The sequence below is a fragment of the Polaromonas sp. P1_E11 genome (assembly GCF_056405995.1).
This window is the reverse complement of sequence record NZ_JBFUBA010000004.1, coordinates 53882-109734: the sequence shown is the minus strand read 5'-3', so window position 1 is coordinate 109734 and position 55853 is coordinate 53882. Positions and strand designations below refer to the sequence as shown.

Here is a 55853-nt window from a genome sequence, read left to right as displayed (position 1 = left end):
CGTGGCTTTCACGTCGACCACGGGGTAGCCGGCCAGCACACCGGCCTTGAGTGTTTCGACAATGCCTTTGTTGACGGCCGGAATGTATTCACGTGGAATGACGCCGCCCTTGATGGCATCGACGAACTCATAGCCTTTGCCCGAAGGCTGCGGCTCCAGGTTGAGCACCGCGTGTCCGTACTGCCCGCGACCGCCCGACTGCTTGATGAATTTGCCTTCGACATCGTTCACCGCCTGCCGGATCGTCTCGCGGTAGGCCACCTGCGGCTTGCCCACATTGGCTTCGACGCTGAACTCCCGCTTCATGCGGTCCACCAGTATTTCCAGATGCAGCTCTCCCATGCCCGAGATGATCGTCTGGCCCGACTCTTCATCGGTGTGCACGCGAAACGAGGGGTCTTCCTGCGCGAGGCGGTTCAGCGCAATGCCCATCTTTTCCTGGTCGGCCTGAGTCTTGGGTTCCACCGCTTGCGAAATCACGGGTTCGGGGAACACCATCTTCTCCAGGATGATGACGTGAGCCGGGTCGCACAGCGTGTCGCCGGTGGTGGCTTCCTTCAGGCCCACTGCGGCCGCGATGTCGCCGGCGCGCACCTCTTTGACTTCGTTGCGTTCGTTGGCATGCATCTGCAGGATGCGGCCCAGGCGCTCGCGCTTGCCTTTGACGGGGTTGTAGACCGTGTCGCCGGCTTTGACCACACCCGAGTACACGCGAAAGAAAATCAGCTGGCCGACATAAGGGTCGGTCATGATCTTGAAGGCCAGCGCAGAGAAGGGCTCGTCGTCATTCGGATGGCGCTCTGCCTCCCCCTCATCTTCGGTGTGTCCCAGGATGGCGGGTACGTCCACCGGCGAAGGCATGTAGTCGATTACCGCATCCAGCATGGCTTGCACGCCCTTGTTCTTGAAGGCGCTGCCGCAGAGCATGGGCACGATCTCGTTGGCGATGGTTCGCTGACGCAGGCCCTGCCTGATCTCGTCCTCGCTCAGCGGCTCGCCCGCCAGATATTTGTTGAGCAACTCGTCATTGGCTTCAGCGGCCGCCTCAATCATCTTGGTGCGCCACTCGTTGGCGGTCTCCACCAGGTCTGCCGGAATGTCGCCATACTCGAAATGCAGGCCCTGGCTAGTGTCGTCCCAGATGATGGCCTTCATCTTGACGAGGTCTACCACTCCCTGAAAATGGTCTTCCGCGCCCACTGGAATCTGCACCGGCACAGCCACGCCTTTGAGACGCTCGCTGATCTGGCGCTGCACGCGGAAAAAGTCCGCGCCCACGCGGTCCATCTTGTTGACGAATGCCAGGCGCGGCACCTTGTATTTGTTGGCCTGGCGCCAGACGGTTTCCGATTGCGGCTGCACGCCGCCCACGGCGTCATACACCATCACCGCGCCGTCGAGCACGCGCATGGAGCGTTCCACCTCGATGGTGAAGTCCACGTGGCCGGGCGTGTCGATGATGTTGATGCGGTGCTCGGGGTAGTTGCCGGCCATGCCTTTCCAGAAGGCGGTGGTCGCTGCCGAGGTGATGGTGATGCCGCGCTCCTGCTCCTGCTCCATCCAGTCCATGGTGGCCGTACCTTCATGGACTTCGCCGATCTTGTAGTTCACACCGGTGTAAAACAGGATGCGTTCGGTCGTGGTGGTCTTGCCGGCATCAATGTGCGCGCTGATACCGATGTTGCGATAACGCTCGATAGGGGTGTGGCGGGGCATGGTGAACTCCTGTTTTTCCGGTCCGCGCTTGTTGGATTTTGGATTTGTTCGCGCGGCCAGCTCGCCAGTTTGCGCCAAAGCGCCGGTTTTTGCTCGGTTTTCCCCGAGCACCCACGTCGGGTGTGGCCCCTGGTGTCAGGCCGCTTGCAGCATTTCGGCCATGAAGGCAGGCAAAGGCCTGCCGTCCGACAACAGGTATTTCGCCATGGGGATCACCGCGCTCTGCACCGAAGGCCGCGCGCTCATCCTGTCGCGCCATGCCAGCAGCAACGGTGTGGCCGGCGTGAGGGGCGCGCCCAGGCGTTCGCCAAACAGCATCGCCATGTACAGGGCGATATCGGCAAACGAGAAGCTCTCCATCACGAACTCCCGCCCTTGCAGGAGATTTTCAAGCCGCATGTAGAAGGCCCGCGCACCATCAATCGCGGCGACCGCTTGCGGATCGTCAAGGCTGTGCTGTAGCCCCATGAGCCGGATGATGTGAGGAAAGTAAACCTCGTCCGACATGTGCTCCATCTGGCGGGCGCGGGCGCGGGCGGCGATGCCGGCCGGCCACAGCGCCGGCTCGGGTTGCAGGTCTTCCAGGTACTCCAGGATTTGCGTCGAATCGAACAGCTCCAGGTCGCCATGGATCAGCACGGGCACCTGTTTTTTGGGGTTGATGCGCACCACCTCCGGGTGCTTGGGGGAGTAGCCCTCGGTCTGCGTGAAGGGCACCATGACGATATCGAGAGGGATGCCTTTTTCAAACGCGGCGATCTGCACCTTGGCGCCGAACATGCTCAGGCGCGCTGAATAGAGGCGGATGGTGGGAGTTTTTTCGGCAGAGGTGTACGGCATGGTTGGCGGTTTCGTGGTGAGGAGAATTCAGTGCGTCATTGCGAGAGCGGTGGAGGTTCGCGATCAAACAAGCCGGGCGCGCCGCCGATTTCCGCGCCTTCAATCAGCAACATGCGTAACTTGGTCGAGACGCCACCCGGCGCTGAGAAGCCGCCCGACTGCGCGCCTGCGGCCAGCACGCGGTGGCAAGGCACGATGATGGGAAACGGGTTATGCCCCAGCGCCTGACCCACGGCACGCGCCGAGCCGGGTTCGCCAAGCTCGGTGGCGATATCGCCGTACGTGCATGTTTTGCCCGGAAGGACTTCCTGTGCAATCGCATAAACCCGGCGGTGAAACGGGGGAATGCGGCGCAGATCCAGTGTGCAGAACCGCAAATCGCGGGCGTCACCTGCCAGCAGGGCTGTCATGGCGTCTATGGCCAGCTGCATGTCCTGTGGTGGTGTGGCGGGCGCGAGCGGCGCAAACTCCCCCCGCAGACGGGACAACATGCGGCGCTCCGATGTTTCGGGCAAGCGCACGGCTGCAATGCCATGTGCGTTCCATACCAGCGCGCACTGCCCAACAGCAGTGTCAAAAAGCGCGAATGTGTGGAGTTCATTGTCAGCGGCCATGGTGCCCGACATGCTACACGCGACCGTCAGGTGATGCTTTGAGGGATTGGAGGAGGTACGCGGTGCTGCGCTGATAACAGCACATCATCCACTTCCACAGACATCACGTGCATGTGGATGAAGGGCACGCGGCCATGTGCCCGGGATGCCGTCCCCCGTAGGGTGCTGCAACGTCCGGGTCGGGGATGTAAGAATTAATTTCGTTACCTATCTTGCACACCACTGAAGCTTTTAATTTTTTGCAGACGTACCATGCGTTCTTTTTGAAGGAACTCACAATGGCAACACCGTTCTTTGGCAAGCGAGAAAACGAGACACCAACCGGCTTGCGTCATGGCCCGGGAAATGGTTATGGGACCACGGGCACGTCCAGTGCTTCCGGCGCGCTGCAGTCGGGTGCATCGTCCTCAAATGTGAACCAGCAAAACACCGCCAAGGCGGTCAATGAAGCGCCTGCGAGCACGGGAAAAGAAGGCGGCAGCAAGTTGACGGTGGGCCCCAACATCAAACTCAAGGGCGTGGAGATCACGGACTGCGATACGCTGGTGGTCGAAGGCCTGGTGGAGGCCACCATGGATTCGCGTGTGATCCAGATTGCCGAGCAGGGTGCGTTCAAGGGTTCCGCGGAAATCGACGTGGCGGAAATCCGTGGGGAATTCAACGGCAACCTTACAGTGCGGCAGAAACTGGTGATTTACTCGACCGGGAAAGTCACCGGCATCATCCGCTACGGCAAGCTGGTGATTGAAGAAGGCGGCCAGCTCTCTGGCGAAATCCTGTTCGGCGCGCTGGCTGCGGCCAAGCCGGCGAGCGCGGTCAAACCAGGTTTGCAGGCGGTGTAGGAGACTTAAAGCAACAACAGGCGCGTTTCTAACGCGCCACCGAAACCTCCACATCACTTCCCGGTTGCTCGCGGTGGGAAGGTGATGCGGAGTTTTCGTGTTTGCCGTTCGGGCTGCTACAGCCAACGGAACGCCGGCGGCGTCAGTGCGGACGCCTGAACCACCTGCAAGCCCAGCGCCAACCCGGCGTAAGCACCCGCGCGGCGCCCAGCGCAGCGTCTACGGAATTCGCAGGGCGTCAAACAGGTATTTGCCGCTGAGCGCGCCCACGAGGCCAGTGACCACGGCAAACACGGGCGCCAGCGCAGGGATTCTGCCGATCTTTTCCGCAATACCCATGGCGACCGGTGCGGTGACAGATTTGGGCGTGAGCGACAGGTAACTTCGACGGGCAAGCCTGCGGCCCATACCAGCAACAATGCCGATCCGCTGGCCGCAGCACCACCGGCCAGGTGCAGCATCAGCACGGTCACGAGCAAACCCGCCAAAGTGAACGCCACCACGACCAGCAGCATGCGTGCGCCGTACTGGCTGACCAGCGAAAGATGGGTCATTACCCCGACGCCGACAGGTACAAAGAGTAACGAAAAGTGCGAGAGCAGGAAGTCTGCGCACACTGCCGCAGGGGTGCGCACTGTGTATGACTGGAGGCCCAGCAGCAGCAAAACCATGCCGATCACGGGACCCGGAAACGGCAGGGGAAAATCGCGGAAAAGAAGTTACTCTGCGGACTGAAAAACGAGTAACCAAGCCAAATCCGCAATGATGTCATGACATGATTTTCACGGCAGGTGAGTGCAATCTCGATGCAAGGGCATCGGCTGGATTGCCGGAATGGTCATGGCAATACCCGCCTTGCAAAATTTAAGGACTGGCAAAAAGATCCCCTTGCGGCCACTCCCGCACCGCATTCGCCGCGCCCCACAATGCCTGGTCGATGTCTTTGAAGAATGCGCGGCGCCCGGATGGGTCCGGCCTGGAATTGAAGGCCACCACCCATGCATAGCCTTGACGGGTCCGAAGTGCCAGGGTCTGCAAGCCCGGCTGGCTGCCTGTGTGCCACCAGTTATCGCCCTTGTCACTCCTGACGACGTGGATGCCTGCCGCATAAAAGCTGCGCGGATTGCCATCTTTTTCCAGCATCGGCTCGCTGCGCATGGTTTGCAACGATTCCTCATTCAGAAGGGGTTTTCCCCGTTCGCCGTCGATCGCCAGGAAAAACTTCAGCACATCTGTTGGCGTTGCAATCCAGGCGCCCAGTGCGTCCATGTTTTCGACGGAGTAGGAGCCGTAAGGACTGGGTACATTCGCGTTCGTAACACCCGGTGCGCCCCGCTGCAGCGGTTCGCCGGGATACGCGTAGTATTTCGTCTCCCCCTGCCGGCTCTCGGTGCTGCTTGCGGCCTGAAAGCCTTTGCCGGTGGACGGCATCAGAAACTCCCGGCTGCTGAAGGCGCGGTAGGATTCGCCGGTGACGATTTCCACAACCCTTCCGAGCATGCAGTAACCGGTATTGGAATAGGCGAAGCGCTCGCCGGGTGCGAAGTCCAGCTTGTCCTGCAGGGAATCCCGGATGATCGCATCGCAGGTGACGGGCGCGACGCCTTGCCGGCGGGCAACGTCCCTGAGCCGGGGCTGAAAAAACGGATCACCAGAGCGCTCCCGATCGAACCCGCCTGAATGCTGAAGCAGGTGCCGGATGCGGATGTCCTTGGCGCGCGGGTCAGCCGGGGAGCCGGGCGCTATCCCGGCTTTCTCGAAGAGGGGCAGCACCGGGTCGTCCAGTTTCAGCTTTCCATCCTCTGCCAGCTTGAGCACCATGACCGCCGTCAAGGTCTTGTTGATGCTTCCCATGCGGAACAGGGTTTGCGGCGTCATGGCGTCCTGCTTGTCCCTGTCGGCATAACCGTAGCCTTTGGCAAGGAGCAGCTTGCCGTCCTTGGCCACGGCCAGGCTGGCGCCCGGGACATCGTGCTTTTTCATGATCTCCAGCATGGCCCTGTCGAAGGGCTCGAGGTGGGGCAATGACTGCCCTGCATCGACACACCAGCCCCACTGCGGGACGAACGCCAGCAACGCGACTGACAAGCCGCGACAGAGCTGGCGGCGCATGGCGGGAAAACCGCTGAACGGTACTGCATGCATTTTTTTGCTTGGGTTGTCCGCGCAGTCTACGAGGTTGCCAGGCGACTGCGTCTTTGGCCTAAAAGCGCGGTAAATCGGGGTGCTTGATCTGCCCGCCCCGTACCAGCATTTTTCCGTATTCGGCGCAACGGTTCAGCGTCGGGATCACCTTGCCCGGGTTGAGCAGGCCTTTGCTGTCGAACGCGCGCTTGACACCGAACATCTGCTCGTTTTCTTCAGCGGAGAACTGCACGCACATGGAGTTGAGTTTTTCCACGCCCACGCCATGCTCGCCCGTCACGGTGCCGCCCATCGCGACACTGGTTTCCAGAATGTCTGCACCGAAGAGTTCGCAGCGGTGCAACTGGTCGGGGTCGTTGGCATCAAACAGGATCAAGGGGTGCAGGTTGCCGTCGCCCGCGTGGAACACATTGGCGCATCGCAACTGGTACTTCTTCTCCATCCCGGCAATCGCCAGCAGGATGTCGGCCAGGCGCTTGCGCGGAATGGTGGAGTCCATGCACATGTAGTCGGGGCTGATCCGTCCCGATGCGGGGAAGGCGTTTTTGCGGCCGCTCCAGAAGCGCAGGCGTTCAGCTTCGTTCTGGCTCACGGCAATGGCCGTGGCGCCACAGCGGCGCAGCACGTCGGTCATGCGGCCGATTTCTTCTTCGACTTCCTCCGGCGTGCCGTCGCTTTCGCAAAGCAGAATGGCTTCGGCGCTGAGGTCGTAGCCGGCGTGCACAAAGTCTTCCACAGCGGCCGTCATCGGCTTGTCCATCATCTCAAGGCCGGCGGGAATGATGCCCGCCGCAATGACGGCGGCTACGGCATCGCCGGCTTTGCGCAGGTCGTCAAAGCTGGCCATGATGCAACGCGCCAGCTGCGGCTTGGGTATCAGTTTCACCGTCACCTCAGTGGTCACAGCCAGCATGCCTTCGCTTCCGATGATGACGCTCAGCAGGTCATAGCCTGCTCCATCGAGAGCATCACTGCCGAATTCAACTTCCTCGCCTTCAATGGTGAAGCCTCTGACCTTGAGCACGTTGTGTACCGTCAGTCCGTACTTGAGGCAATGCACGCCGCCCGAGTTCTCGGCCACGTTGCCGCCTATGGTGCATGCAATCTGGCTGGAAGGGTCGGGCGCGTAATAAAGGCCCAGCGGCGCGGCTGCTTCGGAAATGGCGAGGTTGCGGACGCCGCCCTGCACCACGGCCGTTCGGCTGATGGCGTCGAGTTTGAGAATCTTGTTGAACTTGGCCAGCGATAGCGTGACGCCGAGCTTGTGCGGCATGGCGCCGCCGGAAAGCCCTGTGCCGGCGCCGCGTGCGACCACCGGCACTTCCAGCGCATGGCAGCTCTTGAGCACGGCCTGCACCTGGTCATAGGTCTCGGGCAATGCCACAACCAGCGGCCGCTGGCGGTAGGCGGTCAGGCCGTCGCACTCGTAAGGTGTGGTGTCTTCGTTGTTCCACAGCAGGGCATGCGCGGGCAGCACAGCCTGCAGGGCACGCACCACCTGCGATTGCCGCTCTGATCGCTCAAGCTGGCTGTTTTGTTCAGGGGAGGCGGGGGCGTTCATGGTCTGGCTCCAGGGGGTAATCAGACTGTAGGGCAAGCGGCCCCGGCCGGGTTGAATAAATTTAAAGCGGTATGTGAAATGCCGCCTCGTTTAGTTTATCAACAGCTTCTCAGGACTTGGTGCCCGGTGCGGCCTTGGCGGCGGGTGCGTCATAAAACCTGACCTTGCCGGTTTTCACGTCGTACATGGCCCCCACGATCAGGATTTCTCCCTTTTGCTCCATCTCGCGCAGGATGGGGCTCTTTTCGCGGATCGTCTCCACCGTGAGGCGTACATTGCTCTCGGCCACCATCTCTACAAAGGCATAGTTCTTGGACGTGCGGTCCTTGATGTCGGCGGAAACCAGGTTCGCGGCCGGCTTGATTTTGCCGATGAGTCCCGTCAGGTTGCCCAATTGGGCGTCGTCGCAAGCACCCTTGATGGCGCCGCAACTGGTGTGGCCCATCACCACCAGCAGTTTGGCGCCCATGACTTTGTGCGCGAATTCCAGGCTGCCCAGGATGTCTTCGTTGACGATGTTGCCTGCCACGCGTGCGTTGAAAAGGTCACCTATGCCCTGGTCAAACACAATCTCGGCCGGTGCGCGCGAATCAATGCACGACACCACGCTGGCCAGCGGAAATTGGCCGTCCGCCGTGGCCTTCATTTCCTCGAGGTAGTTCTGGTGGCGCGGCTTGCCGGAAACGAAACGCGAATTACCGGCCTTGAAGCGCGACAGGATTTGCGTGGGCGTCACGGCTTCCTGGCATGCCTTGGCGTTCTGGATGGTACAGAAGGTGCCGGGTTTGACAGCCTTGGCTGCGGCGGCCTTGCCTTCGGCGTGAACCGCAGGCGAAAGTGCGAGCATGGAGAACAGGATGCCGGCCACGCCGGCGGCCAATTGATTTTTCCTCATAAGAATTTCCCTCGTTGAACAGGTTGGTTTTTTTTGACCATGTGCAGTCGGCCGGGCCCTCACCCGGTATCACTGCCAGCCCATCATAGGCATGAGCCGGTACGGACGCAAAACCACCTATCGGACGGCGTCAGGAGCTGTTAATGCTGTTGCAGGTCAAAAGGCCTTGAGCAAGGCACAAAACGCTGACGGGTACGTCCCCGTCAAGGCATTTGAAATGCCGAGTGGCGGCCTTCTCACTAACGGGCCCTGGGGTTCTAACCCAGGCTTTTGCGCAGCCAGTCGGCAAAAGCCGCGCATTCCCAGCGGTCCATGGTGCCGGTACGCCAGCACAGGTAGTGTGCGTGCGGGCTGGGAGTATTACCGGCGAACACTTCGTTGCTGCCCAGCCGCACCAGCGAGCCGTTTTCCAGCCAGGGCGCGCCCAGCTTGAGACGTATCAACGCGATGCCCATGCCGGCCGCGGCGGCATCGCACATCAGGCCGATGTCGTTGAACTGGGAGCCGTCGGCGGGTTCGGGCCAATCAAGTTTGTGGGCGGCAAACCAGGTGCGCCAGGGTTCCAGCGGCGAGCGCAACAGGCTTTCGCCTTCGAGATCTTCAGCCGCCTCAAAGGGGCCGTGTTCGCGCACAAAAGCCGGTGAGGCGAGTGGCGCGACCTCGTCCTTGCTGAGGCAGACGTGCTCCAGGTCCGCATAGCGGCCGGTGCCGAAGCGCACGATGAGGTCGGCATCCTCGGCCACCACGTCCAGCAGGGGGATGGACACCTGCAGCGTCAGGTCGATTTCAGGATAGGCATCGGTGAACTGGCGCAGGCGTGGAATCAGGATGGAGCGTGCGAACGTGGGCGTGACCGCCAGCCGTAACTTGCGCTTGCCGGCGGTAGTACTTTGCCCGGCCGCACCGGGAAATTTCTGCAGTGTGGCCAGGCCTTCGCGCACATGCGCCAGGTATTCGCTGCCTTCGGTGGTCAATGAAAAATCGGCACGGCCAAACAGCTTGGTGCCTATGATCTGCTCCAGCTGCTTGACGCGGTGGCTGACCGCGCTGGGCGTGACGCAAAGCTCCTCGGCCGCCTGCGTCACGCTGCGCAGCCGCGCCAGCGCTTCAAAGGTCAGCAGGCACTGAATGGGTGGGATTCGGGCAGGAGTAGCCATGTCTACTGGTGAACGCTACACGTCGTTTGCGACGCTTCTTTGCAAGCAGGGGCCGCGGGAACGGCTTTGCCGGACCGCAGGCACAGCGGCCCCCTCGGGGGGCAGGAAGCTACACGCAGTGAGCGACCGTGGGGGCTCATGGCTATTTAAAGATGACAGTCTTGTGGCCGTTCAAAAGCACACGATGTTCACTGTGCCACTTGACGGCGCGTGCAAGTACCCGGCTTTCGGTGTCCTTGCCGCGGGCGGTCAGGTGTTCGACGGTGTCCTTGTGATCAACCCGGGTCACATCCTGTTCGATGATCGGGCCTTCATCAAGGTCTGCCGTAACGTAATGCGCCGTCGCGCCTATCACCTTCACACCGCGTTCATGTGCCTGGTAATACGGTCTGGCGCCCTTGAAGCTCGGAAGCATGCTGTGGTGGATATTGATGGCACGCCCCGAGAGTGATCCGCACATCTCGTTGCTGAGTACCTGCATGTAGCGCGCCAGCACGACCAGCTCGGCACCTTCTGCCTCGATAATCTCAAGCTGCTTCGCCTCGGCCTGCGCCTTGGTGGCCGCCGTCACCGGGATGTGATGGAAAGGAACGTTGTAGCTTGCAGCCAGCTGATAAAAATCGCGGTGATTGCTGATGATGGCGCGCACATCCAGCGGCACCATGCCGGACTTCCAGCGAAACAGCAGGTCGTTGAGGCAATGGCCGTCGCGGCTGACCATGATCACGGTACGCATGGCTGCTTCTGTCGAGTGAAGCTTCCACTTCATGCTGAACGGTGAGGCGAATGCTTCGAGTTGCGTCTTCAGTTCTTCCTGGGTCAGCTGGTCGCAGGCAAACTGAACCCGCATGAAGAAGAGTCCGGTGTCATGGTCGTTGTACTGCGCGGCTTCTTCAATATTGCCGCCGTTCTGCAACAGGAAACCGGAGACGGCGTGAACAATGCCCATACGGTCCGGGCAGGACAGGGTAAGGATATAAGCGTGATTCATAGGGGGTGAATTGTCGCAGGTGAAGGCTGTGTCTGCCCGGCCTGCAGGCAATTGCATGTGCAGGGCGGCGGCAAGAGTGCCAGAATGCAAGATCAAGCGCTGCTATCCCAGCTTCACACCTTTCGACGCAGGAAACCACCATGGCCTACCAGAATTTCAACATGGAGCACCAATGGCTCCCGTTCACGCCCAACCGCAGCTTCAAAAAAGACCCGCGCGTGTTTGTGGCCGCGGACGGCATGCATTTCACGACGCACGACGGGCGCCAGGTGATCGACGGTATTTCCAGCCTGTGGTGTGTGGGCGCAGGCCACAACCGCAAGCCCATCAACGAAGCCATCAAGAAGCAGCTCGATACACTGGACTACGCGACCGCTTTTCAGGCCAGCAACGACCAGGCCTTCAAGGCTGCCGAGATCATCGCAGGCATGGCGCCCGGCGACCTCAACAAAGTGCTGTTTTGCAATTCGGGCTCGGAGGCCGCGGACACGTCGTTGAAGGTCGCGCTGGCTTACCACCGTGCGCGGGGCGAAGGCCACCGTAATGTATTCATCGGCCGCGAAAAGGGCTACCACGGCGTTGGTTTCGGCGGCATGAGTGTGGGCGGAATTCCGGCCAACCGCAAGGTGTATGGCGCCGCGTTGCTGCCTCGCGTGGACCACATGCGTTTCATCCACGACCCGGTCAACCACGCCTATATCAATGGTGTTGAGCCCGTGTGGCAGGAAGACCTGCTGCTGGAGCTGGAAAACCGCATCCTGCCGCTGCACGACCCAAGCAATGTGGCTGCAGTCATCGTCGAGCCGGTGTCAGGAAGCGCCGGATGGTATCTTCCGCCCAAGGGCTACCTGAAACGGCTGCGCGAAATTTGCGACAAGCACGGAATCCTGCTGATTTTTGATGAAGTCATCACCGGCTTCGGCCGTCTGGGCACCGGTTTCGGGGCGGACTATTACGGTGTGGTGCCCGACATGCTCAATTTCGCCAAATGCGTGACCAACGGTGTCATCCCGCTGGGCGGTGTGATTTGCTCCGACCGCATCTATGACGGCATGATGAACGCCAATGCCGGTGCGCCCGAGCATGCCGTGGAGTTCTTTCATGGCTATACCTACTCCGGCCATCCGGTTGCCTGCGCGGCCGCTATTGCGACGCTGGAGCTGTTCAAGGAAGAAAAGCTGTATGAACGTGCCGGCCAGATGGGCAAGGTATTGGGCGACGCGATGCACAGCGGCCTGAAGGGCCTGCCCAATGTGATCGGTATTCGCAGCCTGGGACTGGCCGGCGCGGTCGAACTGGTGCCGGTGACGGGTGTGCCGGGCAAGCGCGCTTATGACATCTTTATGGACTGCTTCCACAACGGTGTGCTGGTGAGGCCGGCGGCTGACAACATCGTGGTCTGTCCACCCTACATTGTCGAAAAAGAACATATCGACCGCATCGTCAATGTGGTTGCCGACGCCATCCGCAAAAACGCCTGAGTCACCGCTGGCAGAGCCCCAAAAGGCTCTTCAGGGTTTGGGTGCCAGCTGCTTCTGCAGGCCCGCGCAATAGTCGGTCTCCGGGAGCGGGGCCGTTGCCCACACAGCGTCGAAAGCGTTTGCGCCCTCGGTATTGGGAGGAGTCCCGGCAAGCAGGCGCACTACTTTGGCTTTTATGTCCGTCGGCAAGTGCTGCGGTACGCCCAATTGCCGGTTCGCATGGCCGCTTCCGGCCAGCAGCAGCACTGTCTTGCCGGGTAGCACGGCCTGCCCGAGGGTGTTGGCCATGGTGATGTCCTTGGCAATCTGGATGCGTGTCATTGGCGTGATCTGGCTCTCAGGCAACAGGTTGCAGTGGCCGAGACGGATCAACTGCTGCTGGGCTTTGAGGGCGGGGCCTGGCAAGCGGGCGTCAAGCCGGCTGTCAGCCATGCTGTCTGGCATCTGCACCCGGGGCAGATTGGCGCCCATCACGGGGACACCGGCGCGCACCGCGGTCATCACGGCAGGGCCGTAGGCTGTCCAGGGCCAGCCCTTGTCGTTCCAGTTGAGCGCATTGCGCACTTGCTGCTCGGTGGCGCTGGGCCTGAGCGCGGAAGTACTTGCACCCGTGTAGGCCATCTCAAGGGCTACGGCAGCCAGCACCCCTTTGGCAGCCAGGGCGGCGACTACCTGCTGTTCGATTGTCTGGTGCTCCGCGGCGTCGTGCTGCTCCCCGAGGATAAGGACGTCGGCAGGTAGCAGCGCCTCCAGCCGGGTGGATGTTTGTGCGGCTTCGCTGCCCTGCGCCTGCAGGATGGGTGCTTCAGGCCGACCCGCGCAACCGCCCGCCAAAGCGATCGTGACAGTGCAGACAAGGCAGGCCAAAGCACGAGGGGTAAAGAAATGGCGCATCGGTGGATACTACCGCTTCCAGCGGTTTCTGTTCCGCGCCGTTACGCTCTGCCATGTCTTCCTTGCGCCGCCGCGCCGCCCTGTCCCCGTGCGTGTCGTCCTGACCTTGTTGCTGGCCTGGGGTGCCGCTTCTTTGAGTATTGCGCTGCACACGCCTTTGCCCTGGATGATCGGCCCCTTGCTGGCGACGGCGTTGGTCTCAATGCTGTGCGGACCCACGGCTAGCTGGACGCCGTTGCGCAACGTCGGGCAATCGATGATCGGTTTTGCCGGGCCGGGGGCGGCGGGCGGCCCCTCGGGGGACAGGGAGCTACACGAAGTGAGCGGCCGTGGGGTCTGTACTTCTAGCTCTAATGAAGCGATATCGGCGTGTTGGCAAGGCCGCTGTAGCCTTCCAGCGTGTCTTCGATTTCTTCCTGCGTGGGGGTGTTTTGCGCCCAGGCGCTCAAGCGTTGCTGGAACATTTCAGCCCAGGATCCATCCAGATAGACCTCTTTGCCCGAACGTTTATCGACGATTTCGAAGCCGTGCCGTGCCAGTTGCGGAACGGCCGGGACAGGCGCGGATTCTTCCGGTGCATTGGCGTGAATCTGCATGACAGCAAAAGATTCCGAGTCATAAAGCATTTGCATGGTGTAGGTCCTTTGGCTTCAGATAGCAACGATGAGGCCAAGTTCAAGGGCTGTGGGTTTTAAGTGTGCATGCGCGAGGTAAAGACGCGTTACGCGTGTAAAACCACACATAAAACAGATGCCGCTGTGCGCCATAACAACGCCGGCTTGCTGGCCTCAGTCCTTGGTGATCGCGCGAAGCTGCTGGTCGATGAAGTCGCCGTTCTGCTGGGTAATCCTGCTGCGAACGGGGAGGTATCCGAGTGACGGGGCATACCAGAGTTCCACTTTTTGATCGAACTCACGCCGGGGTTGACGGGTGAGTTTGAGCGTATTCAGCTCGCCGTAGGGAAGTGCCATTTTCTCTTCGCCTTCCACCCGGAAAGTCCAGGTGTCTGCATCCCGCGGTCCTACGGTGTAAATCGACATGGTGGAGCCGGCGGGAAAGCCGGCCGGGTTGCCCGCCAGCATGGCGCCGAGCTGGATGAAGACGCTGACCCGGTCCTGTACGCCCTTGATCCAGGGAACAGTGGGTGTGTTGGCGCTGAAGATGATCTGCCCCTTGTCCGCTTCAAAATGCGCGGCCACTTCGCTTCTTGATTTGTCGGAAAAGCGGGTCGGTGCCAGGCCTTGCGGGCCCACCTGCCCGGTGCTTGCCATGCTGCGTGACCCCAAAAACAGTGCGCTGACGCGCATGGAGGCGCTGTAGTTGTCGCCGGAATAGCGCCATCCAAGTTCGGCGTCTGCGTGGTAGTTCAGGCCTTTTGCGCTGCCGGTCATTTTGTATTCCAGTCGCGCGCTTTCCGGCAAAACCACCGCCGTCACTGTCGACTGGCCTGGTTCGGCTATCGCGGGAGCGCTGGCAGCCGCGATTGTGGGCGTTGCCTGCGCGGGCAGGCTTTCCGGATTTTCTGTCTGGGGCGCGCTGGATGTCATCACCTCGGTAGATGGGGTTGCTATCAAATCAGTAGCTGCCTGCGCCGGAGGTTCCTGCGCTACAGCGGGTTTTTTTCTGTAAGTCCTGGGCTTTGGGGGCGGTGTGGAAGGCGCGGGGGCAAGCGCTGTCAATGCTGGAAGCGGTGCGATGGTGCGCGTTGCGAAAACCTGGTTGCGCGGGGAGGCGGCAGTTTGCTCGGAGCCGAATCGTAACGGCGATGACTTCAGCATCAGCGTGTGGACAGCCAGCACCCCTGTAGCCAGCGCCGCAAGCACACGCCAGCGAGGCGCCGAAGGATAGCGGTCGGTGGACGTGGTCACGCCTGTGTGAATCCAAGATCACCGGAAAGCTGCCGGGCGGCGGCGGCCAGCGGCCGTGCTACGGCGCCGCCCCAGTCCGGATCAAACGTTGCAAGCGAACCCAGCGCCACAATGCCGAGCGCGAGGTGGCCGTCGGCATCGAACACCGGCGCACAGAAGCCGGCCACGCCGGGCAGCAGGGTATTGATCGCGCGCGCCATGCCGCGGCGGCGGATATCTTCCAGCAAGGCATTCAGCTCGGCCATGGTGGCGGGAACATCTTTTCGCGCCAGCTTCTGGTTGCGTGCCAGTTCATCCCTGACCAGCAGCGCCAGCCGCCCTTGTGGTTTGGCTCTGGCCTTGGGCAGGTTTGAAGACAAAAATGCGGCAAAGCACAAGCCCGTGGCGGACGACAGCAGGGGCATGACATCGCCCAGCCGCAGGTTGACCGTCACAGACTGCGGTGATTCTTCCCAGTGGACGAGGGTCGGTCCCTGGTTGCCCCAGACCGCCAGTGCCAGGGTCTGGCCGGTTTGCACCATCAGGCGCGGCATGAGCTGGCGGGCCAGCTTCACGCTGTCCAATCTCGAAAGGGAAGCGAGTCCCAACTTGAGCGCAGCCGGACCGAGGTCGTATCGGGCGGTTGCCTCGTCCTGGACGACCAGTGCCAGCCGCTGGAAACTGACGAGATAACGGTGCGCTTTGGCCGCGCTCATGCCCGCTGCGGCTGCCAGGTCGCGAAGCATCAGCGGGCCGGGTGAGGCAGAGAGCGACTCCAGCAAGCTGAAGCCGACCTCGACCGACTGAATACCCGCGCGTTGCGGCGGCAGGCTGCTGCGTGCTGTGGCGGGGGCGCCTGGGCTGACTTTCATGGGCTTGACTAGAATTTCAGGTTCGCCGTGAGACTGTGGATGCATGGATCGTAACGCGGGGCCGGATGCCACCGCCGGCCACGGCACAATCAGGCCTTCTGCGAAAGCCGACAGCCACCAATCAGGATATTGATGAAACTTGCCACTTATAAAGACTCTTCACGCGACGGCCAGCTGGTCGTGGTGTCGCGCGATCTTTCAACAGCCCATTATGCGACGGGCATCGCGGGCAAATTACAGCAGGTGCTGGACGACTGGAACTTCATGTCGCCGCAGTTGCAGGACTTGTACGAAACATTGAACCAGGGAAAGGCAAGGCACGCTTTTCCGTTTGAGCCATCGCGCTGCATGGCACCGCTGCCGCGCGCCTACCAGTGGGCCGACGGCTCGGCCTATATCAACCACGTGGAACTGGTGCGAAAGGCGCGCAACGCCGAAGTGCCGGAAAGTTTTTACACCAACCCGCTGATGTACCAGGGCGGCAGCGACGATTTCATTGGACCCTGCGACGATGTGGTGGTGGCGAGCGAGGAGTTCGGCATCGACTTCGAGGCCGAGATCGCAGTGATCACCGGCGATGTGCCCATGCGCGCCACGCCCGAGCAGGCGCTGGAAGGCGTGCGCCTGCTGATGCTGGCCAATGATGTGTCCTTGCGCAACCTGATCCCCGATGAACTGGCCAAGGGTTTCGGTTTCTTCCAGAGCAAACCGGCAACCGCTTTCAGCCCGGTGGCAGTGACGCTGGACGAAGTCGGCGACGCCTGGGAAAAAGGCCGCCTGCACATGACCCTGCAAAGCACCTGGAACGGCCGCAAGGTCGGTATGTGCGAAGCCGGCCCCGAGATGACATTCAGTTTCGGCCAGCTGATCGCCCACATTTGCAAAACCCGCAATGTGCGCGCCGGCAGCATCATCGGTTCAGGCACCGTCAGCAACAAAGACTGGAGCCACGGCTACAGCTGCATCGCTGAAAAGCGCGCAATCGAAACCATCGAGGATGGCAAGCCCAAAACCGAGTTCATGAAGTTCGGCGACACCATCCGCATCGAGGCCAAGGGCAAGGATGGCCTGTCCGTGTTTGGGGCGATAGACCAAAAAATCGTCTCCGCCGCTTGAGGCACTCTGCATAAATCAGCATGAGCCGCGGAGCTGGCTTTGCCAGGCCGCAGGCGGGCGGCCCCCTCGGGGGGCAGCGACCCACACGAAGTGGGGGAGCGTGAGGGCTCTATTTTGTTACCTAGAATACGCTTTTCTCGAGCCGTCTTCAAAAACCGCGTCATCGCGCAACAGCTTGCCTTCGTCGTCCCATGTTTTCTCGCGCGTGATGCGGCCGCGCTCGTCGTAGCTCGATTCGGCCACCAGCCTGCCGGCTTCGTTAAAGCGCTGGTGCGTACCCTGGGGCAGTTGCTGGTAGCGGTTGGAGGCTGTGTAGCGGCCGGTGGCGGCGATTTTTCCGCTGTCGAAGAAGTCGGTGGTTTGCAGCCAGGCGTTGTCGCCTTCGCCACCGTACTCGGTTTTGCTGCGCGGCTGGCCGTTCAGGTAGTAAGTCTGGTCGCTGACCGGCTTGCCGGCCGACCAGCGCCTGTCGTGCGTCAGGGCGCCGCTGTCGGCGAACTCCTGCTCGCGTTCCTTGAACGAGGTTTTTGACGGGTTGGTCTCCAGCAGCCACTGGACTTCGCGCCGCTTGACGCCGGCGTTGTTGAAATAGCGTTCAGTGCGAATGTTGCCCGATACCTCGTCCAGGTAATCCGGCTTGCCACCCTCGCCCAGCGTTTCATGGCGAATGCGTTTTCCGGCCAGGTAGCTGCTGGTGCCGTTCAGCACGCCCTTGCTGCTGAAGAGTTCGATCTTTGAGGCGCCGCCAGAAAAACCGCACCAGCGGGCGTCCTCCGCCGGCGCTGCCAGCAAAGGCTTGTCGCCGCAGCGTAAAGCCTGGAGCTGGCCGCGATCATTGAATTCGGCATAGGCCTGCTCGATGCTGCCGCCTGCGCGCGGCCCGTAAAACACGATGCGCCGCAATTGCCCATTGGTGTGAAAGCTGCGCGCCAGGCCGGCCTCGGTGCCGTTGTCGTAGACGGAGTCGCGCAGCACACGGCCGTCCGGTGCGAATTCGCGCGCGCGGCCATGGCGGTTGCCGCGCTCGTTTTCGCTGTATTCCCGCTGTAGCTTGCCATTCTGGTAGTAACGCATCAAGCCCATGAACTTGCCGCCCTGCAACTCCTGTTCACGCATCAGCTGGCCTGTGTCCCGGTCCTTGCAGCGCATGATGCCGGTTTTGCCGGCCGTGGTGTTGCCATTGTTGGGGTTGACGCTTTCGCCGTTGATTTCGCAGTCTTGCACCGCATGTGCCCAGGGCGAGGCCAATGCGCACGCACCAAGAAGGACGAGGCGTTGCACGGATTTTTTCATGCAGCAGCTCCGGTTTGGTTGATGAACAGCCGTATGCCGCGCAGGAACATTTCAACTGAAATGGCAACAAGGATCAGGCCCATCAGGCGCTCGAAAGCCATCATGACGCGGTCGCCTGCCACCCGCTGGATCCGCTCGGACAGCACCAGCACCACGGCGCACACCGCCATGGTCACGCACAGCGCCGCGATCCATTCGAGCCGCCGTGCCGGCGCCTGGGACACCAGCAGCATCACCGTGGCCAGTGCCGAAGGGCCTGCCAGCGCGGGAATCGCCAGCGGCACAATCAGCGGCTCGCCCTGCAGCGGCGCGGCCTCGGGCTGGTCCGACGGGAAGATCATGCGCAGCGCGATCAGGAACATGACGACGGCGCCGGCGATCTGCAGCGACAAATCGCTGAGGTTCATCAGGCGCAGGAAACCGTCGCCGACAAACATGAAGGCCAGCAGCAGCAAAAACGCGATCAGCACCTCGCGCAGGATGACGCGCATGCGCCGCTCCGGCGCCACACCCTTCAGGGCGTTGACAAAAATCGGAATATTGCCGAACGGATCGGTGATCAGCAGAAGCAACACCGTGGCGGAAGCAAAGGTATAGGCCATATGTATGTCAGATATGTCAGGCCGGGTTGGCCGAGTAAAGGGCTTCAAGCGATTTGAAACCCTTGATCTCGATGGGATTGCCAAAGGGGTCGCAAAAAAACATGGTCCATTGCTCGCCGGCTTCTCCTGCAAAGCGCACCTGCGGCTCCAGCACAAAGTCCATGCGGGCCGCTTGCAGGCGCTGCGCCAGGGCCTGCCAGTCGTCCAGGGCAAGCACCAGGCCGAAATGCGGCATGGGAACGAGCTTGTCGCCGACATGGCCGGTGCGCTCTGTCTTGAACGGTTCGCCCAGGTGGAGCGACAGCTGGTGGCCGAAAAAGTCGTAGTCGACCCAGGTAGGGGCCGAGCGGCCTTCCGCGCATCCCAGGACCCCCCCATAAAACTGGCGGGCCACGTTGAGGTCTCTGACATTGAAGGCAAAGTGAAAGAGGCTTTTCATGGTGCAAGCTTATCAGGGCATTGCCCGAAAGAGACGCTTTTGCAGCCTGGCCGGCAACGGGCATGGCGCCAGGCCTGCTGATAAATGCTATGAATTAGATAGCTGCTTGCGCCCGTAGATAAAGGCCCGTGGGTGTTTTTTGCTTGAATCCGTATCGATACCGGTTCGGCCTTGGTGTTTGCCTGCTGAAAACACAAAAAGCGGTTGACGCGCTGCTGCGGCGTTGCACAATGAAGGCGTGCGCTGGATCATCCAGCCGCCCGATGCAAATCGTGCACAACCTGCCAGGAGACATTCATGAGTGACGCGGACAACCCTTCTTTCCCCGGTTTCGGCAAGCTGGTGCCCGGCTTTGACTTTTTGCAGAACCTCGCCAAACAGGCGGCAGGCAGCGCCACACAAAGCATTCCGCAGCTGCCCAATCTGGGCAACTGGGTAGCGCCCACGCTGAATGTCGAAGAGCTCGACAAGCGCATCGATGAACTCAAGGCTGTCCAGTTCTGGCTCGACCAGAACGCCACGGCGCTCAAGGCGACCATCCAGGCGCTGGAGGTGCAGAAAATGACGCTGGCTACCCTTAAAGGCATGAACTTCAACATGGGCGATGTGGCCAATGCCTTCAAGCTCAAGGTGGCCGACAGCGTGGCCGGTGGTGTGCAGCGTGTGGCTGACAAGGCCCGTACGTTTTCGGGGCTGGAGGTCCCGCCAACGAGCTTTGGCGCGGGCAAGCCTGCCGCCAAATCCAAGGCACCCGCCGCGGCCAAGGCCGGCACGCCGCCGGCCGGCGTGGTGGACCCGATGCAGTGGTGGGGCGCGCTGACCCAGCAGTTCCAGACGATTGCGGCAGATGCCATGAAGGATGCCGCCAAAAAAACGGCCATGGACACCACCAAAAGCCTGGCGACCGGCCTTGCCAAGGACGCTATGAAGACCGCCACCGGCATGGCAACGGGCATGGCCCGCAACATGGCGGAGTCCGCCGGTAAAACCGTGGCGGGCGGTGCACGCGCGGCCATGAACACGGCCCTGCGCAGCAGCCAGGCCTGGCCTACACCCGCGGCCGGCAAAACCGCCGCGAAAACGAAACCCAAGGCCAAGGCGCCGGCGCGCAAGGCCGCAACTAAAACCGCACGCAAAACCACGCGTTGATACAGGCTGACTTTTCACTGAATTTCACCAGGACCCCATGAAGCTTTTTCCCTACGGCCACGCCACCCATCCGCAATGGCAGATGGCGGCAGGCCTTGTGCTGGCGCAGCTGCGCGCCTACCTCGCATTGCCCGGCTACGCCAAATCGCCCACGCTGGCGCTGCTCTACATCACCGATCACTATGCGGCCCATGCGCAGGACATTCTTGACCACCTGAGTGCCGAACTGCCCGACATCACCGACTGGAGCGGCACGGTGGGCGTGGGTATCGCCTCCAACAACGTCGAGTACTTTGACGAGCCGGCGCTCACGGTCATGCTCTGCGAACTTCCGCACGACCAGTACCGTGTGTTCTCCGGAGTGTCGCCCTTGCCACCGGCCAGCCAGGGAAGGTTCAAGGCGCATACGGCGCTGGTGCATGCGGATGCGACGACGCCCGACGTCGCCGAACTGATCGACGAAATGGCACAGCGCACCGGCAGCGGTTATGTGTTTGGCGGCCTGGCTTCCAGCCGCTCCAGCACGGTGCAGTTTGCCCTCAGCGGGCACGGCAATGTCAAGGGGCAGGGCGCGGCCGGCGGTGTCTTCACCGGGGGGCTCAGCGGTGTGGCGTTTGGCCAGGGCGCGGCGCTGATGTCACGCATCACCCAGGGGTGCAGGCCCGTGTCTGCGCATCATGAGATCACGGCCTGCGAATCCAATGTGGTGACCGAGCTCGATGGACAGCCGGCACTGGAGGTGATGCTGGCAGACCTGGACGTGTCGCTTGATGAGCCGCGGGAGGCCCTGGCCAAAGTGCGGACCACGCTGGTCGGCCTGAGCCGCCCGGCAGACATTCCCCATGACGGCGCCGGCCGGCACGGCCAGTTTGGCGCAGAGGTGCTGGTGCGCCACCTGATCGGGCTGGATCCGGCGCGCAAGGGGATTGCCATCGCGGAGGTGCCCGTCGTGGGCATGAAGCTGGCTTTCTGCGAACGCAACATGGAAGCCGCGCGCGCGGACCTTGTGCGTGTGTGCGCCGAGATTCGTGAAGAGCTGGAACCGGAAGAAGTCACGCTGGAAGTTGCCAGCGCCTTGCGCGCGTCAGAGGCCGAGTCTGCGCCGCACGCGGCCCGGTGCATAGCCGGCGCGGTGTACGTCAGTTGCTCCGGCCGTGGCGGCCCGCACTTCGGCGCGCCCAGTGCCGAACTGCAGATCGTGCGGAGGGCCTTGGGCGATGTGCCGCTGGTTGGCTTTTTCGCCGGCGGCGAGATCGCCCGGCACCACCTTTACGGCTACACCGGTGTGCTGACGGTGTTTACTTCGATTACCTAGGCTTACCCCTGTCGGACGCTCACTTCGTGTAGCGCCTTTTCCCCTTCCAGGGGACGGGCGCCTGCAGCCGGCGAAGCCGGACCGCGGCCCCCGCTTGAAGAAACCGTGAGGCCTTACAGAACCTGGGCTTCGAGTAACTCCACCGGATCGCCGTAACGCGCGGCCATCGCCACCACTGACGGGTCGCGCAGCGCGCACAAAAAACCGTCCTTGATCAGGGTTTGATTACCTGCAGTCACGGTGCCGTCCAGCGTGATCAGGTCCATGTGCACCGGCGGCTCTTCCCAGTCAGGCATGACACGGCGTATGTAGTCGCTGGGCTGCGCCAGGTCGATACCGAAGTGCAATGCGCCGGGCGCGTTCGAGCCGGCTGGGTACACCGTGTGGCGCGGCGCCTTGGGGTTGAAGCCGCAGCCGCCGCCTTCGATCATGCGGCCGCCGACCAGCATCTCGCGCAGGATCACCGCTTCTTCTGAAATTCCGTCGACCGATGAAATTGTGTCACCCTCAAAATGCACGGCGATTTTTTCCTCGAACGGTTTGGTAAAACCGACCGCCCATTGCGGGTAAAGCACGCCGGCCATGGGCACCACGGCCTTGAAATCATTTTTGACCGAGTTGTGGTCCCACAGATTGGGGCCGTGTGTCGGCAGGTAGTGCACATAACAGCCGTCTTCCTCGGCCGTCATCTGGCCGCGCCAGCGGTTGGTGGCCAGCTGGTTGGCCCGCATCGCCTGCGTGAAGCTGATGCGGAAGTCGCTGCCGCGAGAGTCGGTGAAGCGCAAGTCGAAATCGCCTTCGGTCGGATAACGGCTGGCCGTTTGGCGGATGATCTCGCCGATGAGGTCGACCGGAAAGCGCGCCTGCGGCGTGTGCAGCAGATCCAGGTTGCGGAAATAGGTGATCTTGACCCAGCGCTGGCCGGCGCGGCGCAGGTTGATGCACAAAGGGTCGAGGATGGAGCAGAACCAGGTAGACACCACAAAAGTGGCCTTCTTCAGCATGGCATGCACTTCTTCAGGTACGGCGGTCACCTGCGTGCTCGGCTCCATGTAAACGCGCACCTCGGCGCCGCGCGATTTGGCAATGCCGATCACGGCGTCGATCACACGCGGGTCCAGCAACGGATCGGCCAGCATCAGGACCCGGTCCCCGGGGCGTATCGCCATCACGCGCGAGAAGTTGTCCAGCGCCTGGAAGAAGTATTTGGTGTCGGTCAGATTTGCAGCGACCGGGATGGGCAGGCCAACGTAGGTGGAGGTGGGATTCATCGTGGGTCACCGGAAATTGCATGCACAAAACAGTCTTGCAGGCTGCAATTCGCTGAATATTACCAGTAAACTCCGATTTTTCTTAGTCAACTAATATAATTGCGTGCAATAGGCTCGGGCGGCGACCTGGACTGAATACCAGCAGGCCCGCGGAACCGGCTTTGCCGGGCCGCAGGGGGCCGCCCCCTTGAGGGGGGAGCAGACTACACGAAGTGAGTCTGAAAGGGGGTGTTACCTACGGAGTGCAGCGAAAGCCTCGAACTCCCAGCCCCGCATGGCCAGCAGCAAGGTGAACCCTTCGCGGTCCTTGTCGCCCAGCTTCTGGTCGGTCTGGTGCTGTTGGGCAAAGTCCTGTGCCACCCGCTGCATGCGCTCAAGGAACGAAGGCGCCAGGCCGCGGCTGATGGAGCCGTGCACCAGCAGCAGGCCTTCGCCGTTGCCGTCAAATCCACCGGAAAAATAGTCAAGCAGGGCGTTTTCGCGGAAGTAGTCCATGACCGGCCCGTGCGGTCGCCAGCGGAAGGTCTTGGCGAGCTTGAGCCGGTAACGGTTCAGCGGCTTGAGCTCGATGATGCCGATGCGATCGAGTTGCGCGAGGTATTTGATGCACTCGGCTTCGGTCAGCCGGTAACTCGCGGTGATTTGCTCCAGCGTCCATTGCGACAGCACGCAGATGGCGGCCAGCAACAGCTTCTTGTCGGCCACCACGGCTTTTTCCTGTGCTTCGGTCAGCTCCGCCAGCAACGGCTGGGTGTCGGCGATACGCCTGGCCAGGTCGGCAAAGTCCAGCTTGAGCGCACGGCAGATCGCGTCGATACGCGAGAGGGGCATATCGCCCCTGGCCAGCATGCGCTTGACGCTTGATTCGGCCATGCCGAGTTTGACGGCCAGGTCGGCGTACGTCATGCGCGCCACCTTGAGCTCTTTTTTGAGGACGGTGACAAGATCTGCGGTAGTGCTCATGAGTATCGATTATCGGTACTTTGAGGCTGAACGGCGAGAACTGGCTCTAATTCCGGTGCTTTTTCGGCACCTGGCCTGCACAGTGCGGCTTCATTCACACAGGAGCTGCCCCATGCCAATCAGCCTGAAAACCGCCCACCGCCGTGTTGTGCCACCGCCTTCCTGGTTCGCACAGATGAAGGTATCGGGCTGGAAAGCACCGGCCTGCCGCCGCGAATGCGCGCTCGCCGGCGTGTTGCTTGCGATGCTGGCGGCGGCATTGCTGGGGCCGTCGGTGGCGCAGCCTTTGCACTATCACGACTTCGCCGACCAACGAGCCTGGGGATGGTTGCCCCATGCGATGGACGTCCTCAGCAACCTGCCGTTCGCGCTGTGGGGCGTGGTGGGTGCCTGGGCCCTTGTGCGTGCGGTGAAGGCGCGGGCTGTCAGCGCCGCGGCCGCAGGTTTCGCAGCGCTGTTCTTTGCCGGCTTGGCCCTCACCTCCGTGGTTTCTGCGGCCTACCATCTGCAGCCGGGAGATGCCGGGCTGGTCTGGGATCGCGGCGGCATGGTGTTTGCCTTCGCCGGCTTGCTCGGGCTTGGCACCATGCAGGCCGTCAGCACCCGTGCCGGTATGGCGGTGGCTGCAATGGTCCTCGCTCTCGGACCGTTGTCCGTGCATCTTTGGTCGCAGACGGGCAATGTGCTGCCGTGGGCCGTTTTGCAACTCGGTGGCATGTTGCTGATTGTCGGCGTCGCCTGTTTGCGGCCCACGCTGGCAGGGCGGGTGTTGCCCATCCGCTGGCTGCTGGTGGTAGCCATTTATGCGCTGGCCAAGCTGCTCGAGCTGGGTGACCACGCGGTGTTCGAATGGACGGGTCAGCTGGTTTCGGGCCACACCTTGAAGCACGTGGTGGCCAGTTGTGCTGCCTGGCCCGTCGTTGCGGCGCTTCTGGACGCCCGAAAATTCAAGGCAGAATCCACAGCAGCATTCAAAAACAGAGCAGGCAGGCCATCTCGCCACAGCTTGCCGCACAACAACTGAAAAGAGGAGTCAAGCATGCCTGTTGATATGGCCGCCGCGGTGTCGCCACCCCCCGTTCACGAGCATCCGAACCAGTTCGCGCTCCTCAAGCAGCGCCGCTTCGCGCCATTCTTCTGGACGCAGTTTTCAGGCGCGGCCAACGACAACCTTTTCAAGTTTGCCTTCACCGTGATGGTGACCTACCAGCTCAGCGTGAGCTGGCTGCCTCCCGCGCTGGCGGGGCTGGCCATTGGGGCATTGTTCATCCTGCCGTTTTTGCTGTTCTCGGCCACCAGCGGGCAGCTAACAGACAAGTTCGAGAAGACGCGCGTGATCCGTTTTGTAAAAAACCTGGAAGTGGTGATCATGCTGATCGCTGCGGTCGGCTTCATGAGCAGCAACGCCAATGTCCAGGTACCCGTGCTTTTGGGTTGCACGTTTTTGATGGGGCTGCATTCCACGATATTCGGCCCGGTCAAATTTGCCTATCTGCCGCAGGCGCTCAACGAGCGCGAGTTGACCGGCGGCAATGGCATGGTTGAGATGGGCACCTTTGTGGCCATTTTGCTGGGCCAGGTGGTGGGCGGGCTGATGGTGGCCGTGCCCCAGGTGGGGCCGGACTATGTGGCTATTGCATGCATCGGCCTCGCGCTGGTTGGCCGGCTTGTTTCGCAGTTCATTCCGCTGACGCCTGCGACTGACCCGGGCCTGAAAATCAACTGGAACCCGGTGACAGAAACCTGGCGCAACCTCAAGCTTGCCAACGGCAACCTGGTGGTGTTCCGCTCCATGCTGGGTATCAGCTGGATGTGGTTTTTTGGTGCGGTATTCCTGAGCCAGTTTCCGAGTTTTGCCAAAGAGGTGCTGCACGGCAATGAGCAGGTGGCGTCTTTACTGCTGGTCGTTTTCTCCATCGGCATCGCAACCGGGTCGCTGCTCTGCGAAGTGCTCAGCAAACGCCACGTCGAGATAGGGTTGGTGCCGCTGGGTGCCATCGGCATGAGCGTGTTTGCGGTTGACCTTTACTTCGCCTCGCGCGGCTTGCCGTCAGCGCCCGTTATGACCTTGGGCGCCTTCATGTCGCAGCACGCGCATTGGCGCGTGATGATGGACCTGGCCTTGCTCAGCCTCTTTGCCGGCCTTTACAGCGTGCCGATGTACGCGCTGATCCAGCTGCGCAGCCAGTCCACGCATCGGGCGCGCATCATCGCCGCAAACAACATTCTCAATGCGCTGTTCATGATCGTCAGCGCCATCCTGGCCGGCGCCCTGCTCAAGGCCGGGTTCAGCATTCCGCAAATCTTCCTGTTCGTTGGATTGGCCAATGCGGTGGTGGCGTTCTACATCTTCATGCTGGTGCCCGAGTACCTGCTGCGTTTCATTGCGCTGATTGCTTCGCGCCTGGTCTACCGCTTCAAGATCACCGGCGACGACAACATCCCTGCCGTGGGCCCCGCCGTGCTGACCTGCAACCACGTCAGCTTTGTCGACCCGGTGCTGCTGATGGCCGCCAGCCCGCGCCCCATCTACTTTGTGATGGACCACCGTATCTTCAAAATGCCGGTTCTGGGCTGGCTGTTCCGGTTGGCCAAAGCGATCCCGATTGCACCGCGCACGGAAGACCCGGCGCTGTACGAGGCGGCCTTCGAAGCCGCCGCCAAGGTGCTGCGTGACGGCGACCTGCTCGCAATATTTCCCGAGGGGGGAATTACAAAAAATGGCGAACTGCAGGAGTTCAAAGGCGGCGTCATGAAGATTCTGGAGAATGCCCGGCGTGACGGTGTGCAGGTAAATGTGGTGCCGATGGCGCTGACCGACTTATGGGGTTCATTTTTCAGCCGTGCCGAAAAAGGAGTCGCCATGACCAAGCCCTTTCGGCGCGGGCTCTTCAACCGGGTGGGCCTGAATGTAGGCATGCCAATTGCTGCGGACAAAGTGGAACCTTCGGATCTGAGGGCGAAGGTGGAACAACTTATGGGACAGGACAAGACATGACTGCGCTTCAATTTTTTAAAGCTGGCGGCAGGCTTTCTCGCGGTGGCTTCTGGCTGCACGGCCTCATCGCGTGGATGGTTTTGTACCTGGCCTGGGCAGCCGCAGGGCCGGCACCTTCGGTGGTGCTGGCCTGGCTCATCAATGGCCCGGTGCTGGTGGCGCTGATATTGCTCTGTATCCGCCGCCTGCATGACCGTAATCGTTCGGGCTGGTGGCTGCTGCTGGTCCTGGTGCCGGTGGCCGGCGCGTTGTGGCTGGCGTGGCAACTGGCCTTCAGGCGCGGCCTGCCGCAAGACAATCGCTGGGGCCCCGACCCGTTGGCGCCGCGCGGCGACTATCTGGTGGTGCGGTAGAGGATGGCGCGGGACCACAACATGCACAACAACACTTTGATCGTGAACGATGTGACCGGCCTCAACCCGGTTGCCGTCTGGGCCATCAGCAAACCCAAAACCGTGGACGAAGTGTGCGATGCCGTGCGCCGTACCGATGGCCCGCTGTCGGTGGGCGGCGGGCATTTCAGCATGGGTGGGCAGACTGCCAGCTCCGGCAGCCTGCACCTGGACATGCGTGAGCTCAACCAGATCATCCGCTTCTCGCCGATGGAGAAAACCATACGCGTGCAGGCTGGCATTCGCTGGTGCGACATCCAGCGCTTTGTCGATCCGCACGACCTGGCCGTGAAGATCATGCAGACCTATGCCAACTTCACGGTGGGCGGCGCGCTGAGCGTCAACTGTCACGGCCGCTACATGGGCCTGGGTGCAGTGGTGATGTCGGTGCGGGAGATCCGGGTGGTGCTGGCCGACGGCAGCGTGCAGGATGCTTCGCCTTCCGTCAATGCGGAACTCTTTTACGCTGTGATCGGCGGCTATGGCGGTGTGGCCGTGATTGTTGAGGCCGAACTGGACCTGGCGGACAACACCAAGGTCAAGCGGCTGGCCCGCAAGATGAGCGCGGCCGAATACATCAGCCACTTCAAGGCCAAGGTCCGGTATTTCCAGGACGCGGTCTTTCACAATGCCGACCTGTACCCGCCGCATTACCGCAAGGTGCGCTCCGTCACCTGGGCGCGCACTGACGAAGCCACCACCGAGCCAAGACGTTTGCAGCAAGGCGGCGAAACCTACCCAGTGAACCGCTACTTTGTATGGGCCGTGACCGAAACCCCCTTGGGTAAATGGCGGCGCGAATACCTGATCGACCCCCTCCTTTATCTTTTCCGCAAGGTGCACTGGCGCAACTTCGAGGCCGGTTACGACGTGGCAGAGCTCGAACCGGCTTCGCGCAAGTACACAACCTATGTGCTGCAGGAGTACTTCATCCCGGTTGAGCGGTTTGACGACTTCGTGCCGATGATGGCGGAAATCCTGCAGCGCTATCGCGTCAATGCGCTTAATGTGTCGGTGCGGCATGCGCGGCCCGACCCCGGCACCCTGCTGGCCTGGGCCCGGGGTGAGACCTTTGCGTTTGTCCTTTATTACAAGCAGCGCACCCGGGACAACGCCATCAACCGCGTCTCGGTCTGGACGCGTGAGCTGATTGATGCGGCCATCAGTGTCGGCGGCAGCTACTACCTGCCCTACCAACCGCATGCAACGGCGGAGCAGTTCCACGCTGCCTATCCTCGGGCCAAAGAGCTGTTCGCGCTGAAACGCAAGCTCGACCCGCAGTTCCGCTTGCGCAATGTGCTCTGGGACAAATACTACGCCCCCACATTGAACCCTACGCTGAACAATTCCAACACCTGAACGACAGGGCTTGCCATGACCACAACCTCACCCGCTTCGGAATTTCGCGCCGTTTTCAGCGTCACCCGCTGGCACGACGGTTTTTACAAGTTCTTGCAGAACATCTACCGTCTTTATCCCGAGGACCGTTTTCACACACTGATCAAGAACACCTCGGCCGAGCTTGACAACGATGAAGCCATTTACCGCAGGCTCCAGCGCGAACTGCCGAAGATCAAGCCCTTCATGGCGGACCTGACCCTGGCCTTGCCGGCGCTCTTCAAGCAGAAGAAGGAAATGGCCGATCAGACCCAGCGGCTCCTGGGCGACAAAAAGCAGATTGATGGTTATGTGGAGATCGGCTCCACCGGCCGCTATATCAGCGAGCTGAAAAAGCGCATCAAGGTGACAGGCCCCATCACGCTGGTTAACGATGTGGCACCCACCAATTCGCCGGTGGACATCGCCGAGCGTGGCGGCCTGTTCAAGATCGGCAGCTTTGTGCCCATGAACGACTATGACCCGCTGCCGGCGAGCCTGCCCGATGCCAGCGTGGATATGGTGACTTGCTACATCGGCCTGCACCACTGCCCGCTGGACAAGCTCGATGCTTTTGTTGCCTCTATCGTGCGTGTGCTCAAGCCGGGCGGCATGTTCATCCTGCGCGACCATGACGTCACCACGCCCGAGATGTTCACGTTTGTCTCGCTCGTGCATACCGTTTTCAATGCCGGCCTGAACGGCGCATGGGAAACCAACCAGCGGGAGTTGCGCTACTTCCGGCCGGTCGCCGAATGGGTGGCTTACCTTGGTGAACGCGGGCTGAAGGACAGCGGCAAGCGCGAGTTGCAGGCGCACGATCCCTCGGACAACGTGCTGCTGGCGTTCACAAAATCCGGCGAGGCTACCGCGTGATGCGCTGGCTGCGCAATCTCGCGGTTGCAAGTGCGTTTGCCGCGCTCGTCGGAATGGCGCCGGCCGCAGGCCCTGCGCCGGTGGCGGGGCCCGAGCATGTGCGCGGCGTCGAGCAGACGCTGCTGACTTATCCCGAGTGGTTCCTGGTGTTCAGCCCCTATGAGTACGGCGAGTTCATACGTACCAGTGCGCCCAGCCGCTTTCCTTTTTATGGCCACATCGGCCAGTTCTGGGAAAGCTACAAAGCCGTCTTTGACGAGACGCGCCGCCGCGGGCTCGACCTCAACCCCGGCTATCACCTGATGATCATGGTGATAGGCACCAGCACGACGGTGGAATATGCGCTCAAGTCGGCCTATGAGACGCTCATCGGGCGGCTCGCCGAATCGCTGGCTGGCCAGCCTACGCCCGAAGACGGGCACGCGGCCAGCGTTGCGCAGGACTACGTACGGTTTATTCGCGTGCAGCCCTGGTACCTGTATGACTTCGACAAGGCGCTGGCAGGCCTCTGGCGCGATGTGCCTCTCACCGGGCCGGACATGGTCCGCAAGTGGGAACGCCGGTTTGCGCTCACGACCGAATACCTGGTCAAGGCGGGTTATGCCCGGCTGATCAAGCTGGGCACGCAGACGATTTACGATGCGCCCTTGCCCGTCACAGCCGTGGTGGCAAAGCCTGTGCCGCGGGCTGACGCCGCGCTGCCGGAACTCAAGGTGCTCTCACCGAAGCCCGACGGTTCGGCCCTGGTCACCATTCCCCGCTACGAGGCTTTCATGAGCTATGCCCAGGCGTTGGCGGTGCAAGGCGTCAATTTCAGCGAGATCGCAGGCAATGACTCATTCATCCTGGTGAGCGTGCTGGCGCCTGGCACCTGGGAACCCACCAGCCCCGCCACGCCACTGCTGAGGCAACCCATCCTTACCCGGCCCGGCACCCAGCGGGTGGTGTTGACGGTGCCCGTCGAACACCTGGCCGAGTCGCTGCGGCAGTGGCAAGCCGGCAATCTGCAGGTGGAGCACATTTTTGACTACTAGAGGGCGTGGGCAGAAGCCAGGGCGCAGCTGGCTTTTCTACCCGTGGCGCGTACTCGTGGCGCTGGTGGCCTGCCTGTTGCTGGTCGTGGCTTTTTCCTGGGCCCGCATGTTGTGGGTTGAAGACCAGAGCCCACGCGAGGCGGCGCCCCGACAGGGACGCTGGCTGCATGCGCATGACGTGGACATTTACGTGCAGGAATTCGGTGACCCCGCCGCGCCGCCTCTTTTGCTCACGCACGGCACTGGCGCCTGGAGCGCTACCTGGGACCAAAACGTACACGCCCTGGCTGCTGCGGGTTACCGCGTCATTGCCATGGATCTCCCTCCCTTCGGCTTCAGCACACGGCCTGTATCGCGCGACTACAGCCGGGCGGCGCAGGCGCGCCGCATCATCGGTCTCGTGGATGCGCTCAAGCTCGGGCCCGTCACGCTGTTGGGCCATTCCTATGGCGGTGGGCCTGCGGCGGAAGCGGCCATGCTGCAGCCTGATCGTGTGCGCCACCTGATGCTGGTCGATGCGGCAATCGGCCTGGTGACGCGTCCCGTACCCGCGCCGAACCGCGGCCTGGTTGCCAGTGTTGTTCAGATTCGTCCCGTGCGCACCGCGCTCATTGCCACGGCTGGGACCCAGCCGCTGTTCAGTGAGTTCTGGCTGCGCCAGTTTGTGGCGCGCAAGGAGGTCGTCACGCCTGCCCGCACGGCGATTTACCGCCAGCCTTTTGTGCTGCACGGTTTCACAGCCAGCCTGGGAGACTGGGCGGCGCAGTTCGCCGGCGAGCACGGCGCCAGCCTGAGTGAACGGCCCGAAGGGTTCCGCCAGCTCAAGATACCGCTCACGCTGGTCTGGGGCAAGGAAGACAGCATCACGCCCCTGGCGCAGGCCGAGACTATTCAGCAACTGGTGCCCGGCACACGCCTGGTGGTTCTGCCGGGTGTCGGCCACATTCCACAGATTGAGGATCCAGCGCTGTTCAACCAGCGTATGGCTGAAGTGCTCAAACCTTGAGCGTTCGCGAGGGCCGCTTCTGCCGGCTTTACAGGCTTTATTTGCTATGAAATCAGGAGCTACTTGCGCCCGATTAACGTGGCTTCCGGCTACTATTCGCTGAAATTTAGCCGCTCACACGACCGGCCGCCCAAAAAACGGGTAACCCGGGTCGTTGTAGCCGTGGCTGGACGCATGGCCGGGCACGACCAGGGCATTGACAAAGATTTCGTCGTCCTTGTCCAGCACCAGTTCCACCGCACCATACACATCTTCCAGGTGCGGCAGGGTGCGCGGGCCGACGATGACCGAACTGATCAGCGGATTGGCCAGCACCCAGGCTGCGGCGAACTGGCCGGGGACCTGGCCCCGGGCTTCACAGCGCGCCTTGATCTTCTGCGCGATGACCAGCGACTCTTCGCGGAACTCGGTCTCCAGGATGCGCTTGTCGCCGCTGCCCGCGCGCGTGCCTTCGGCCGGCGGCTGGCCGGGCGGGTACTTGCCGGTCAGCACGCCGCGCGCCAGCGGGCTATAAGGCACCACTCCAATGCCGTGGTGGCCGCAGGCCGGAAGGATTTCAACCTCCGGGCCGCGGTTGAGCAGGTTGTAGTACGGCTGGCACACCACGGGTTGCGGTACGCCCAGCGCTTTGCATAGATGCACGACCTCGGCGATGCGCCAGCCCCTGAAGTTGGACAGGCCGAAGCTGCGGATCTTGCCCGCGCGAATCAGGTCGCCCAGCGCACGCACCGCCTCCTCCAGGTTGGCGTCATGGTAGTCACGGTGCAGGTAAAGAATGTCCAGGTAGTCGGTTTGCAACCTGGCCAGAATGGCCTCGGTTTCCTGCACCAGCCAGCGGCGGGAGTAGTGGCCCTCATTGACGGCTTCGCTGACAGGGTTGCCCAGCTTGCTGGCCAACACCCAGTGGTTCCGCTGGCCCGCGAGAAGCTTGCCCAGGTCTTTTTCGGACTGCCCCTGGTTGTAAACATCGGCCGTGTCGATGAAGTTGAGCCCGTGCTCGCGCGCCGACGCCACGATGCGGCCGGCCTCTTCAAACGGCGTCTGCTTGCCGAACATCATGGTGCCCAGGCACAGGACGGAGACTTTGAGGTTGCTGTTTCCAAGGCGGCGGTATTGCATGGTCATCTTTGCAAAAAAAAGTGGGCAGGATCGCTGATGGTGCCTGAGCCTGAATCTTTGCGCTGCACGTCGGCTATTTGGCGACTGCGGCCCCCGCCATGAAGATTTGCTGTCTACATGCCGGTTTTCGATAAAGTATCTTTATTTGATCCTAGTCGTACTAATTTAATGATCTTGTATCTTTAAACGAAACTTTTAAGGTATTCCGCTCCACACTGCCTCTACAAGCATGTGCTTGGGCCTTCGGGTTATGTATGAAGATCGATTCCTCCCTGTTCTCCCTGTCACGCCTGACGCGCCGCACGGCTTTGGCCGCTGCGGTGTTGGGTGCCACTGCCCTGACGGGCTGCTACGTCGTGCCGGTTCAGCCCGCTCATCCGCCGGTTTCCTCCACGGTGTATGTCACACCGGCCATGCCGGCAAGCACGACCTTTGCGGCGCGGCTGTACCCGGCGAACGACGCCGCCCAAGCCTACGGCATGGTGGGCGCGGTGGTGACCAATGACATGAACGGGCGCGGCACCTTCACCACCAACATCAATGGTGAAAGCTTTAATGGGGAAGCTACGCGCATCGCGGGCTCTTCAACGCGCGAAGGGGTGGCCAATGGCTCCGGCAGCCGGGGCAGCTATATCAGCTGCCGCTACCAGATGAACTCATCGACGATGGGGACGGGGCAGTGCAAGCTCTCCAACGGCGCGCAGTTCACCATGCACATCGGCGGTTGAACCAACTGAAGTGGCCGTCGCCATAACGATCGCAACAGCGGCGCCGGCTACTGCTGCATCTGCTCGACGGCGACGATCTGGGGCGCCGCCTTGAGGTGCCCCACATACCGCAGCGGCTTGTGAATCATGATGGAGGGCACATCGCCCTCCCGCATGTGCAACAGGTCGCCGGGGTTGATCAGCCGGGGGTCGGCGTCGGTCAGCGGCAGGCCGGCGCTGCGGTAGGCCTCCAGGATGAATTGCGAACAGAAGAACTGGTCATTGCGACCCAGCCCCAGCTGCACGGCTGCGATGCCGCGAATACAGAAGTCGCGCACCATGGAAGGCACCAGCGGCAGCTCGCACATGCGGCGCTCCAGCGCGAAAGGCGCCTGCAGCATCACGCCGACATAGTTGTATTTCTTGCCTTCATGGCTGGCCGCGAAGGTGTTGATCTGCACGGCCTGCCCTGCAGTGAGGTCGGGGTGGCGAAAGGCCACCACGGTTGCTTCGTCTTTCAACATCGCATCCACGCTTCGAATGCGTATGCCTGAGCCCACGGCTTCGGCGATTTGCTGGTTGCCCATATATATCGCAGCATGGCTGACCGGCGATAGCGTGATCAGGCGAATACCCACCGAGTTGATGCCGTTTTCGGCGGTGAGGATGATGTCGCCCGGCAGCAGGACATCGGGCCTGATCAGCTCTCCACCATTGCCCGGGTTCAGGGCCATGTTCTGAAAACCCAGCATAGGCGCACCCGTCTCCGCATGCGGCTTGATGGCCGTGGCGCAGCCGCCAAGCGCAAGGAGCAGGCTGCCCAGGACAGTCACCAGGGACAGCAGACGGGCCATCGCGGCCTGCGGTGAGGTTTTCGGCATGCGCAGGGCTCCAGTCAAATACAGGGTTGGAATGAACAAAACAAACAGCGGACGCTCAGGGCGCGGCGCGCTCGACCAGGTATTCTTGGGCATACCAGAAGGTTTCGGGCGACTTGAACGCGCCCAGCGTGCCTTCTTTTTCGTCCTGCCGTGAGCGCAGGTCCCAGCGCTGGTCGATGATGCGGCAGCCGTCGCAGGGCTTTTGCCCGGCACGCCGCTGCACCAGGGCGTAGCGCGTGTTCTTGAACAGCGCATTCACGTCTTCGTAGTCCACCGGCTGCGCGGCAAAGTAAGGAACGATTTTGGCGCCCGGGATGATGAACTCATAGCGCTCAAAGTGCCCGTTGAAATTGCTCGGCACCGACACCGACTGGCCTTTGAGCAATGCGTCGGTATCGGGGCGGAAATGGCCCATGTCGCCGTTGAAGGGCAGGGTCACCCATGCGAGCGCAAAGAGTACGGCGAAGCTGCTCAGCGCAGCGATCGGACGCGTGAAGGCGGGCTTGAACAGGCCTACTATGCAAGCAAGCGTCAGTGCTCCCAGGAAGAGCCAGTAGAGCGGTGAGTACAGCCATGGATCCTGTGTAGCCCGCACCCCGCCAAAGCCGATCAGTCCCATGGCCAGCGCGCCGCCCAGGCAGATCAGCAGGGTCAGGCTGAACCAGATGCGCGAGATACGCTCCCAGTACAACGCGATCAATACGGCCAGCGCCGGCATGGCGGGGATCAGGTAACGGGTGGAACGCTGGGTGGGCACCATGAACACCAGCGCAAAGGCCAGCATCCAGAGCCACATGGCTTTTTCTGCATCACTGATGGTCTGGCCGGTGCCCTTGCGCTGCCGCCAGGCGCGCCACGCCGCCACAAAACAGCCCACGGCAACGGGTAGCAGGAAAAGGGCGTTGGAGAAGTAACCCGTCAATATCGTCAACACACCGCTGCTGCCGCTGAACGCGATGGCGAAGTAGCCCTTGGACGAATTCATCTTGCCGGCGTTTTCGCCGACGACGAACTCGCGCCAGACTTCTCCTGGTTGCGGGTCGATGGCAAACCACAATCCGAAGATTGCAAGTGCCAGCACGCAGATGGCAGTGACCTTGATGCCGTCGGTGATGATCCCGGGCCGGAAAATTTCCCATGGCGCCTTGCGCGCGCCCAGCACCTGGTAGCACAGCGCCAGCGCGAAGCCGACCGGTACCACCATGACAAAAGATTTGTAGAGGCAGCCTATGCCGATGGCGATCCCCGCCAGCAGCGGAAACTTCCAGCGAGAGGCCAGCAACTTTGCCGGCGCCCAGGCAACGGCAAACAACACGCCAAACAGCCAGAAAGTTTCGGGCGCGCTGGTGAGGTAAGGCCTGCCATAGCGGTAGGTGCTGAAGAAAGACAGGTACACGATGGTCGCGATGGCGCCCATGGCCAGGGCATGGCGGCCGGTGATTGAAGCGGCCTGGCTGACCGGCTCTTCAGAGACAGTGCCGTTGGCGGTGGCCGTGTTGCGAACGATCTTCCAGGTCAGCAGTCCGACCATGAGCGAAATTGCCCACGTATAGCCCACGCTCGGCAGGCGCAGGTTGAGCAGCGTCCAGTGCCCGCCCCATCCGCCGGCGACCATCGCCTGCCAGAACAGCACGGGTGGCTTGGTGTTGCGCATGAAATCGTAGGAGCTGACCAGCGGCAGCCACTTGCCGGTCTCCGCCGTCAGCCGGGCGATATGGGCATAGACCAGCTCGTCGCCGTTGCGCGGAATGTGGTCACCGGCAAGGCCAAACAGGTAAGCCAGTGCGACCAGCAGCGCCAGCGCCATCCAGATGCGGTGGGCCGGGATGCGATTTTTCAGGGACTCAGGGCTTGTCATGGATATCGTTGGAAGGCGGCGCAACGCCATCGGCATCAGGGGTCACGATTTTCGCGCGCCGCCGGCGAAATGTCATGCGGTCATTGGCCACAAAGTTACACACGCTGGACAAGGCAATCGCCAGCACGTTGGCCAGGATGTAGTGCATGTACAGCGCCAGCCATTTGGTCAGCAGTGACTGCAGCACGATAGCCAGGCCGGCCGCCATCACGTACTTCGAAAACAGAAAAAGTGCCGAGTGGTGCACCTCATGCTTGCGGTCGCGCCAGGTCAGCCGCCGGTTCCAGTAGAAATTGCTGATGGTGGCGATGGTTATCGCCAGCGCAATGGAGTAGTTCAGCCGGGAATGGAAGTCGGCAATGCGGCTGAACAGGAATTCCTGGGCAACATACAGTACGGCGACATTCACCACCGTGCCGCTGGCGCCCACCACTCCGAACTTGATGAAGCGCCAGCGCGCCATGGGTTGCAGGCGCTCAGGCAGGCGGCTGACAAGAGCCTCTGCTATGGATCGGAGTGTTGTCATCAGAATAAGGGTCAGGGCGTTGCCAGGCACTCGCGCGCCTTGGCCAGTACGGCTTCGGGCGCAATGACCTTCAGGCACTGGTTGTCGCCGTCGCAATACGACGAGCGGTGGTTGTAGGCAGTGAGGCAAGGCGAACACGGCCACTGGCTGTAAAAGGAATGGCACTGCGGTGTGAGCGGCGCATACAGGCCCGGGGTCTCGGGGCCAAACAGCATCAGTGTCCAGATGGGCGTGAGTGCAGCGAACTGCCCTGGCCCACCGTCGTTGGTGACCAACAGGCGCGCTACATGAAAGAGCGCCAGCAGCTCGGAAATGGATCGCGTGTAGCCCGTCAGATCGATCACGGGGCTGCCCGGGAAGGCCGCCTGCACATTGGCCACCAGCTGCTGCGCCAATGCCTGGTCGTCTTTCAGGCCGATCACGGCCACGGCGCAGCCGTCGGCCACCAGGCCTTCGCACAACGCGGTGTAGGAAGCCAATGGCCAGGCGCGTATCGGCAAGATGCCCCCGCCCGGGTAGACCAGCACGAGAGGCTTGCCGGCAACCGCCGGAAAGTCCTTCGCCAATCGCGTCCGGATGCTTGGCACCAGCGCGGCATCCAGCTGTACGTGCGGCGGTGGTTTTCCGGTGCCTGCCGCGGCTAGATTCGCGGGCAGTTTGGACTTGGGAACGGCCGTGGAATTGATCGCGCGCGCCAGCGTCAGAAACTGCGCGCTGATGTGCTGGTAAGGGTTGTAGGGAACGGGCCGGTTGATGTGCGAGCCGCGGTACAGGCCTTCTTGCGTGTGGCGGTGAAAGCCCACGCGGATGCGGGCACCGCTGGCATACGACAGCAGGCTGCTGATGCGCGAGAACAGCTCGCAGTCAATCGCCACGTCGACATTTGCGCGCCGCAGCTCGCCAATCGCTTTCCATAAGCTGGAGAGCAGGCCGCCCAGCGATTTGTCGTCCACCGTGTGCACGTTGGCCGGGTCAAGCACCTGCATGAGGTCGAGGATCTCGCGGTTCTTGCCGAAGAGCAGGGCGTGCAGCGGCGCGTCGGGGTAGCGCTGCTTCAGGCGCGCGAACATGTCGTGGGCGAGCACCAGGCTGCCCATCTCCGACAGCAAAATGACCACGATGGCACGCGGCGCAGGATCGGCGCCGGAGCGGAATTGCCGCAGCACGGCATCGACGCCCGATACCGCAGCACACAGCGGAATGCCGACCCAGCGGTCAATCCAGCGTTGCAGGTTGATGTTCATTACACGCCTCGCTGCCGGTCGGCCCGGAACTGTGCGGTGAACTCGCCAAAGCGCCCCGCATCGAGCGCATCGCGGACTTCCTGCATCAGGTTCAGGTAGTAATGCAGGTTATGGATGCTCGACAGCATGGGACCCAGCATCTCACCGCAGCGGTCCAGGTGGTGCATATAGGCACGCGAGAAATTCTTGCAGGTGTAGCAGCTGCAGGTGGCATCAACGGGTTGGTCTTCCGTCTTGTAGCGCGCATTGCGGATCTTCAGGTCGCCAAAGCGCGTGAACATGTGGCCGTTGCGCGCATTGCGCGTCGGCATCACGCAGTCAAACATATCAACACCGGCTGCCACGCCTTCGACCAGGTCTTCGGGTGTGCCCACACCCATCAGGTAGCGCGGCTTGCTCGTTGGCAGGCGATGCGGCGTGTGCGCCATGATGCGCTGCATTTCTTCCTTGGGCTCGCCCACGCTCACGCCGCCTATGGCGTAACCGGGCAGGTCCAGTTCAACCAGCGCGTCGAGTGATTCCTGGCGCAGGTTCTCAAACATGCCGCCTTGCACGATGCCGAAGAGCGCGTTGGGATTTTCAAGCTTCTTGAACTCGGCAATGCAGCGGCTTGCCCAGCGCAGGCTCAGTTCCATCGAGCTGCGCGCTTCGCCTTCAGTGGTGATGTGGCCCTTGGTGTCGTACGGTGTGCATTCGTCGAACTGCATCACGATGTCGCTGTTGAGCACGGTCTGGATCTGCATCGAGATCTCGGGCGTCAAAAAGAGCTTGTCACCGTTCACGGGCGACGCGAACTTCACACCTTCTTCCGAAATCTTGCGCATCTCGCCCAGCGACCAGACCTGGAAGCCACCGCTGTCGGTGAGGATGGGCTTGTTCCAGCTTTCAAACTTGTGCAGGCCGCCGAACTGCTGCATCACGTCCAGGCCGGGCCGCATCCAGAGGTGGAAGGTGTTGCCCAGGATGATTTGCGCGCCCATGTCGTGCAGTGACTGCGGCATCACGCCCTTGACCGTGCCATAGGTACCGACCGGCATGAAAATGGGGGTTTGCACCACACCGTGGTTGAGCGTCAGCTTGCCGCGCCGGGCGTAGGAGCCGAGGTAGGCGCCAGCCCCATCGCCGGCCGGGGCATCGGTCTTCAGAACTTCAAATTCGAGCATCTTGGGATTGTCGCAGGTGTACGCGGGGAGATTCAGGCACCCTCAGGTGTTCCCCAGAGGGGTTTTTCGGGCCAGCAACATGGCATCGCCATAGCTGAAAAAGCGGTATCGCCCGGCAATCGCATGCCGGTACAGCGCCATGATGTGTTCGTAACCCGAAAACGCGCTGACCAGCATCATCAGCGTGCTTTTGGGCAGGTGAAAGTTGGTCAACAGTAAATCGACCACGGCAAATTCAAAGCCTGGGGTGATGAAGATGTTGGTGTCGTTGCAGTCGGGGCCGAATTTGGCGTGCGACTCCAGCGCCCGCACGGTGGTGGTGCCCACGGCCACCACGCGGCCACCGCGTGCCTTGCACGCGGCAATGGCTTGCTGCGTGGCCAAAGGGACCTCAAAACGTTCGAAATGCATGGTGTGGTCGGCAATGTTTTCAGCCTTGACGGGCTGGAAGGTGCCGGCACCCACATGCAGCGTCACGCTCGCGCGCTGGATGCCGCGCGCTTCGAGTTGCGCCAATATGGCTTCATCGAAGTGCAGTGCCGCGGTGGGCGCGGCGACGGCGCCCGGGTTTTTGGCAAACACCGTCTGGTAGCGCTGCTCGTCGTCCGCGGAGTCGGTATGGGTGATGTACGGCGGCAGCGGCACATGGCCGTGTTGCGCCATCAGCGCATAGGGGTCACTGCTCAGGCGGAAACGGTACAGCGGTCCACTATCTTCAGGCCAGCGGCCCAGCAGCGTGGCGGTAAAGCCGCCGTCCATTTGCAGCACCGCGCCGGGCAGGGGCTTTTTGCTGACCTTCATGTGGGCGGCGACTTCGTGGCCGGCATCCGCATGGGGCGACAGCACGCGTTCGATCAGCAGTTCCAGCTTGCCGCCGCTGGCTTTCTGGCCGAAGAGCCGGGCCTTGACGACTTTGGTGTCGTTGAAAACCAGCAGGTCGCCCGGCAGCAGCAGGCCGGGGAGTTCGGTGAACCGCCGGTCCACTGGCAGGTCTTCCCGGCCGTCAAGCAGGCGCGAGCCGCTGCGCTGGGCGGCAGGGTGTTGGGCAATGAGTTCTTCGGGCAGCGTGAAATCAAAATCGCTGAGGGTGAAATGCTTCGTCATGGAGGCACAATTGTCCCATGTCGCCTCCTGGTGCTTCCGCCCAAAAAAACGCCCCACCAGAGGTTGAGGCGGGGGTGCAGGCCGCGCCCCAGGCAAGGGCCGAAAAAGCCCCGGCCAAATCGCCGGCCCAGAAAGCCCTCGAAAAACTGGGCCTGCGCCGCGACATCGATCTGGCCTTGCACCTGCCCTTGCGCTACGAAGACGAAACCCGCATCGTGCGGCTGGCCGATGCTCGCGACGGCGACCTGGTGCAGATCGAAGGCCAGGTGACGCACAGCGAGATTGCCTTTCGCCCCCGCCGACAGTTGCGGGTGACGGTAGACGACGGCAGCGACACCTGCGTGCTGCGCTTCATCAATTTTTACCCGGCTCACCAGAAAACGCTGAGCACAGGCGCCCATGTTCGGGTGCGGGGTGAAATCCGCGGCGGCTTTCTCAGCCGTGAAATGATCCACCCCAGCTTCAGGCTGGCCGGCGGCGAACTGCCCGGCGCGCTGACGCCGGTGTATCCCACCGTGGCCGGCCTGCCGCAAACCTACCTGCGCAAAGCCGTGCTCAGCGGCCTGGCGCGGGCCGACCTCCGTGAGACCTTTCCGCCTGAAGTTTTAGGTGAAAATAGGCTGCAGCCCTTATGGAACCTGCGCGAGGCGCTACAGTTTTTGCATCACCCAACGCCAGATGTCTCGCTGGCCACGCTGGAAGACCGCAGCCATCCTGCCTGGCAGCGGCTCAAAGCCGAAGAGCTGCTGGCCCAGCAACTGTCGCAACTGCAGGCGCGCCGCATACGCGCAGCCATGCGCGCACCTTCGCTGGCAGGCCCACCCATGCGCGGCACGCAGTGCACGCTGCACGACCAATTGCTGGAGCGACTGCCTTTCCGGCTGACTGCCGCCCAGCAGCGCGTGTGCAACGAGATTGAAGCGGACCTGAAAAAAAATATTCCCATGCACCGCCTGCTGCAGGGCGATGTCGGTGCCGGCAAAACCGTGGTGGCGGCGCTGGCCGCGGCACGCTGTATGGACGCGGGCTGGCAGTGCGCGCTGATGGCGCCTACGGAAATCCTGGCCGAGCAGCATTTCAGCAAACTGATCGGCTGGCTGGAGCCGCTGGGCATCAAGACCGCCTGGCTGACCGGCAGCCAGAAAACAAAAGAGCGGCGCGAGATGCTGGCGTTGATCGAGAGCGGGGAGGCCGGCCTGGTCATAGGCACACATGCTGTGATCCAGGACAAGGTGAAGTTCAAAAACCTGGCGCTTGCCATCATCGACGAGCAGCACCGCTTTGGCGTGGCGCAGCGGCTGGCCCTGCGCAGCAAGATGACCGAAGGCGGACAGGAGCCCCACCTTTTGATGATGACTGCTACACCGATCCCGCGCACGCTGGCGATGAGTTATTACGCCGACCTTGACGTCTCCACCATCGACGAGCTGCCGCCCGGCCGCACGCCCATCGTGACCAAGGTGGTGAGCGACGCGCGGCGCGACGAAGTGATCACGCGCATACGCGGGCAGCTGGCAGAAGGGCGGCAGATTTACTGGGTCTGCCCGCTGATCGAGGAAAGCGAGTCCATTGACCTGGTCAATGCCACGCAAACGCATGAAGCGCTGAGCGCAGCCTTGCCCGGCGTCAGTGTGGGGCTGCTGCACTCTCGCATGCCGGTGGCCGAGAAAAAAGCCGTGATGGCGCTCTTTACCAGCGGGCAGATGGGCGTACTGGTCAGTACCACCGTGATCGAAGTAGGTGTCGACGTGCCCAATGCTTCGCTGATGGTGATTGAGCACGCGGAACGGTTCGGTTTGAGCCAGTTGCATCAGCTACGCGGCCGGGTCGGGCGTGGGGCGGCGGCATCGGCCTGTGTGTTGCTGTATTCGACCGGCGAAGCGTCCCGGCTCGGCGAGATGGCGCGCGAGCGCCTCAAGGCCATGGCGCAAACCAATGACGGTTTTGAAATCGCCCGGCGCGACCTGGAAATCCGCGGGCCGGGGGAGTTTCTGGGGGCGCGGCAGTCGGGGGCGCCGCTGTTGCGGTTTGCGGATCTGGAAACCGATGCCGCGCTGCTGGCCTGGGCGCGCGAGCGGGCTCCGCTCGTGCTGGACCGGCATGCGGAGCTGGCCCACCGGCACATCCTGCGCTGGCTGGGCGGCAAAGCCGATTACCTGAAGGCCTAAGCACTATCCGGCGATACAGTGATTGAGAAAAGCAGCACAATAAGCCCATGACGCTGACCGAACTCAAATACATCGTCGCTGTAGCGCGGGAAAAGCATTTCGGCAAGGGCGCTGATGCCTGTCACGTCTCGCAGCCCACGCTCAGTGTGGCCATCAAGAAGCTGGAAGAAGAGCTGCAGGTCAAGCTCTTTGAGCGCAACGCCAACGAAATCACCGTGACGCCGCTGGGCGAAGAAATCGTGCGCCAGGCCCAGAGCGTGCTGGAGCAAGCCGACAACATCCGTGAAATTGCCAAGCGCGGCAAAGACCCGCTGGCCGGCGCGCTGCGGCTGGGCGTGATCTATACGATTGGCCCCTATCTATTGCCCGACCTGGTGCGCCAGGCGATAGCGCATACGCCGCAGATGCCGCTGATGCTGCAGGAAAACTTCACCGTCAAGCTGTTGGAGGAGCTGCGTACCGGTGAAATTGACTGCGCCATCCTGGCCGAGCCCTTTCCCGACACCAACCTGGCCATTGCGCCGCTGTATGACGAGCCCTTCATGGCGGCGGTGCCGAGCGCCCATGCGCTGGCGTCACGCAAGAGCGTGACGGCCGAGGAGCTCAAGAAGGAAACCATGCTGCTGCTGGGGACCGGCCATTGTTTTCGCGACCACGTGCTCGAGGTTTGCCCCGAATTTGCACGCTTTTCCAGCAGCGCCGAAGGCATCAGCAAAAGCTTTGAAGGTTCGTCGCTGGAAACCATCAAGCACATGGTGGCGGCGGGCATGGGCATCACGCTGGTGCCCCGACTGGGCGTGCCCAAGGAGGCTCTGGCCGAGCAGGCCGCAGCTGCCGGGAAGCCCGCCAGGGGGAAAACGGCCGCAAGCCGCGGCAAGCTGGCGGCGGAGCAACCTTCGTTCATCAAATACCTGCCGTTTGACGGCGATGTGCCGAGTCGGCGCGTGGTGCTGGCCTGGCGTCGCAGTTTTACGCGCTACGAGGCCATTGCCGCGCTGCGCAATGCCATCTACGCCTGCGAACTGCCCGGCGTCATCCGCCTGTCTTGAATCCCGTCTATGACCGGCATTGACGGCGGCTGTTGCGGCCGTCGTCCTGATTTCGTTAAAGTTATCCCTGAATTTTAAAAAAGGAAACACCATGGCCAAGTCTTCCGCCAAACCTGCCAGCAAAGCCGCACCGTCCATCAACATCGGCATCAATGAAAAAGACCGCGCGGCGATCGCCAAGGGCCTGAGCCGCCTGCTGGCCGATACCTACACGTTGTACTTGACCACCCATAACTTTCACTGGAACGTGACGGGGCCGATGTTCAACACGCTGCACCTGATGTTCATGACGCAGTACACCGAACTCTGGGCTGCGGTCGACCCGGTGGCCGAGCGTATCCGCTCCCTGGGCCATCCTGCACCGGGCTCTTACGCCCAGTTCAGCAAGCTGGCATCGATTCCCGATGTGCCGGTGGTGCCGCCCAAGGCGCTGGAGATGGTGCGTATCCTGGTGCAGGGCCATGAAGCCGTCGCTCGCACGGCGCGCGAATTGTTTCCTCTGGCTGACAAGGCCAGCGACGAGCCAACGGCCGATTTGCTGACGCAGCGCCTGACGGTGCACGAGCAGACGGCCTGGATGCTGCGCTCTTTGCTCGAAGAGTAAGGTGCATCCTGGCTTGTTGAAACAAAAGCTCGACCTCTACCTTCAACTGATCCGCTGGAATCGCCCGGCGGGTTGGTTGCTTCTGCTGTGGCCGACCTTGTCGGCGCTGTGGGTGGCTTCACATGGGTTTCCGGGCTGGCACCTGGTGGTCGTGTTCACCTTGGGCACTTTCCTCATGCGCAGTGCCGGCTGTTGCGTCAACGATGTGGCCGACCGCGATTTTGACCGGCATGTCAAGCGCACGGCGCAGCGGCCTGTGACCAGCGGCGCCGTCTCCGTCAGGGAGGCCCTGTTGCTGGGTGCCGTGCTGGCTTTGCTGGCTTTCGGCCTGGTACTCACCACCAATGCCGTCACCATCGCCTGGTCATTTGCCGCGCTGGCGGTCACGCTGGTCTATCCTTTTGCCAAGCGTTATGTCTCCATGCCGCAGGCGGTGCTGGGGGTGGCTTTCAGTTTCGGCATTCCGATGGCCTTTGCCGCCGTGCAGTCGCGCGTGCCGCTGCTGGCCTGGGTGCTGTTGCTGGGCAACCTGTTCTGGGTGATTGCCTACGACACGGAATACGCCATGGTCGACCGTGACGACGACCTGAAGATCGGCATGAAAACGTCGGCCATCACACTGGGGCGGTTCGATGTGGCGGGTGTCATGCTCAGTTACCTGATTTTTCTGTCGATCTGGGCCGTAGCCCTTATGGATCGTGCGCAACCAGCTATTTATTTGATAGCAATTGGGGTGGCGCTCGGGCAGGCGCTGTGGCACGGCTGGCTGATCCGCAAGCGCGAGCGCGATGACTGTTTCAAGGCGTTTCGCCTTAACCATTGGCTGGGCTTTACGGTATTTGCGGGAATTGCGCTGTCTTACCTGGGCCTTTGAGCCTGTGCCGAAACAGACGGCCATGAAAAAAGCCCGCAAGCGCGGGCTTTTTTCAGTTCCTCCTGTCGCCGGATCAAGGGCTCAGTGGAACTCCATCTGGCTGATCAAGCCGATTTCTTGGCTTTTGCCTTGTGCTTGACTTTGTGTTTGGCTTTTGCCTTGGCTTTTGTAGGTGCGGCTGCTTTTTCAGCAGGTGCAGCGGCAGGGGCTGCTGCGGGTGCGGCGGCCTGGGCCGCTGCTGGCGTGGAGATCACGGCCAGGGGCATGGCAAGGACGGCTGCGCTGATGAGGGTGGACAGTAATTTGTTCATGGGGAAGCTCCGGATGTTGGAAAAGTTATGGTGCGGGTGTTGCCGGGTGAACCGTCCACAAAGGACCAGGATAGCCGTGACAGACGCTCCCCTTCAACGCCTTCCCTCCCAGGGCGGTTGACTTGCCAGCAAATTCTTTGGCCCTGTGCGGTCGCGGCAAAAGATTCATGTTGCTATTAATTGGATAGCTGCTTGCGCGCGTCTATATTGGGCTGTGGGCGATTTTTGCTTAACTTCCTTCAGCCCGCACCAAACTCGTCGCCCAATTCACCGGCACGCTGCCTTGCCGTGTGGATGGCGCGCATGAACAGCATCTTGACGCGGTCCTGCTCCATGGAGGTCAGCGCGGCGTAGGTGGTGCCCCCTTTGGATGTGACCTGGGCGCGCAGCGTCTGGGGCGTCTCCTCGGACGCCTGCACCAGCGCTGAAGCGCCGACAAAGGTGCCAACGGCAAGTTTGCGTGCCTGTTCAGGCGAAAGGCCCATGTCCGTACCGGCCTCGATCATGGCTTCCACAAAGTAAAAAACGTAAGCCGGGCCCGAACCCGAAAGAGCGGTGACTGCGTCCAGGTGGGCTTCTTCGGTGAGCCACAGGAAATCCCCTGTGGGCTTGACCACCTGCTCGACAGCCAGCCTGTCGTCGTCTGTCACGGCATCCCGCGCAAACAGCGCCGTCATGCCTTTGCCGACCAGCGCCGGCGTGTTGGGCATGGCGCGCACCACGCGTTCGGTGCCCAGCCACCGCGCGATGCTGCTGGACCGCACGCCGGCTGCCACGCTCAGGTGCAGGGCGGTTTTGGTGTGAAAGCGCGTTTGCAGGGCGGCATCCTTGAACGTCTGCGGCTTCACAGCCCAGACCACCAGACCGGCGCTGGCCAGTGCAGCACCCGGTTTTTCATGCACCTGCACGCCGAATTGCCGGGTGAGCTTGTTGCGTTGCTCCTCAAAAGGCTCAACCACCTGGATTTGGGCCGCCGCCAGGCCTTGTTTGCGCAGGCCGCCGATGATGGCGCTGGCCATGTTGCCGCCGCCGATGAAGGCGATGTGGTCGTTGCTTGCGCGGGAAGTGGAAGTCATGCGTTGTCAGTCCAAAAATTCAAAGGCCAGCCACTGGCTGATTTGCCGGGAGCTGAAATTGTCGTCGCTAATGAAGACCAGGCTGCGGTTTCCGTTGGGCAGTACCGGGCCCCAGGCCATACCTTCCGTATTGTCCAGACGCTCCAGCCGGAGGCCGGGGCCCGGGCCGGTGAAGGCGGAAAAGTCGGCGATCAGTGTTTTGTCGACCGCGCGGTAGGTGCCAGTCTGCAGGACAGGCGTTGCGAGCGTGTCGGAACCCTGCCGCGTGTCGATGAGGTACAGGCGCAGCGAGTTACCTGCTTGCGGGCCCCAGCCGGCCATATAGGCCCGCTCCAGCACCAGCATGCGGTCAGCGTCGAGCATCAGGATTTCCACCACGCCGTTGTCGGCATGGGTGGCCGGCGCGACAGGTGCGCGCGGAATGGCGTCGGGCACATACCCGATTTGCCGCAATGCTTTCCCGCTGGCAAGATCCATTTGGGTGAAGCGGCAGGGCCCGCCCTTCGCTTTCACCGTGGGTACGGGTCCATCTTGACGGAAAGCGTTTTCCATGGCGATCCAGGCTGTCTTGTCATCGGGTGTCAGCGCCAGGCCTTCCAGCGCCAGATTGACGCGCGGCCCCCGGGTGAGATGAAACTCAAACATGGGCGGCAGCGTAAATTCGCGAACCATCGTGCCGTCAGCCCGGCTTTCGCGCAGCTCCGGCGCCACGCCCGCCAGGGAGTGCCCCTCACTGGTCCACAGCAGCGTCTGGCTGGTGGGGCGCCAGCGAATCGCCTCCGGGTCGGGAATCTGGATGCCACGCAATACGGCCGCATACGCGTCGCCATCGCCTTCGCGCAGGGTGGTGACGCTCAGCAATTCCGGCTGGCCCAGGCTGTTCATGTCCAGCGCGATGCGTGCGGTGTAAAACCGCGCGGGGTTGACGTCGGAGCCGTCGTCGCTGATCAGGTAATACAGGTCGCTGGCGGCGTCGTAGTCAATGCCCGAGAGCCCGCCCACCGTGGTGCCCTGGAATTGCAATCGGTGTGGAATGCGGGATTCACCGATCAGGCGCAGGCGTGTGCGGACCGGCTGGGTGGTTGCAGCCGCAGGCTGCGATGCCCAGCCGCCGGCCAGGCCCAGCACTGCGGCAGCGCCGGTACCGAGTACCAGCTGGCGCCGGGACGGGGTGCGCGTTTTCATCGTCACACCTGAAGGCAAGAATGGTGAAGTCGGCATGTTGGCAGTCTAGCGGGCGCAGCCACCAGGAATGTGACAACGGATGAATGGAAGCACGGCGGCACTCGCGTGCACGCCGGGCTACCTTGCTTGTCGAATCATGGAGGAATGAGCCAGTTCACCGGAGGGCGCAACGGAGTCAGGTTGCAGCACAAACGTAACGGAATGGCTGCCCGCCAATCCAGCGGGGATGCGAAAAGGTTTGAGCACGTCAAGTACTGGACCACCCATTTCTGTGCCGCTCAAAGTCTGTGATGGACGCAGGTAGCCCAGATCGGCGAGAACCAGAATGCCGTATTGACTCGGAGCAGGCATCTTGCGATCGAGAAAGGCTCCAAGCGTGGGCGGTTTTCGGTTTACCGGCTGCGCAGTTCCAATCGCAAAATGGCTTTCCCCCTCAGTTTTGTAGTGAACGGCTTTCTCGGGCTCGTAGCCCAGGTGTTTGAAGAGGTCTGTCCCGGAGCCGCGGCAATTGTTGTTGTTGGGCCCCCCTTCGTAGTATTCCCGGGTCACTTTGTCAGGTTCCACGCCAAGCACAACACTCGGATAGTAGGTGTTCAGATGCACCGCAGCCAGGTGTGTGGCGGGTGACACCGAAATCCGGACGGCCAGGCCGTCAGACCCGGTGATAACGAGTAGCACGGGAACGCCGGGCCGGTCAATCGACAGGTCCAGATAGCCAAGTCCCTGGTCGCCCGCGCGGAGGAAGACTGGCACAACAAGCCGATTTTCCCTTGCGTCCAGTAGCACCACCTCAGTGTCTGGTGGCAGCATGCCGGGAAGGCTGCATCGCAGGGCCTGATCGCGCTGCGCGCGGTCAAATCTTCCGCCCTCCCAATCCATCACTTTTAACGCATCCACAGAGATGGGCGTTGCAGGCCAGAACTGCAAGCCTTTGATCTTGAACCAGGGATCTCCTGCCGGCGCGGGATGTTTGCGAACCAGTTTAAGCAGGTGCCCGGTGCGGGCGACGAAATGCCGGGCGTTGTCTTTCGCGGGATTAGCTCTCGTGTAGAGGGGGGGAGACGCTGGTTGCGCCGTGCATTGTTCTACGGTGCCACCGGCGAGAAGCACGGCGAACACGATTGAGGGGATGGATTTCATCCATCCATTGTGCTGGCGAGTGGGGAATCGTTGACGGTTATTTTCAAGCGATGAACCGGCAGCCGGCTTACTCCCTCACTGTTTGCCGCACTGCCTGCTCCCACCGCGCCATCAGCTCGCCAGCCCGGTCCGCGCCCAGCGTGGGCAAAAACTTGCGCTCGGCGCGCCACATGCCGGACAACTCATCGGTGCTGCCATAGACACCACTGGAAAGTCCTGCCAGGTAGGCGGCGCCCAGAGCGGTGGTTTCAATGACCGCCGGGCGGATCACCGGTATGCCCAGCAGGTCGGCCTGGAATTGCATCAGCAGGTCGTTGACACAGGCCCCGCCGTCTACGCGCAGCTCGGCCACGGGCGCCGCACCGGCGCTCACCGCGTCGCGGCTCATGGCCTGCAACAGGGCGGCGCTTTGGTAGGCGATGCTTTCGAGTGCAGCGCGCGCGATATGGGCGACGGTGGTGCCGCGCGTGAGGCCGGTGATGGTGCCCCGCGCATCCGGTTTCCAGTAGGGTGCACCCAGGCCGGTGAAGGCCGGCACCATCATCACGCCGCCTGAATCAGGCACGCTTTCGGCCAGCGCCTGCACTTCGGCGCTGCCTTTGATGGCGTGCAGGCCGTCGCGCAGCCACTGCACCACGGCGCCGCCAACAAACACGCTGCCTTCGGTGGCGAACTGCGTTTGGGCTGTTGCCTGGGCTGCACTGGTTGTTAGCAGGCCGTTGTGTGAGGTTTGAAACTGGCTGCCAGTGTGCATCAACATGAAGCAGCCGGTGCCGTAAGTGTTCTTGGCCATGCCGGCCTTGAAGCAGGCCTGGCCGAACAGCGCGCTTTGCTGGTCGCCGGCGACGCCGCCAATGGCAATGGCGTGGCCCAGCAAGTCGGGCTGTACCTCGCCGTAATGCGCGCTCGAGGGCAGCACCCTGGGCATCAGCGAGGCCGGGATGCCCAGCAGCTCAAGCAGCTCGTTGTCCCACTGATTGGTATGCACATTGAACAGCATGGTGCGTGACGCATTGCTGACGTCGGTGGCGTGTAGCGCGCCGCCCGTGAGCTGCCACATGAGCCAGCTGTCGATAGTGCCGAAGGCCAGCTCGCCGCGGTCTGCTTGCGCGCGTGCACCGGGCACGTTGTCGAGCAGCCATTTGAGTTTGGTACCAGAGAAATAGGCGTCGATCAGCAAACCGGTTTTGGACTGGATCAGGCTTTCCTTGCCCTGCTCACGCAATTCGGCGCAGGTGGCTTCCGCGCGCCTGTCCTGCCAGACGATGGCATGGTGAATCGGCTGGCCGGTTTTGCGGTTCCAGACGGCGGTGGTTTCCCTCTGGTTGGTGATGCCCAGTGCGCGGATGTCGCAGGCCTTGATGTTTGCCTTGGCCAGCACTTCGCGCGCCGTCGCCAGTTGGGTGCGCCAGATTTCATTCAGGTCGTGCTCGACCCAGCCGGGTTTGGGGTAGATCTGCGGCAGCTCTTGCTGCGCCAGGGCCACGATGTGGCCGTGTTCGTCAAACACGATGCTGCGGGAGCTGGAGGTTCCCTGGTCGAGGGCGAGAAGGTATGTCATGCGCTGGAGTGTATGAAAGGGTGCCGGCGGCGCACAAGTGCGGCGGGCTTAAGAATGGGCGACTTCACAATTGACGTCCGCTTCTTCCAGCAAGGCGAGAAAGGGCTCGGGCGGCGGCATGTCGGTGAACAGCCGGTCAATCTGGGAGAGCGTGGCCAACTCCACCATGGCCGGCCGGTTGAACTTGCTGCTGTCGGCTGCCAGCCAGACTTCACGTGCATGCTCGATGATGGTCTGGGCAACTTTGACTTCGCGGTAGTCGAAGTCGCGCAGGGAACCGTCAGGCTCGATCCCGGAAATGCCGATGATCGCGATGTCTACCCGGAACTGGCGTATGAAGTCGACCGCCGCCTCGCCCACAATGCCCCGGTCGCGCGAACGCACCACGCCGCCAGCCACGATGACTTCGCAGTCGGTATTGCCGCAAAGGATGCCCGCCACATTCAGGTTGTTGGTGATGACCCGCAGCCCCTTGTGATGCAGCAGGGCCTTGGCGATGGCTTCGGTGGTGGTGCCGATATTGAGGATCAATGAGCAGTCGTTCGGAACACGCCTGGCCACTGCCCGCGCGATGCGCGCCTTGCCTTCGGCATGAAGACTTTCACGCTGGCGATGCGCAATGTTTTCGATGGTGGAACTGGGTACCCGCACGCCGCCGTGAAAACGCGTCAACAGGCCGGCTTCCGCCAGGCGCTGCACATCCCGCCGGACGGTCTGCAAGGTCACGTCCAATTTTTCTGCAAGCTGCTCGACGGAGGCCGACCCGTGGGTTCGCACGACGTCAAGGAGCTTGATTTGCCTGGGGTTGGAGTTCACGCGGGTTCAAGTTTGAAGGAATCGTGGAGGTCTGGAAACTTTATATCGAAACAAAAGGAAACAGATAAGGGAAAACAAGTAGATAAAACAATCACAAAAGAAGAAAAATAGAAAAAAACCGAACTTCATTCAAAGTCTCGCCGGGAGCCCCTCTCTTGTTTATTGCTTCTTTTTGTTTGACTGCCGCCGCCTTGACACCGAGGCGTCACCGTCATTTCGGGCTGCTGCGGCGTTTGTGCCATGGCGTGGTGCATGGGGAGGGCGCGTGATGCAGCTGGCCCTGGACCGCATCAGCAAAAAAGTCGGGGCCGAACAATGGCTTTACGAGCTGAACCTGGCGCCGCGCAGCGGCGAAGTCACGGTGCTGCTGGGCGCGACGCAGGCCGGAAAAACCAGCCTGATGCGCATCATGGCGGGCCTGGATGTCCCCACGCAGGGGAACGTCATGGTGAACGACGCCGATGTGACCGGCATGCCGGTTCGTGAGCGCAATGTCGCCATGGTCTACCAGCAGTTCATCAACTACCCCTCGCTGCGGGTGGCGGACAACATCGCCTCGCCGCTGAAGCTGCGAGGGGAAAAAGACATCGATCAGACGGTGCGCAAACTGGCCGAACGCCTGCACATCGAGATGTTCCTGGACCGCTACCCGGCCGAGCTGTCGGGCGGGCAGCAACAGCGGGTGGCCCTCGCACGCGCACTGGCCAAAAGGGCTCCCCTGATGTTGCTGGACGAACCGCTGGTCAATCTGGATTACAAGCTGCGCGAAGAATTGCGCGAAGAGCTGACCCAGCTTTTTGCAGCCGGCGATTCCACCGTGATCTATGCCACCACCGAGCCTGGCGAGGCTCTGCTGCTGGGGGGCTATACCGCTGTGATGGACGGTGGTGAACTGCTGCAGTACGGCCCGACCGCCGAGGTATTCCATTCGCCACGGTCCTTGCGCGTTGCGCGTGCCTTCAGCGACCCGCCCATGAACCTGATGGCAGCGTTGCCCGCGGCGCAAGGCATTCAGCTGGCGACCGGCCCGGCCTTGGCGCTGGCCTTGCCCGATGCGCCGGCGCAAAACCTGGCCACCCTCACGGCCGGTGTTCGTGGCAGTGCCCTGCGCGTCGAAAAGCGTCAGGGTGATGTGGCGCTGCCGGGAAAGGTCGAGTTGGCCGAAATTTCGGGTTCCGACACTTTTGTTCACGTTGTCACGGCGGTGGGGGAATTGGTGGCGCAACTGACGGGTGTGCATTACTTTGAGCTGGGCGCACCCATCACCTTGTTTCTTAGCCCCGCCCAGGTGTATGTCTTTGATGCGACCGGCGCCTTGCTGCTGGCGCCAGAGCGCAAGGGGGGACTTGCATGAAGCATCTTTTTGCAACCACTTCTGTGCTGCGGAGGCCTTATGGCGCGTATTGATCTCGACCTGGCCCATGCCTACCGGCCGAATCCGCGCGAAGACAGCGACTACGCGTTGCTCCCGCTCACCATGAGTTTTCGCGATGGCGGCGCCTATGCGCTGCTGGGCCCGTCGGGCTGCGGCAAGACCACCATGCTTAACATCATGTCGGGCTTGCTGGTGCCGTCGCAGGGCACGGTCAAATTCGACGGCGTGGACGTGACGCATGCGACGCCGCAGCAGCGCAATATCGCGCAGGTGTTCCAGTTCCCGGTGATCTACGACACCATGACGGTGGCTGAAAACCTGGCCTTTCCGCTGCGCAATCGCAAGGTGCCGGAAGACCAGATCAAAAAACGCGTCGGTGAAATTGCCGAGATGCTGGACATGAGCGGCCAGCTCAACCATCGTGCGGCCGGGTTGGCGGCGGACGCCAAGCAGAAAATCTCGCTGGGCCGTGGTCTCGTGCGGCCCGATGTGTCGGCCGTGCTGTTCGACGAGCCGCTCACGGTGATCGACCCGCACCTGAAATGGCAGCTCCGGCGCAAGCTCAAGCAGATTCACCATGAACTCAAGCTCACCCTGATTTATGTGACACACGACCAGGTGGAGGCTTTGACCTTTGCCGAAGAAGTGGTGGTGATGACGCGCGGACGCGCTGTGCAGACGGGCTCGGCCGATGCGCTGTTTGAGCGCCCCCGCCATACGTTTGTAGGCCACTTCATTGGATCGCCCGGCATGAATTTCTTGCCCGCCACAGTCGTCGGGGGTGCTTTGCGCGTCGCGGACCGGCCGCTGGCGTTACCGCAAGAACGTGCCATGCCTGACGGCGAGCTCAAGCTGGGCGTGCGCCCTGAATACGTGGTGAAGACGGCGCCGGGAGACCCGGCGGCGCTGCCGTTCACCGTCGCTCTCGTGCAGGATATCGGCACCCACCTGATGCTGACAGCCAGGATTGGTGAGCACACCCTCAAGGCGCGGCTTAATCCGGCCGCGCGGGCGCCGCAAGTCGGCGACGAGGTCTGGCTGCAGGTCATGGGGCCGCACACCTGCCTGTACCTCAATGACGAATTGGTGGAAGCATGAGCGCAGCGCAGAACCGCTTCAAGCAAGCGCGCGCCCCCTTGGGGGGCAGCGCAGTACACGCAGTGACAAGCTTGGGGGTAAATCCATGAGTACGACGACGAAACCTGTTAACCAGAAGGCCTGGCTGCTGGTGCTGCCGGTCATCATCTGCGTGGCGTTTTCTGCCATCCTGCCGCTCATGACGGTGGTCAACTATTCGGTGCAGGACATCATTTCGCCGGAGCGCCGTGTGTTTGTCGGCACCGAATGGTTTGCTTCGGTGATGCGCGACGAAGAACTGCATGCAGCGCTGTGGCGGCAGCTCACCTTCTCTCTGGCGGTGCTCGCAGTCGAAATTCCCCTGGGCATCGCGCTGGCGCTGTCGATGCCAGCGCAGGGCTGGAAGGCTTCGCTGGTGCTGGTGCTGGTCGCGCTGTCGCTGCTGATCCCCTGGAATGTGGTGGGCACCATCTGGCAGATCTATGGGCGGGCCGACATTGGCCTTTTGGGCGCCATGCTGCAAAAGATGGGATTTGACTACAGCTACACCGGCAATGCCGTGCATGCCTGGGTGACGGTGCTGCTGATGGACGTGTGGCACTGGACGCCGTTGGTGGCGCTGCTGGGCTACGCAGGCTTGCGTTCGATTCCGGACGCTTACTACCAGGCCGCACGCATTGACGGTGCCAGTAAATTTGCGGTGTTCCGCTACATCCAGCTGCCCAAGATGCGTGGCGTGCTGATGATTGCCGTGCTGCTGCGCTTCATGGACAGCTTCATGATTTACACCGAGCCTTTTGTGCTGACGGGCGGCGGGCCGGGCAATGCCACAACCTTCCTTTCGCAATACCTCACGCAAAAAGCCGTCGGCCAGTTCGACCTGGGCCCGGCGGCGGCTTTCTCGCTGATTTACTTTTTGATCATCCTGCTGCTGTGCTTCATCCTCTACAACTGGATGCAGCGTGTCGGTACGCAAGAGAAGGAGGGCGTGGAATGAATTCACTCAACGCACCCAGGTTCCAGGCGCGCACGCTGTTCCTGATCGCGTACATCCTGTTCGCGCTGCTGCCCATCTACTGGATGGTCAACATGAGCTTCAAGACGAATGCTGAAATTCTGTCGAGCTTCTCGTTCTTTCCCCAGGAGTTCACCTGGAACAACTACAAGACCATTTTTACCGACCCCTCCTGGTATTCGGGCTACATCAACAGCCTGATATATGTCGCCATCAATACCGTGATTTCGGTGACTGTGGCTCTGCCGGCCGCCTACGCGTTCTCGCGTTACAGCTTTCTGGGCGACAAGCATGTGTTCTTCTGGTTGCTGACCAACCGCATGACGCCGCCGGCGGTGTTTTTGCTGCCTTTCTTTCAGCTCTACACCACGGTGGGACTGATGGACACCCACATCGCGGTGGCTCTGGCGCACCTGCTGTTCAATGTGCCGCTGGCGGTGTGGATCCTGGAGGGTTTCATGAGCGGCATCCCGCGCGAGATTGACGAAACCGCGTACATCGACGGCTATTCCTTCCCCCGCTTCTTTGTGCGCATCTTCTTGCCACTCATCAAGGCCGGTGTCGGCGTGGCGGCGTTCTTCTGCTTCATGTTCAGCTGGGTCGAACTGCTGCTGGCGCGCACGCTGACCAGCGTCAACGCCAAGCCCATCGTCGCGACCATGACACGGACGGTGTCGGCATCCGGCATGGACTGGGCCACGCTGGCGGCGGCCGGTGTGCTGACCATCGTGCCGGGCGCCATCGTGATCTGGTTTGTGCGCAACTACATCGCCAAGGGCTTTGCCATGGGCAGGGTCTAGAAGGAGTGAATATGTTTGAGTGGATGGCCTGGACGACGCCTGTGGCAATTTTCTTCACCTGCATCGTGCTGATGCTGGTGGGCATGACGGTATGGGAATTGAAATCCCCGACGGCCATGCGGCGCGGCTTTTTACCGCTGGAAACCACGCGCGGTGACCGGCTTTTTATCGGCCTGCTCAGTGCGGCCTACGTCAACCTGATTTTTGTCGGCATCAGCGGCAAGCTGGCGGGGTGGCTGGGTCTGGAGGGCGATCCGTCGATCTGGATCAGCTTTTTGCTGTCGATGGCCCTGCTCGCATTTGTCATGCGCAAGGGCTAGAAGTTTTGAAAAGGAACCCGGCTCATATTCCCCGGAGCCGAACAAGCCTTCAACCACGGGGAGTGAACCAATGAGGAGACAAATCATGAAGATGCGTTATTCGGCCCTGGCAGTGGCCGCAGTGTGTGCCATGGCCAGCCCGGCGTGGGCTGACGAGGCGGCCGCCAAAAAGTGGATTGACAGCGAATTCCAGC

The 55853-nt window shown here is 61.8% G+C and carries 53 protein-coding genes and 3 pseudogenes (2 of these 56 running past the window's edge); 24 read left to right on the top strand and 32 right to left on the bottom strand.

What is annotated here, in order from left to right; all coding sequences use genetic code 11:
• The 3 genes from fusA to AC1D11_RS16050 form a co-directional block, all read right to left on the bottom strand.
• A protein-coding gene (gene fusA, locus AC1D11_RS16060; protein ID WP_477646666.1) for an elongation factor G crosses the window boundary here: on the bottom strand, window positions 1-1716 show its 5' portion. Its footprint begins 390 nt before the window's first position; only the first 1716 of its 2106 coding nucleotides appear in the window; its start codon is at window positions 1714-1716; the stop codon falls past the left edge of the window.
• Between the two features lie 135 nt (window positions 1717-1851).
• Entirely contained in the window at window positions 1852-2556 is a 705-nt protein-coding gene (locus AC1D11_RS16055; protein ID WP_477646665.1) for a glutathione S-transferase family protein, read from the bottom strand.
• A 35-nt stretch (window positions 2557-2591) separates the two neighbouring features.
• On the bottom strand, window positions 2592-3047 hold the full coding sequence (locus AC1D11_RS16050) for a methylated-DNA--[protein]-cysteine S-methyltransferase (RefSeq protein WP_477646664.1): 456 nt from the start codon (window positions 3045-3047) through the stop codon (window positions 2592-2594).
• Between the two features lie 401 nt (window positions 3048-3448).
• Between AC1D11_RS16050 and AC1D11_RS16045 the strand changes: the two genes are divergently transcribed.
• Window positions 3449-4012, top strand: coding sequence for a bactofilin family protein (locus AC1D11_RS16045; RefSeq protein ID WP_457281477.1), 564 nt, complete (start codon window positions 3449-3451; stop codon window positions 4010-4012).
• Window positions 4013-4128: 116 nt separating this feature from the next.
• Here the strand turns inward: AC1D11_RS16045 and AC1D11_RS16040 are convergent.
• The 7 genes and pseudogenes from AC1D11_RS16040 to purU all read right to left on the bottom strand — a co-directional run.
• Window positions 4129-4479, bottom strand: a pseudogene (locus AC1D11_RS16040) (LrgB family protein); the annotation flags it as partial.
• Between the two features lie 51 nt (window positions 4480-4530).
• Window positions 4531-4683: pseudogene (locus tag AC1D11_RS16035) on the bottom strand (CidA/LrgA family protein); the annotation flags it as partial.
• 193 nt (window positions 4684-4876) lie between these two features.
• Window positions 4877-6157 carry a serine hydrolase domain-containing protein gene (locus AC1D11_RS16030; protein WP_477646663.1) on the bottom strand — a complete coding sequence of 427 codons (1281 nt, stop codon included), beginning with the start codon at window positions 6155-6157 and terminating at the stop codon, window positions 4877-4879.
• 58 nt (window positions 6158-6215) lie between these two features.
• A complete protein-coding gene (locus AC1D11_RS16025; RefSeq protein ID WP_477651106.1) occupies window positions 6216-7718 on the bottom strand; it encodes an FAD-linked oxidase C-terminal domain-containing protein in 1503 nt (500 codons plus the stop codon).
• Between the two features lie 109 nt (window positions 7719-7827).
• Window positions 7828-8613 carry a carbonic anhydrase family protein gene (locus AC1D11_RS16020; protein ID WP_477646661.1) on the bottom strand — a complete coding sequence of 262 codons (786 nt, stop codon included), beginning with the start codon at window positions 8611-8613 and terminating at the stop codon, window positions 7828-7830.
• 257 nt (window positions 8614-8870) lie between these two features.
• Window positions 8871-9770: a LysR substrate-binding domain-containing protein gene (locus AC1D11_RS16015; RefSeq protein WP_477646660.1), complete on the bottom strand. Its 900-nt coding sequence runs from the start codon at window positions 9768-9770 to the stop codon at window positions 8871-8873.
• 142 nt (window positions 9771-9912) lie between these two features.
• Window positions 9913-10761 (bottom strand): formyltetrahydrofolate deformylase, encoded by an 849-nt coding sequence (gene purU / locus AC1D11_RS16010; protein WP_477646659.1) that lies wholly within the window; start codon window positions 10759-10761, stop codon window positions 9913-9915.
• Between the two features lie 140 nt (window positions 10762-10901).
• Here purU and aptA point away from each other — a divergent pair, with 140 nt between their 5' ends.
• On the top strand, window positions 10902-12242 hold the full coding sequence (gene aptA, locus AC1D11_RS16005; RefSeq protein ID WP_477646658.1) for an omega-aminotransferase AptA: 1341 nt from the start codon (window positions 10902-10904) through the stop codon (window positions 12240-12242).
• A gap of 30 nt (window positions 12243-12272) precedes the next feature.
• On the opposite strand, the gene AC1D11_RS16000 is transcribed toward aptA, so the two are convergent.
• Window positions 12273-13109, bottom strand: a complete 837-nt coding sequence (locus AC1D11_RS16000; protein WP_477651105.1) for a ChaN family lipoprotein — start codon at window positions 13107-13109, stop codon at window positions 12273-12275.
• A gap of 115 nt (window positions 13110-13224) precedes the next feature.
• Here AC1D11_RS16000 and AC1D11_RS15995 point away from each other — a divergent pair.
• Window positions 13225-13407 (top strand): annotated as a pseudogene (locus AC1D11_RS15995) (AbrB family transcriptional regulator); the annotation flags it as partial.
• A gap of 79 nt (window positions 13408-13486) precedes the next feature.
• Here AC1D11_RS15995 and AC1D11_RS15990 read toward each other — a convergent pair.
• The 3 genes from AC1D11_RS15990 to AC1D11_RS15980 all read right to left on the bottom strand — a co-directional run bounded on the left by AC1D11_RS15990 (window position 13487) and on the right by AC1D11_RS15980 (window position 15813).
• Window positions 13487-13768: a BTH_I0359 family protein gene (locus tag AC1D11_RS15990; RefSeq protein ID WP_457281467.1), complete on the bottom strand. Its 282-nt coding sequence runs from the start codon at window positions 13766-13768 to the stop codon at window positions 13487-13489.
• A gap of 156 nt (window positions 13769-13924) precedes the next feature.
• Window positions 13925-15004: a DUF3108 domain-containing protein gene (locus tag AC1D11_RS15985; protein ID WP_477646656.1), complete on the bottom strand. Its 1080-nt coding sequence runs from the start codon at window positions 15002-15004 to the stop codon at window positions 13925-13927.
• A complete protein-coding gene (locus tag AC1D11_RS15980) occupies window positions 15001-15813 on the bottom strand; it encodes an IclR family transcriptional regulator (RefSeq protein ID WP_477646755.1) in 813 nt (270 codons plus the stop codon). Before AC1D11_RS15980 ends, AC1D11_RS15985 begins: the two co-directional genes overlap by 4 nt.
• A gap of 174 nt (window positions 15814-15987) precedes the next feature.
• Here AC1D11_RS15980 and AC1D11_RS15975 point away from each other — a divergent pair, with 174 nt between their 5' ends.
• Window positions 15988-16971, top strand: a complete 984-nt coding sequence (locus tag AC1D11_RS15975; protein WP_477646655.1) for a fumarylacetoacetate hydrolase family protein — start codon at window positions 15988-15990, stop codon at window positions 16969-16971.
• 117 nt (window positions 16972-17088) lie between these two features.
• Here AC1D11_RS15975 and AC1D11_RS15970 read toward each other — a convergent pair whose 3' ends face one another.
• Genes AC1D11_RS15970 through AC1D11_RS15960 form a run of 3 tightly spaced genes read right to left on the bottom strand, consistent with a single transcriptional unit; the run spans window position 17089 to window position 19305 of the window.
• Window positions 17089-18264 (bottom strand): toxin-antitoxin system YwqK family antitoxin, encoded by a 1176-nt coding sequence (locus AC1D11_RS15970; RefSeq protein ID WP_477646654.1) that lies wholly within the window; start codon window positions 18262-18264, stop codon window positions 17089-17091.
• On the bottom strand, window positions 18261-18866 hold the full coding sequence (locus tag AC1D11_RS15965; protein WP_477646653.1) for a MarC family protein: 606 nt from the start codon (window positions 18864-18866) through the stop codon (window positions 18261-18263). The genes AC1D11_RS15970 and AC1D11_RS15965 overlap by 4 nt, the downstream gene beginning before the upstream one ends.
• Before the next feature lie 16 nt (window positions 18867-18882).
• Entirely contained in the window at window positions 18883-19305 is a 423-nt protein-coding gene (locus AC1D11_RS15960; protein ID WP_477646652.1) for a VOC family protein, read from the bottom strand.
• Between the two features lie 297 nt (window positions 19306-19602).
• On the opposite strand from AC1D11_RS15960, the gene AC1D11_RS15955 reads away from it, so the two are divergent.
• Both AC1D11_RS15955 and AC1D11_RS15950 read left to right on the top strand, forming a co-directional pair.
• On the top strand, window positions 19603-20454 hold the full coding sequence (locus AC1D11_RS15955) for a PhaM family polyhydroxyalkanoate granule multifunctional regulatory protein (protein ID WP_477646651.1): 852 nt from the start codon (window positions 19603-19605) through the stop codon (window positions 20452-20454).
• A gap of 37 nt (window positions 20455-20491) precedes the next feature.
• Window positions 20492-21769, top strand: coding sequence for an FIST signal transduction protein (locus AC1D11_RS15950; protein ID WP_477646650.1), 1278 nt, complete (start codon window positions 20492-20494; stop codon window positions 21767-21769).
• 113 nt (window positions 21770-21882) lie between these two features.
• Here the strand turns inward: AC1D11_RS15950 and AC1D11_RS15945 are convergent, their stop codons facing one another.
• Complete coding sequence (locus AC1D11_RS15945; protein ID WP_477646649.1) at window positions 21883-23040, bottom strand: hypothetical protein; 1158 nt, start codon at window positions 23038-23040, stop codon at window positions 21883-21885.
• Window positions 23041-23271: 231 nt separating this feature from the next.
• Window positions 23272-24003: a helix-turn-helix domain-containing protein gene (locus tag AC1D11_RS15940; protein WP_477646648.1), complete on the bottom strand. Its 732-nt coding sequence runs from the start codon at window positions 24001-24003 to the stop codon at window positions 23272-23274.
• Between the two features lie 112 nt (window positions 24004-24115).
• On the opposite strand from AC1D11_RS15940, the gene AC1D11_RS15935 reads away from it, so the two are divergent.
• From AC1D11_RS15935 to AC1D11_RS15905, 7 genes are read left to right on the top strand one after another with little or no spacing between them, the layout of a single operon-like run.
• Window positions 24116-25027 (top strand): hypothetical protein, encoded by a 912-nt coding sequence (locus AC1D11_RS15935; RefSeq protein WP_477646647.1) that lies wholly within the window; start codon window positions 24116-24118, stop codon window positions 25025-25027.
• A gap of 15 nt (window positions 25028-25042) precedes the next feature.
• A complete protein-coding gene (locus AC1D11_RS15930; RefSeq protein ID WP_477646646.1) occupies window positions 25043-27001 on the top strand; it encodes an MFS transporter in 1959 nt (652 codons plus the stop codon).
• The gene (locus AC1D11_RS15925) at window positions 26998-27354 is read left to right on the top strand and encodes a DUF805 domain-containing protein (protein ID WP_477646645.1); all 357 of its coding nucleotides are present in this window, start codon (window positions 26998-27000) and stop codon (window positions 27352-27354) included. The genes AC1D11_RS15930 and AC1D11_RS15925 overlap by 4 nt, the downstream gene beginning before the upstream one ends.
• A 21-nt stretch (window positions 27355-27375) precedes the next feature.
• On the top strand, window positions 27376-28752 hold the full coding sequence (locus AC1D11_RS15920; RefSeq protein WP_477646644.1) for an FAD-binding oxidoreductase: 1377 nt from the start codon (window positions 27376-27378) through the stop codon (window positions 28750-28752).
• A 15-nt stretch (window positions 28753-28767) separates the two neighbouring features.
• A complete protein-coding gene (locus AC1D11_RS15915; RefSeq protein WP_477646643.1) occupies window positions 28768-29646 on the top strand; it encodes a methyltransferase domain-containing protein in 879 nt (292 codons plus the stop codon).
• Entirely contained in the window at window positions 29643-30680 is a 1038-nt protein-coding gene (locus tag AC1D11_RS15910) for a hypothetical protein (RefSeq protein ID WP_477646642.1), read from the top strand. The genes AC1D11_RS15915 and AC1D11_RS15910 overlap by 4 nt, the downstream gene beginning before the upstream one ends.
• Window positions 30670-31686, top strand: a complete 1017-nt coding sequence (locus AC1D11_RS15905; RefSeq protein WP_477646641.1) for an alpha/beta fold hydrolase — start codon at window positions 30670-30672, stop codon at window positions 31684-31686. The genes AC1D11_RS15910 and AC1D11_RS15905 overlap by 11 nt, the downstream gene beginning before the upstream one ends.
• Before the next feature lie 114 nt (window positions 31687-31800).
• On the opposite strand, the gene AC1D11_RS15900 is transcribed toward AC1D11_RS15905, so the two are convergent.
• Complete coding sequence (locus tag AC1D11_RS15900; protein ID WP_477646640.1) at window positions 31801-32805, bottom strand: aldo/keto reductase; 1005 nt, start codon at window positions 32803-32805, stop codon at window positions 31801-31803.
• 254 nt (window positions 32806-33059) lie between these two features.
• On the opposite strand from AC1D11_RS15900, the gene AC1D11_RS15895 reads away from it, so the two are divergent.
• Window positions 33060-33533 carry a hypothetical protein gene (locus AC1D11_RS15895; RefSeq protein WP_477646639.1) on the top strand — a complete coding sequence of 158 codons (474 nt, stop codon included), beginning with the start codon at window positions 33060-33062 and terminating at the stop codon, window positions 33531-33533.
• A gap of 47 nt (window positions 33534-33580) precedes the next feature.
• Here the strand turns inward: AC1D11_RS15895 and AC1D11_RS15890 are convergent, their stop codons facing one another.
• The 6 genes from AC1D11_RS15890 to queA are packed head-to-tail and all read right to left on the bottom strand — an operon-like array spanning window position 33581 to window position 40288.
• Window positions 33581-34393: a C40 family peptidase gene (locus AC1D11_RS15890; protein ID WP_477651102.1), complete on the bottom strand. Its 813-nt coding sequence runs from the start codon at window positions 34391-34393 to the stop codon at window positions 33581-33583.
• Window positions 34394-34448: 55 nt separating this feature from the next.
• Window positions 34449-36251, bottom strand: a complete 1803-nt coding sequence (locus AC1D11_RS15885; RefSeq protein WP_477646637.1) for an ArnT family glycosyltransferase — start codon at window positions 36249-36251, stop codon at window positions 34449-34451.
• Window positions 36238-36777 carry a GtrA family protein gene (locus tag AC1D11_RS15880; protein WP_477646636.1) on the bottom strand — a complete coding sequence of 180 codons (540 nt, stop codon included), beginning with the start codon at window positions 36775-36777 and terminating at the stop codon, window positions 36238-36240. The genes AC1D11_RS15885 and AC1D11_RS15880 overlap by 14 nt, the downstream gene beginning before the upstream one ends.
• Before the next feature lie 11 nt (window positions 36778-36788).
• Entirely contained in the window at window positions 36789-38021 is a 1233-nt protein-coding gene (locus AC1D11_RS15875) for a glycosyltransferase family 9 protein (RefSeq protein ID WP_477646635.1), read from the bottom strand.
• On the bottom strand, window positions 38021-39184 hold the full coding sequence (gene tgt, locus AC1D11_RS15870; RefSeq protein WP_477646634.1) for a tRNA guanosine(34) transglycosylase Tgt: 1164 nt from the start codon (window positions 39182-39184) through the stop codon (window positions 38021-38023). Before tgt ends, AC1D11_RS15875 begins: the two co-directional genes overlap by 1 nt.
• 42 nt (window positions 39185-39226) lie before the next feature.
• Complete coding sequence (gene queA, locus AC1D11_RS15865) at window positions 39227-40288, bottom strand: tRNA preQ1(34) S-adenosylmethionine ribosyltransferase-isomerase QueA (RefSeq protein WP_477646633.1); 1062 nt, start codon at window positions 40286-40288, stop codon at window positions 39227-39229.
• A 17-nt stretch (window positions 40289-40305) separates the two neighbouring features.
• Here queA and recG point away from each other — a divergent pair, with 17 nt between their 5' ends.
• The 4 genes from recG to ubiA all read left to right on the top strand — a co-directional run bounded on the left by recG (window position 40306) and on the right by ubiA (window position 44983).
• Entirely contained in the window at window positions 40306-42456 is a 2151-nt protein-coding gene (gene recG / locus AC1D11_RS15860; RefSeq protein ID WP_477646632.1) for an ATP-dependent DNA helicase RecG, read from the top strand.
• Window positions 42457-42503: 47 nt separating this feature from the next.
• Window positions 42504-43505 (top strand): LysR substrate-binding domain-containing protein, encoded by a 1002-nt coding sequence (locus AC1D11_RS15855; protein WP_477646631.1) that lies wholly within the window; start codon window positions 42504-42506, stop codon window positions 43503-43505.
• A 91-nt stretch (window positions 43506-43596) separates the two neighbouring features.
• Complete coding sequence (locus tag AC1D11_RS15850) at window positions 43597-44109, top strand: Dps family protein (protein ID WP_477646630.1); 513 nt, start codon at window positions 43597-43599, stop codon at window positions 44107-44109.
• 13 nt (window positions 44110-44122) lie between these two features.
• A complete protein-coding gene (gene ubiA / locus AC1D11_RS15845; RefSeq protein WP_477646629.1) occupies window positions 44123-44983 on the top strand; it encodes a 4-hydroxybenzoate octaprenyltransferase in 861 nt (286 codons plus the stop codon).
• Between the two features lie 104 nt (window positions 44984-45087).
• On the opposite strand, the gene AC1D11_RS15840 is transcribed toward ubiA, so the two are convergent.
• From AC1D11_RS15840 to AC1D11_RS15815, 6 genes are all read right to left on the bottom strand, one after another.
• Complete coding sequence (locus tag AC1D11_RS15840; RefSeq protein WP_477646628.1) at window positions 45088-45294, bottom strand: hypothetical protein; 207 nt, start codon at window positions 45292-45294, stop codon at window positions 45088-45090.
• Window positions 45295-45533: 239 nt separating this feature from the next.
• Window positions 45534-46370, bottom strand: a complete 837-nt coding sequence (proC, locus tag AC1D11_RS15835) for a pyrroline-5-carboxylate reductase (RefSeq protein ID WP_477646627.1) — start codon at window positions 46368-46370, stop codon at window positions 45534-45536.
• 6 nt (window positions 46371-46376) lie between these two features.
• Complete coding sequence (locus tag AC1D11_RS15830; protein WP_477646626.1) at window positions 46377-47555, bottom strand: esterase-like activity of phytase family protein; 1179 nt, start codon at window positions 47553-47555, stop codon at window positions 46377-46379.
• Between the two features lie 117 nt (window positions 47556-47672).
• Window positions 47673-48695 (bottom strand): hypothetical protein, encoded by a 1023-nt coding sequence (locus AC1D11_RS15825; protein ID WP_477646625.1) that lies wholly within the window; start codon window positions 48693-48695, stop codon window positions 47673-47675.
• A gap of 67 nt (window positions 48696-48762) precedes the next feature.
• Window positions 48763-50256 (bottom strand): glycerol kinase GlpK, encoded by a 1494-nt coding sequence (gene glpK, locus AC1D11_RS15820; RefSeq protein ID WP_477646624.1) that lies wholly within the window; start codon window positions 50254-50256, stop codon window positions 48763-48765.
• Window positions 50257-50304: 48 nt separating this feature from the next.
• Window positions 50305-51072 (bottom strand): DeoR/GlpR family DNA-binding transcription regulator, encoded by a 768-nt coding sequence (locus tag AC1D11_RS15815; RefSeq protein WP_477651101.1) that lies wholly within the window; start codon window positions 51070-51072, stop codon window positions 50305-50307.
• A gap of 268 nt (window positions 51073-51340) precedes the next feature.
• Here AC1D11_RS15815 and AC1D11_RS15810 point away from each other — a divergent pair, with 268 nt between their 5' ends.
• From AC1D11_RS15810 to AC1D11_RS15785, 6 genes are all read left to right on the top strand, one after another.
• Complete coding sequence (locus AC1D11_RS15810; RefSeq protein ID WP_477646622.1) at window positions 51341-52426, top strand: ABC transporter ATP-binding protein; 1086 nt, start codon at window positions 51341-51343, stop codon at window positions 52424-52426.
• A 39-nt stretch (window positions 52427-52465) separates the two neighbouring features.
• On the top strand, window positions 52466-53545 hold the full coding sequence (locus AC1D11_RS15805) for an ABC transporter ATP-binding protein (RefSeq protein ID WP_477646621.1): 1080 nt from the start codon (window positions 52466-52468) through the stop codon (window positions 53543-53545).
• 85 nt (window positions 53546-53630) lie between these two features.
• Window positions 53631-54521 carry a carbohydrate ABC transporter permease gene (locus tag AC1D11_RS15800; RefSeq protein ID WP_477646620.1) on the top strand — a complete coding sequence of 297 codons (891 nt, stop codon included), beginning with the start codon at window positions 53631-53633 and terminating at the stop codon, window positions 54519-54521.
• Window positions 54518-55339 carry a carbohydrate ABC transporter permease gene (locus tag AC1D11_RS15795; RefSeq protein WP_477646619.1) on the top strand — a complete coding sequence of 274 codons (822 nt, stop codon included), beginning with the start codon at window positions 54518-54520 and terminating at the stop codon, window positions 55337-55339. The genes AC1D11_RS15800 and AC1D11_RS15795 overlap by 4 nt, the downstream gene beginning before the upstream one ends.
• 11 nt (window positions 55340-55350) lie before the next feature.
• Window positions 55351-55659, top strand: coding sequence for a DUF2160 domain-containing protein (locus AC1D11_RS15790; protein WP_477646618.1), 309 nt, complete (start codon window positions 55351-55353; stop codon window positions 55657-55659).
• An 85-nt stretch (window positions 55660-55744) separates the two neighbouring features.
• Window positions 55745-55853 carry the 5' end (the start) of an ABC transporter substrate-binding protein gene (locus tag AC1D11_RS15785; RefSeq protein WP_477646617.1) on the top strand. 1622 nt of this gene lie beyond the right edge of the window, so only the first 109 of its 1731 coding nucleotides appear in the window; its start codon is at window positions 55745-55747; its stop codon lies beyond the right edge, outside the window.

What these genes read in the sequence shown, in the direction of transcription:
- recG (WP_477646632.1), top strand. Translation starts at nt 40,306, where the DNA reads ATGTCGCCTCCTGGTGCTTCCGCCCAAAAAAACGCCCCACCAGAGGTT.
- tgt (WP_477646634.1), bottom strand. Translation starts at nt 39,184, where the DNA reads ATGCTCGAATTTGAAGTTCTGAAGACCGATGCCCCGGCCGGCGATGGG.
- AC1D11_RS15890 (WP_477651102.1), bottom strand. Translation starts at nt 34,393, where the DNA reads ATGCCGAAAACCTCACCGCAGGCCGCGATGGCCCGTCTGCTGTCCCTG.
- AC1D11_RS16050 (WP_477646664.1), bottom strand. Translation starts at nt 3,047, where the DNA reads ATGTTGTCCCGTCTGCGGGGGGAGTTTGCGCCGCTCGCGCCCGCCACA.
- AC1D11_RS15970 (WP_477646654.1), bottom strand. Translation starts at nt 18,264, where the DNA reads ATGAAAAAATCCGTGCAACGCCTCGTCCTTCTTGGTGCGTGCGCATTG.
- AC1D11_RS16020 (WP_477646661.1), bottom strand. Translation starts at nt 8,613, where the DNA reads ATGAGGAAAAATCAATTGGCCGCCGGCGTGGCCGGCATCCTGTTCTCC.
- AC1D11_RS15945 (WP_477646649.1), bottom strand. Translation starts at nt 23,040, where the DNA reads ATGAATCCCACCTCCACCTACGTTGGCCTGCCCATCCCGGTCGCTGCA.
- AC1D11_RS15880 (WP_477646636.1), bottom strand. Translation starts at nt 36,777, where the DNA reads ATGACAACACTCCGATCCATAGCAGAGGCTCTTGTCAGCCGCCTGCCT.
- proC (WP_477646627.1), bottom strand. Translation starts at nt 46,370, where the DNA reads ATGACTTCCACTTCCCGCGCAAGCAACGACCACATCGCCTTCATCGGC.
- AC1D11_RS15825 (WP_477646625.1), bottom strand. Translation starts at nt 48,695, where the DNA reads ATGAAATCCATCCCCTCAATCGTGTTCGCCGTGCTTCTCGCCGGTGGC.
- purU (WP_477646659.1), bottom strand. Translation starts at nt 10,761, where the DNA reads ATGAATCACGCTTATATCCTTACCCTGTCCTGCCCGGACCGTATGGGC.
- AC1D11_RS15855 (WP_477646631.1), top strand. Translation starts at nt 42,504, where the DNA reads ATGACGCTGACCGAACTCAAATACATCGTCGCTGTAGCGCGGGAAAAG.
- AC1D11_RS15940 (WP_477646648.1), bottom strand. Translation starts at nt 24,003, where the DNA reads ATGAGCACTACCGCAGATCTTGTCACCGTCCTCAAAAAAGAGCTCAAG.
- AC1D11_RS15930 (WP_477646646.1), top strand. Translation starts at nt 25,043, where the DNA reads ATGCCTGTTGATATGGCCGCCGCGGTGTCGCCACCCCCCGTTCACGAG.
- AC1D11_RS15920 (WP_477646644.1), top strand. Translation starts at nt 27,376, where the DNA reads ATGCACAACAACACTTTGATCGTGAACGATGTGACCGGCCTCAACCCG.
- AC1D11_RS15960 (WP_477646652.1), bottom strand. Translation starts at nt 19,305, where the DNA reads ATGAAAAGCCTCTTTCACTTTGCCTTCAATGTCAGAGACCTCAACGTG.
- AC1D11_RS15850 (WP_477646630.1), top strand. Translation starts at nt 43,597, where the DNA reads ATGGCCAAGTCTTCCGCCAAACCTGCCAGCAAAGCCGCACCGTCCATC.
- AC1D11_RS15935 (WP_477646647.1), top strand. Translation starts at nt 24,116, where the DNA reads ATGCCAATCAGCCTGAAAACCGCCCACCGCCGTGTTGTGCCACCGCCT.
- queA (WP_477646633.1), bottom strand. Translation starts at nt 40,288, where the DNA reads ATGACGAAGCATTTCACCCTCAGCGATTTTGATTTCACGCTGCCCGAA.
- AC1D11_RS15840 (WP_477646628.1), bottom strand. Translation starts at nt 45,294, where the DNA reads ATGAACAAATTACTGTCCACCCTCATCAGCGCAGCCGTCCTTGCCATG.
- AC1D11_RS15805 (WP_477646621.1), top strand. Translation starts at nt 52,466, where the DNA reads ATGGCGCGTATTGATCTCGACCTGGCCCATGCCTACCGGCCGAATCCG.
- AC1D11_RS15990 (WP_457281467.1), bottom strand. Translation starts at nt 13,768, where the DNA reads ATGCAAATGCTTTATGACTCGGAATCTTTTGCTGTCATGCAGATTCAC.
- AC1D11_RS15950 (WP_477646650.1), top strand. Translation starts at nt 20,492, where the DNA reads ATGAAGCTTTTTCCCTACGGCCACGCCACCCATCCGCAATGGCAGATG.
- glpK (WP_477646624.1), bottom strand. Translation starts at nt 50,256, where the DNA reads ATGACATACCTTCTCGCCCTCGACCAGGGAACCTCCAGCTCCCGCAGC.
- AC1D11_RS15895 (WP_477646639.1), top strand. Translation starts at nt 33,060, where the DNA reads ATGAAGATCGATTCCTCCCTGTTCTCCCTGTCACGCCTGACGCGCCGC.
- aptA (WP_477646658.1), top strand. Translation starts at nt 10,902, where the DNA reads ATGGCCTACCAGAATTTCAACATGGAGCACCAATGGCTCCCGTTCACG.
- AC1D11_RS16030 (WP_477646663.1), bottom strand. Translation starts at nt 6,157, where the DNA reads ATGCATGCAGTACCGTTCAGCGGTTTTCCCGCCATGCGCCGCCAGCTC.
- AC1D11_RS15800 (WP_477646620.1), top strand. Translation starts at nt 53,631, where the DNA reads ATGAGTACGACGACGAAACCTGTTAACCAGAAGGCCTGGCTGCTGGTG.
- AC1D11_RS16025 (WP_477651106.1), bottom strand. Translation starts at nt 7,718, where the DNA reads ATGAACGCCCCCGCCTCCCCTGAACAAAACAGCCAGCTTGAGCGATCA.
- AC1D11_RS16055 (WP_477646665.1), bottom strand. Translation starts at nt 2,556, where the DNA reads ATGCCGTACACCTCTGCCGAAAAAACTCCCACCATCCGCCTCTATTCA.
- AC1D11_RS15795 (WP_477646619.1), top strand. Translation starts at nt 54,518, where the DNA reads ATGAATTCACTCAACGCACCCAGGTTCCAGGCGCGCACGCTGTTCCTG.
- AC1D11_RS15885 (WP_477646637.1), bottom strand. Translation starts at nt 36,251, where the DNA reads ATGACAAGCCCTGAGTCCCTGAAAAATCGCATCCCGGCCCACCGCATC.
- AC1D11_RS15900 (WP_477646640.1), bottom strand. Translation starts at nt 32,805, where the DNA reads ATGCAATACCGCCGCCTTGGAAACAGCAACCTCAAAGTCTCCGTCCTG.
- AC1D11_RS15875 (WP_477646635.1), bottom strand. Translation starts at nt 38,021, where the DNA reads ATGAACATCAACCTGCAACGCTGGATTGACCGCTGGGTCGGCATTCCG.
- AC1D11_RS16015 (WP_477646660.1), bottom strand. Translation starts at nt 9,770, where the DNA reads ATGGCTACTCCTGCCCGAATCCCACCCATTCAGTGCCTGCTGACCTTT.
- AC1D11_RS15975 (WP_477646655.1), top strand. Translation starts at nt 15,988, where the DNA reads ATGAAACTTGCCACTTATAAAGACTCTTCACGCGACGGCCAGCTGGTC.
- AC1D11_RS15925 (WP_477646645.1), top strand. Translation starts at nt 26,998, where the DNA reads ATGACTGCGCTTCAATTTTTTAAAGCTGGCGGCAGGCTTTCTCGCGGT.
- AC1D11_RS15810 (WP_477646622.1), top strand. Translation starts at nt 51,341, where the DNA reads ATGCAGCTGGCCCTGGACCGCATCAGCAAAAAAGTCGGGGCCGAACAA.
- AC1D11_RS15790 (WP_477646618.1), top strand. Translation starts at nt 55,351, where the DNA reads ATGTTTGAGTGGATGGCCTGGACGACGCCTGTGGCAATTTTCTTCACC.
- AC1D11_RS15830 (WP_477646626.1), bottom strand. Translation starts at nt 47,555, where the DNA reads ATGAAAACGCGCACCCCGTCCCGGCGCCAGCTGGTACTCGGTACCGGC.
- AC1D11_RS15965 (WP_477646653.1), bottom strand. Translation starts at nt 18,866, where the DNA reads ATGGCCTATACCTTTGCTTCCGCCACGGTGTTGCTTCTGCTGATCACC.
- AC1D11_RS15915 (WP_477646643.1), top strand. Translation starts at nt 28,768, where the DNA reads ATGACCACAACCTCACCCGCTTCGGAATTTCGCGCCGTTTTCAGCGTC.
- AC1D11_RS15955 (WP_477646651.1), top strand. Translation starts at nt 19,603, where the DNA reads ATGAGTGACGCGGACAACCCTTCTTTCCCCGGTTTCGGCAAGCTGGTG.
- AC1D11_RS16045 (WP_457281477.1), top strand. Translation starts at nt 3,449, where the DNA reads ATGGCAACACCGTTCTTTGGCAAGCGAGAAAACGAGACACCAACCGGC.